43 protein-coding genes, 1 tRNA gene and 4 pseudogenes are annotated in these 56,504 nt (G+C 73.1%); 24 read left to right on the forward strand and 24 right to left on the reverse strand.

What is annotated here, in order from left to right; genetic code table 11:
- The 5 genes and pseudogenes from ACIQZO_RS31400 to ACIQZO_RS31420 form a co-directional block, all read right to left on the reverse strand.
- Positions 1-139 (reverse strand): annotated as a pseudogene (locus tag ACIQZO_RS31400) (IS5/IS1182 family transposase); the annotation flags it as partial.
- Between the two features lie 80 nt (positions 140-219).
- On the reverse strand, positions 220-1,140 hold the full coding sequence (locus ACIQZO_RS31405) for a polysaccharide deacetylase family protein (protein WP_403632627.1): 921 nt from the start codon (positions 1,138-1,140) through the stop codon (positions 220-222).
- 59 nt (positions 1,141-1,199) lie between these two features.
- Positions 1,200-2,213: a PPK2 family polyphosphate kinase gene (locus ACIQZO_RS31410; protein WP_403632629.1), complete on the reverse strand. Its 1,014-nt coding sequence runs from the start codon at positions 2,211-2,213 to the stop codon at positions 1,200-1,202.
- Between the two features lie 64 nt (positions 2,214-2,277).
- Positions 2,278-3,672: an alkaline phosphatase PhoX gene (locus ACIQZO_RS31415; RefSeq protein ID WP_403632904.1), complete on the reverse strand. Its 1,395-nt coding sequence runs from the start codon at positions 3,670-3,672 to the stop codon at positions 2,278-2,280.
- A complete protein-coding gene (locus ACIQZO_RS31420) occupies positions 3,672-4,289 on the reverse strand; it encodes a hypothetical protein (RefSeq protein WP_403632631.1) in 618 nt (205 codons plus the stop codon). The genes ACIQZO_RS31415 and ACIQZO_RS31420 overlap by 1 nt, the downstream gene beginning before the upstream one ends.
- 242 nt (positions 4,290-4,531) lie before the next feature.
- On the opposite strand from ACIQZO_RS31420, the gene ACIQZO_RS31425 reads away from it, so the two are divergent.
- Positions 4,532-5,854 (forward strand): cytochrome P450, encoded by a 1,323-nt coding sequence (locus tag ACIQZO_RS31425; protein ID WP_403632634.1) that lies wholly within the window; start codon positions 4,532-4,534, stop codon positions 5,852-5,854.
- A 27-nt stretch (positions 5,855-5,881) separates the two neighbouring features.
- Positions 5,882-7,033: an amidohydrolase family protein gene (locus ACIQZO_RS31430; protein ID WP_403632637.1), complete on the forward strand. Its 1,152-nt coding sequence runs from the start codon at positions 5,882-5,884 to the stop codon at positions 7,031-7,033.
- Positions 7,034-7,112: 79 nt separating this feature from the next.
- Here the strand turns inward: ACIQZO_RS31430 and ACIQZO_RS31435 are convergent, their stop codons facing one another.
- Positions 7,113-7,541 carry an OsmC family protein gene (locus ACIQZO_RS31435; protein WP_403632640.1) on the reverse strand — a complete coding sequence of 143 codons (429 nt, stop codon included), beginning with the start codon at positions 7,539-7,541 and terminating at the stop codon, positions 7,113-7,115.
- Positions 7,542-7,602: 61 nt separating this feature from the next.
- Positions 7,603-8,658 (reverse strand): cell division protein ZapE, encoded by a 1,056-nt coding sequence (gene zapE / locus ACIQZO_RS31440; RefSeq protein ID WP_403632907.1) that lies wholly within the window; start codon positions 8,656-8,658, stop codon positions 7,603-7,605.
- 84 nt (positions 8,659-8,742) lie between these two features.
- Here zapE and ACIQZO_RS31445 point away from each other — a divergent pair, with 84 nt between their 5' ends.
- From ACIQZO_RS31445 to ACIQZO_RS31490, 10 genes are all read left to right on the forward strand, one after another.
- The gene (locus ACIQZO_RS31445) at positions 8,743-9,534 is read left to right on the forward strand and encodes a pyrimidine reductase family protein (RefSeq protein ID WP_403632642.1); all 792 of its coding nucleotides are present in this window, start codon (positions 8,743-8,745) and stop codon (positions 9,532-9,534) included.
- A gap of 148 nt (positions 9,535-9,682) precedes the next feature.
- Positions 9,683-10,150, forward strand: a complete 468-nt coding sequence (locus ACIQZO_RS31450) for an indole-3-glycerol phosphate synthase (protein ID WP_403632645.1) — start codon at positions 9,683-9,685, stop codon at positions 10,148-10,150.
- Between the two features lie 61 nt (positions 10,151-10,211).
- Positions 10,212-11,609: a UDP-N-acetylmuramate--L-alanine ligase gene (gene murC, locus ACIQZO_RS31455; protein WP_403632648.1), complete on the forward strand. Its 1,398-nt coding sequence runs from the start codon at positions 10,212-10,214 to the stop codon at positions 11,607-11,609.
- A 22-nt stretch (positions 11,610-11,631) separates the two neighbouring features.
- Complete coding sequence (gene msrB / locus ACIQZO_RS31460; RefSeq protein WP_403632651.1) at positions 11,632-12,039, forward strand: peptide-methionine (R)-S-oxide reductase MsrB; 408 nt, start codon at positions 11,632-11,634, stop codon at positions 12,037-12,039.
- 697 nt (positions 12,040-12,736) lie between these two features.
- Positions 12,737-15,148, forward strand: coding sequence for a nitrate- and nitrite sensing domain-containing protein (locus tag ACIQZO_RS31465; protein ID WP_403632654.1), 2,412 nt, complete (start codon positions 12,737-12,739; stop codon positions 15,146-15,148).
- Complete coding sequence (locus tag ACIQZO_RS31470) at positions 15,145-15,561, forward strand: roadblock/LC7 domain-containing protein (RefSeq protein ID WP_189967541.1); 417 nt, start codon at positions 15,145-15,147, stop codon at positions 15,559-15,561. The genes ACIQZO_RS31465 and ACIQZO_RS31470 overlap by 4 nt, the downstream gene beginning before the upstream one ends.
- Positions 15,561-15,935 (forward strand): DUF742 domain-containing protein, encoded by a 375-nt coding sequence (locus ACIQZO_RS31475; protein ID WP_403632657.1) that lies wholly within the window; start codon positions 15,561-15,563, stop codon positions 15,933-15,935. The genes ACIQZO_RS31470 and ACIQZO_RS31475 overlap by 1 nt, the downstream gene beginning before the upstream one ends.
- On the forward strand, positions 15,922-16,536 hold the full coding sequence (locus ACIQZO_RS31480) for a GTP-binding protein (RefSeq protein ID WP_403632659.1): 615 nt from the start codon (positions 15,922-15,924) through the stop codon (positions 16,534-16,536). The genes ACIQZO_RS31475 and ACIQZO_RS31480 overlap by 14 nt, the downstream gene beginning before the upstream one ends.
- A gap of 125 nt (positions 16,537-16,661) precedes the next feature.
- Positions 16,662-18,143 (forward strand): hypothetical protein, encoded by a 1,482-nt coding sequence (locus ACIQZO_RS31485; protein ID WP_403632661.1) that lies wholly within the window; start codon positions 16,662-16,664, stop codon positions 18,141-18,143.
- Between the two features lie 20 nt (positions 18,144-18,163).
- On the forward strand, positions 18,164-18,490 hold the full coding sequence (locus ACIQZO_RS31490) for a hypothetical protein (RefSeq protein ID WP_403632664.1): 327 nt from the start codon (positions 18,164-18,166) through the stop codon (positions 18,488-18,490).
- 6 nt (positions 18,491-18,496) lie between these two features.
- Here ACIQZO_RS31490 and ACIQZO_RS31495 read toward each other — a convergent pair whose 3' ends face one another.
- From ACIQZO_RS31495 to ACIQZO_RS31530, 8 genes are read right to left on the reverse strand one after another with little or no spacing between them, the layout of a single operon-like run.
- Positions 18,497-19,828: a protein kinase gene (locus ACIQZO_RS31495; protein WP_403632667.1), complete on the reverse strand. Its 1,332-nt coding sequence runs from the start codon at positions 19,826-19,828 to the stop codon at positions 18,497-18,499.
- A complete protein-coding gene (locus ACIQZO_RS31500; protein WP_403632670.1) occupies positions 19,825-20,826 on the reverse strand; it encodes a PP2C family serine/threonine-protein phosphatase in 1,002 nt (333 codons plus the stop codon). The genes ACIQZO_RS31495 and ACIQZO_RS31500 overlap by 4 nt, the downstream gene beginning before the upstream one ends.
- Positions 20,823-21,485: a tellurium resistance protein gene (locus ACIQZO_RS31505; protein ID WP_403632910.1), complete on the reverse strand. Its 663-nt coding sequence runs from the start codon at positions 21,483-21,485 to the stop codon at positions 20,823-20,825. Before ACIQZO_RS31505 ends, ACIQZO_RS31500 begins: the two co-directional genes overlap by 4 nt.
- A 37-nt stretch (positions 21,486-21,522) precedes the next feature.
- Complete coding sequence (locus ACIQZO_RS31510) at positions 21,523-21,651, reverse strand: hypothetical protein (protein WP_403632672.1); 129 nt, start codon at positions 21,649-21,651, stop codon at positions 21,523-21,525.
- A complete protein-coding gene (locus ACIQZO_RS31515) occupies positions 21,648-23,351 on the reverse strand; it encodes a hypothetical protein (protein ID WP_403632674.1) in 1,704 nt (567 codons plus the stop codon). Before ACIQZO_RS31515 ends, ACIQZO_RS31510 begins: the two co-directional genes overlap by 4 nt.
- On the reverse strand, positions 23,341-25,806 hold the full coding sequence (locus ACIQZO_RS31520) for a GTPase-associated protein 1-related protein (RefSeq protein ID WP_403632677.1): 2,466 nt from the start codon (positions 25,804-25,806) through the stop codon (positions 23,341-23,343). Before ACIQZO_RS31520 ends, ACIQZO_RS31515 begins: the two co-directional genes overlap by 11 nt.
- The gene (locus ACIQZO_RS31525) at positions 25,803-27,077 is read right to left on the reverse strand and encodes a hypothetical protein (protein ID WP_403632680.1); all 1,275 of its coding nucleotides are present in this window, start codon (positions 27,075-27,077) and stop codon (positions 25,803-25,805) included. The genes ACIQZO_RS31520 and ACIQZO_RS31525 overlap by 4 nt, the downstream gene beginning before the upstream one ends.
- 1 nt (position 27,078) lies before the next feature.
- Positions 27,079-29,415 carry a hypothetical protein gene (locus ACIQZO_RS31530; protein ID WP_403632683.1) on the reverse strand — a complete coding sequence of 779 codons (2,337 nt, stop codon included), beginning with the start codon at positions 29,413-29,415 and terminating at the stop codon, positions 27,079-27,081.
- Positions 29,416-29,600: 185 nt separating this feature from the next.
- On the opposite strand from ACIQZO_RS31530, the gene ACIQZO_RS31535 reads away from it, so the two are divergent.
- Positions 29,601-31,661, forward strand: a complete 2,061-nt coding sequence (locus tag ACIQZO_RS31535; RefSeq protein ID WP_403632685.1) for a phosphocholine-specific phospholipase C — start codon at positions 29,601-29,603, stop codon at positions 31,659-31,661.
- 151 nt (positions 31,662-31,812) lie between these two features.
- Positions 31,813-32,655 carry an alpha/beta fold hydrolase gene (locus ACIQZO_RS31540; protein ID WP_403632688.1) on the forward strand — a complete coding sequence of 281 codons (843 nt, stop codon included), beginning with the start codon at positions 31,813-31,815 and terminating at the stop codon, positions 32,653-32,655.
- Here ACIQZO_RS31540 and ACIQZO_RS31545 read toward each other — a convergent pair.
- Positions 32,637-32,709, reverse strand: a tRNA-His gene (locus ACIQZO_RS31545). The genes ACIQZO_RS31540 and ACIQZO_RS31545 overlap by 19 nt on opposite strands.
- Positions 32,710-33,154: 445 nt before the next feature.
- On the opposite strand from ACIQZO_RS31545, the gene ACIQZO_RS31550 reads away from it, so the two are divergent.
- Positions 33,155-34,279, forward strand: coding sequence for a M24 family metallopeptidase (locus tag ACIQZO_RS31550; RefSeq protein WP_403632691.1), 1,125 nt, complete (start codon positions 33,155-33,157; stop codon positions 34,277-34,279).
- Positions 34,280-34,282: 3 nt separating this feature from the next.
- Here the strand turns inward: ACIQZO_RS31550 and treZ are convergent, their stop codons facing one another.
- A complete protein-coding gene (gene treZ / locus ACIQZO_RS31555) occupies positions 34,283-36,028 on the reverse strand; it encodes a malto-oligosyltrehalose trehalohydrolase (RefSeq protein WP_403632694.1) in 1,746 nt (581 codons plus the stop codon).
- A 110-nt stretch (positions 36,029-36,138) separates the two neighbouring features.
- Between treZ and ACIQZO_RS31560 the strand changes: the two genes are divergently transcribed.
- The 3 genes from ACIQZO_RS31560 (at position 36,139) to ACIQZO_RS31570 (ending at position 37,876) form a co-directional block, all read left to right on the forward strand.
- A complete protein-coding gene (locus ACIQZO_RS31560) occupies positions 36,139-36,702 on the forward strand; it encodes a DUF1707 and FHA domain-containing protein (RefSeq protein ID WP_403632697.1) in 564 nt (187 codons plus the stop codon).
- Between the two features lie 61 nt (positions 36,703-36,763).
- Positions 36,764-36,901, forward strand: coding sequence for a hypothetical protein (locus ACIQZO_RS31565; protein WP_403632700.1), 138 nt, complete (start codon positions 36,764-36,766; stop codon positions 36,899-36,901).
- 129 nt (positions 36,902-37,030) lie between these two features.
- Positions 37,031-37,876, forward strand: coding sequence for a 2OG-Fe(II) oxygenase (locus ACIQZO_RS31570; protein ID WP_403632702.1), 846 nt, complete (start codon positions 37,031-37,033; stop codon positions 37,874-37,876).
- Here ACIQZO_RS31570 and ACIQZO_RS31575 read toward each other — a convergent pair.
- The 4 genes from ACIQZO_RS31575 to treY all read right to left on the reverse strand — a co-directional run bounded on the left by ACIQZO_RS31575 (position 37,857) and on the right by treY (position 44,198).
- Positions 37,857-39,194, reverse strand: coding sequence for a M14 family zinc carboxypeptidase (locus tag ACIQZO_RS31575; protein WP_403632705.1), 1,338 nt, complete (start codon positions 39,192-39,194; stop codon positions 37,857-37,859). The two genes, ACIQZO_RS31570 and ACIQZO_RS31575, sit on opposite strands and share 20 nt — an antisense overlap.
- 201 nt (positions 39,195-39,395) lie before the next feature.
- Positions 39,396-40,121, reverse strand: coding sequence for a hypothetical protein (locus ACIQZO_RS31580; protein ID WP_403632708.1), 726 nt, complete (start codon positions 40,119-40,121; stop codon positions 39,396-39,398).
- A gap of 4 nt (positions 40,122-40,125) precedes the next feature.
- The gene (locus ACIQZO_RS31585; protein WP_403632711.1) at positions 40,126-41,706 is read right to left on the reverse strand and encodes a protein kinase; all 1,581 of its coding nucleotides are present in this window, start codon (positions 41,704-41,706) and stop codon (positions 40,126-40,128) included.
- 197 nt (positions 41,707-41,903) lie between these two features.
- Complete coding sequence (gene treY, locus ACIQZO_RS31590; RefSeq protein WP_403632714.1) at positions 41,904-44,198, reverse strand: malto-oligosyltrehalose synthase; 2,295 nt, start codon at positions 44,196-44,198, stop codon at positions 41,904-41,906.
- A gap of 82 nt (positions 44,199-44,280) precedes the next feature.
- Between treY and ACIQZO_RS31595 the strand changes: the two genes are divergently transcribed.
- Positions 44,281-45,567 carry an MFS transporter gene (locus ACIQZO_RS31595; RefSeq protein ID WP_403632716.1) on the forward strand — a complete coding sequence of 429 codons (1,287 nt, stop codon included), beginning with the start codon at positions 44,281-44,283 and terminating at the stop codon, positions 45,565-45,567.
- Here ACIQZO_RS31595 and glgX read toward each other — a convergent pair.
- Positions 45,552-47,666 carry a glycogen debranching protein GlgX gene (gene glgX / locus ACIQZO_RS31600; RefSeq protein WP_403632719.1) on the reverse strand — a complete coding sequence of 705 codons (2,115 nt, stop codon included), beginning with the start codon at positions 47,664-47,666 and terminating at the stop codon, positions 45,552-45,554. The two genes, ACIQZO_RS31595 and glgX, sit on opposite strands and share 16 nt — an antisense overlap.
- A 286-nt stretch (positions 47,667-47,952) precedes the next feature.
- Between glgX and ACIQZO_RS31605 the strand changes: the two genes are divergently transcribed.
- The 3 genes and pseudogenes from ACIQZO_RS31605 to ACIQZO_RS31615 all read left to right on the forward strand — a co-directional run bounded on the left by ACIQZO_RS31605 (position 47,953) and on the right by ACIQZO_RS31615 (position 50,441).
- Positions 47,953-49,230: an SAV2148 family HEPN domain-containing protein gene (locus ACIQZO_RS31605; RefSeq protein ID WP_403632722.1), complete on the forward strand. Its 1,278-nt coding sequence runs from the start codon at positions 47,953-47,955 to the stop codon at positions 49,228-49,230.
- A gap of 99 nt (positions 49,231-49,329) precedes the next feature.
- A pseudogene (locus tag ACIQZO_RS31610) lies at positions 49,330-49,638 on the forward strand (exonuclease domain-containing protein); the annotation flags it as partial.
- A gap of 89 nt (positions 49,639-49,727) precedes the next feature.
- On the forward strand, positions 49,728-50,441 hold the full coding sequence (locus tag ACIQZO_RS31615) for a 3'-5' exonuclease (protein WP_403632725.1): 714 nt from the start codon (positions 49,728-49,730) through the stop codon (positions 50,439-50,441).
- Between the two features lie 9 nt (positions 50,442-50,450).
- On the opposite strand, the gene ACIQZO_RS31620 is transcribed toward ACIQZO_RS31615, so the two are convergent.
- Together ACIQZO_RS31620 and ACIQZO_RS31625 are read right to left on the reverse strand one after the other, a co-directional pair.
- Complete coding sequence (locus ACIQZO_RS31620) at positions 50,451-51,962, reverse strand: S1 RNA-binding domain-containing protein (protein ID WP_403632728.1); 1,512 nt, start codon at positions 51,960-51,962, stop codon at positions 50,451-50,453.
- A 152-nt stretch (positions 51,963-52,114) separates the two neighbouring features.
- Complete coding sequence (locus ACIQZO_RS31625) at positions 52,115-53,359, reverse strand: tyrosine-type recombinase/integrase (RefSeq protein ID WP_403632731.1); 1,245 nt, start codon at positions 53,357-53,359, stop codon at positions 52,115-52,117.
- A gap of 65 nt (positions 53,360-53,424) precedes the next feature.
- Here ACIQZO_RS31625 and ACIQZO_RS31630 point away from each other — a divergent pair.
- Both ACIQZO_RS31630 and ACIQZO_RS31635 read left to right on the forward strand, forming a co-directional pair.
- Positions 53,425-53,841: pseudogene (locus ACIQZO_RS31630) on the forward strand (3'-5' exonuclease); the annotation flags it as partial.
- Positions 53,842-53,938: 97 nt separating this feature from the next.
- A pseudogene (locus ACIQZO_RS31635) lies at positions 53,939-56,504 on the forward strand (hypothetical protein); the annotation flags it as partial.

Here is a 56,504-nt window from a genome sequence, read left to right on the forward strand (position 1 = left end):
ACTGCGCTCCCGAGCGGAACTTCCAGATCACACCCTCGAACTGCTTCCGCAGCCGTGCGGGATACGGGCCGTACTCACCGATCGGCAAGTACGGCTCGACGTACTCCCATTCCAGGTCCGTCAGTTGCGCCCGTGTCATGCCTTACGGACTACCGGATCCGCCCGCGCCGTGAAGGCAAAACGCACATGTTGATCACGACCCGATACGCGCCCTAGGTCCTACCTGCCGATCAGCTCGGAGACCTTCACGAAGCGGTAGCCGCGCTTGCGCAGCTCCGGGACGATCCGCTGGACGGCCTCCTCGGTGACCGGGGCGGCGCTGCGCGTGCAGTGCATGACCACCACCGAACCGGGCTTCACCCCGGCGAGCACCTGCTCGGCCACCGCGACGGGGTCCGTGGCGAAGGCGTCACCGCTGACCACGTCCCACTGGACGGCCGTCACCCCGGCCGTGGACAGAGCCCGCAGCGCCTGGTCGTCGTAGCAGCCGCCGGGGAAGCGGAAGTACGGGACGGTGTTGACCGCGCCCGCTTGCCGGAAGGCGGCGAAGGCCCGGTCCACGTCGGCTCGGGCGGCCGCGGCGTCGAGCGCGGGAAGCCCGTAGCAGGGGGACTTGAAGGCGTGGTGGCTGTACGAGTGGTTCGCGATCTCGAAGTTCGGGTCGGTGCCGATCGCCTTCGCCTGGTCGGGGTACTCCTCGGCCCAGCGGCCCGTCATGAAGATCGTCGAGGGCACCTTGAGGGTGCGCAGGGTCGAGATCAGCGCGGGGTTGTCGAAGTGCTCGCCGCCCTCGGCGCGCGGTCCCTGATCGGAGGTCATGTCGGCGTCGAAGGTCAGCGCCACGGTCTTGTCCGTCTGCTGCCTCGCCCGTTCGAAGACGGGGGTCAGGCCGTTCGGGCCCGGCGCCATGGTCGGGGGCTTGGCGGAGGCACCGGCCTGCGGGGCGGCGGCGGGCGATCCGGCGGCCGCCGCCGGGGCGGACGCGGAGGGGGAGGCGGAGCCCGGGGCGGCGGGGGTGCCCATACGGGCGGCCTCGCGGCCGGCGTCCGGCGCGCCGGCGCCGCCCCCGCATCCCGCGAGGACGGCGCCGAGGATCGCCGTGGCAGCTGCGGCAGCTACTTTTCGTACGGAATTGGTCACGTACGCAAACTATATGACTATCCGATCGGAAGAATGAACGACAGGCGGTCGGGCGGAACTCACCCCGCCAGCAGCAGCCTGCGGCACGCCTCGACGTCGAAGTCCCCCTTCGGATATTGCGGATCGAGGTCCTCCAGGTGCTCCCGCAGCAGCGTGCTGATCGCCCAGTTGCGGTACCACTTGCGGTCCGCGGGCATCACGTACCAGGGCGCCGCGTCCGTGGAGCAGCGCTCCAGCGCCACCTCGTACGCCTCCTGGTACGCGGGCCACACGCTGCGCTCCTCGATGTCGCCCAGGTGGAACTTCCAGTGCTTGTCCGGATTGTCGAGCCGCTCCAGCAGCCGCCGACGCTGCTCCTCGTAGCCGATGTGGAGGAAGACCTTCACCACGGTCACGCCGTCGTCGACGAAGGCCTTCTCGAACCGGTTGATCTGGGCGTACCGGGCGCGCACCCGGTTGCGCGGGACCAGCTCGCGGACCCGGGCGATGAGCACGTCCTCGTAGTGGGACCGGTCGAAGATGCCGATCTCGCCCGGCCGGGGGAGCTCCTGCTTGACGCGCCAGAGGAAGGGGTGGCTCAGCTCCTCCGCGGTGGGCGCCTTGAAGGCCTTGATCCGGCAGCCGGAGGGGTTGAACATGCCGATCACGTGCTTGAGGGTGCCGCCCTTGCCGCTGGTGTCCATGCCCTGGAGGACGAGCAGCACCCGGCGGCGGTCACCGGCGGTGCTCGCCGCGTACAGCCGCTCCTGGAGGGAGGCGAGCGGCTCTGCCAGCAGGGCCGCCGCCGCCAGCCCGGCCGCCTTGCCGGTGGGGCCGCCGGGGGTGGCGCAGGGGTCGAGGCGGCTGAGGTCCGGCCGTTCGCCCGGGGTCACGCGCAGCAGCTCCCGCAGCGGCCGGGCCCCGGAGTCGCCGGCCCCGGACCGCTCGCCGTGCTTCCCCCGCTTCTCGGCCTTCTCGGCCTTCTCGGCCTTGGCGTCCTTCGCGGGCTTTCCGGGCTTCTCCCGCTTCTCGGGCTCCGCCGATTTCCGCTTCTTCTCGTCGTGCTTCTTCTTCTCGTTCTGCTTCCCGGCCATCGCTGACCACCCCAATCCCATCGGTTCCGTACGATCTTCCAGCAGGCCGAACGGGAGCGCGAGATCAGTGCCAGGGCCCCGTCACCGCGAACGTGGTCCCCGGCGTGTAGGCGTTCACGTACATCGTCCGCCCGTCCGGGGAGAAGGTGACCCCGGCGAACTCCCCCCACTCCGGCGCCCCGGGCAGCCCGATGTCCTCGGCGTTGCGGGCCATCGGGTAGACCTCGCCGCCCACCGTCACCCCGAAGACGTACTGCGCCCCGCCGCCGTCCTCGCAGACCATCAGTCCGCCGTCCGGGGCCAGACAGATGTTGTCGGGGGAGTCCCCGGGCAGCGCGATGTCGGCGGCCGGGCCGAACACCACGTCCAGCCGCAGCAGCGCGCGCCGCGGATCGTAGAACCACACCTGCCCGTGGTGGTCGGCGGCCGCGCCCTCGGCGCTGCGGGCGAAGCTGGAGACGAAGTGCACCCCGCCGTCGCCCCAGTAGCAGCCCTCCAGCTTCTGCGCGTGGGTGATCCCGCCCGGCCCGAAGTCCTGGAGCCGGATCGGCGTGCCCGCCGCCGAGGGGTCCGGTACGGGCACCCACTCCACCGGGAAGCGCGCGCCGGGTTCGTCCACCAGCGCCAGGTCGGCCAGCCCCGGTACCCGCATGGCCTCCAGCCGGCCCCCCGCCCGCAGCGAGCCGAGCCCGCCGAGCGGCCGCTTTGGCAGGAACCGGTAGAAGAGCCCGAAGGGCCGCACGAAGGCGTCCTCGGTCTCGTAGACCACCCCGCGGTACGGGTCCACGGCGACGGCCTCGTGCGCGAAGCGGCCCATCGCGGTGAGCGGGACCGCGCCCGAGCGGTACGGGTCGGCGGGGTCCACCTCGAAGACGTAGCCGTGGTCCCGGGTGTAGCCGGAGGTGCCCGCGCGGTCCTCGGTCTCCTCGCAGCTCAGCCAGGTGTTCCAGGGGGTCCGGCCGCCCGCGCAGTTGACGGCGGTGCCGGCGAGGGCGACCCGCTCGCCCGTGACCCGCCCGGCCGCGTCGAGTTCCAGGGCCGTGCAGCCGCCGAGGGCCTCGGGGTCGTAGGTCAGCGGCGGGACGGCGGGCACGCGCAGGGCCGCGGTGGTGCGGTTCTCGTGGTTGCGGACCAGCCGCACGCGGCCGCCGCCCGCGTCGAATGCGGCCATGCCGTCGCAGTTGGCGGGCACGGCCCCCTCACCGGAGCGCAGTTGCCCGCCGGACCGGGAGAGCACCCGGTAGGTGAACCCCGCGGGCAGGTCGAGCAGTCCGCGCGGATCGGCCACCAGCGGTCCGTAGCCGCGGTCGGTCCGGGGGGCCAGGGGCGAGCGGGTGGCGAGGGCGGCGCGCGCGTCGCCACCGGCGAACAGGGCGCCGAGCGCCCCGCTGAAGGCGATCGTGCCCGCGGCGAGCAGGCTGCGCCGGGTGACGGGCACCGGTGGCCGCACGGGCGCCATCAAGCGGCCGGCTTGGGGCGGGTGGTGCCCGGGAGGCAGGTCACCGCCTTGTTGAAGGTCTCGAAGAGGCCGCCGGGATTCTTCTTCCAGAGCCACATGTGCAGGGCGTAGTGCACCGGCTGACCGGAGAAGTTGCCGGGCTTGGGGCCCTTGAAGGCGGTGGCGAACATCGTGGGGCGGTCGTCGTCCGTCGCCACCTTCTGGTCGCGGTCGTAGACCAGCCACTGGACCGCGACGAGTCGCTTGCCGCCGCGCCCGTCGTCCTCGTAGAACAGCGCGGCGGGCTTCGCCGGGTCGACGGAGTTGTCGTACTTGTGATTGAAGTGCGGGTAACCGAGCGCGCCCGACCCCGCCTTGTCGACGACGCAGTACTGGTCGGGCTTGTAGCCCGCCGCCACCGCGTTGGCGTGGACCTGGAACCTTGCGGTCGCCGCGTAGACCAGCGCCCGGTCTCCCAGGGCCCGGTCTCCCAGCGCCCGGTCTCCCCCCAGGGCCCGGCCGCCCAGGACCCGGCCGGAGCCCGGGTCCGCGGCGGCGGGCGGGGCGCCGGGAGCGGCGAGGGCCGCCAGGGTGAGCGAGGCGGCTGCGGTGAGGGCCAGGGCGGGACTGCGGGCCATGCGCGGGCTCCTTGTGACGGACTGGCTGGGGCACCAGCAGCCCTTCCCCGGGCCGCCTCGCCCGCCACACACTCGGCCCGGACGGACGACCGCCGATCGGCTGACGGCCGACCGGACCCGACCCGGTCCCCGCCGCCGCCGCCGCCGGCTCACTCGAACGGGAAGGGCGCCGTTTCGCGACGTACCCGCACGGGGAACCGGTGATGTCCCCAGGAGGACGAGCACGACGGAGGGTGCGGACCATGGCGCAGCAGGATGCGGCACCGAACGGCGGCGGAGAGCTGCAGGAGATCGTGTCGGCCGTGTCCAGGGGCGCGCCGGAGTACCGGCAGTGCCCCCACCCGATGTACGCCGTCCTGCGCGAGCAGGCCCCGGTGGTCCGGCTGACCCCGCCCCACGGGATCGACACGTACCTCATCACCCGTCACGACGACGCCCGCGACGCGCTGTCGGACCCCCGGTTCAGCAAGAACATGCACGGCGCCATCGACACCTACCACGCCGTGTACGGCAGCTTCTTCGACGCGCTCGACGACAACGTGCTCTTCTCGGACCCGCCCCGGCACACGCGCCTGCGGCGCATCCTGCGCAGCGCCTTCACCCCCCGGCGGGTGGAGCGGATGCGCCCCCGGATCACCGAGATCGCCGAGGACATCCTCGCCGAGTGCCGCAGGGCCGGCACGGTCGACCTGATGACCTCGTTCGCGTTCCCGCTGCCCATCGCGGTCCTGTGCGAACTGATGGGCATCCCGCAGGAGGACCGCCCGGAGATCCTGGAGCAGTTCGCGGTGGTGACCCGCTCCCGGTTCGACCCCAGCCGGCGGGCGGAGCTGAAGGCGGCCGAGGAGCGCCTGCAGCACCGGCTGGAACGGCTCATCTCGGACACACGCGCACACCCGTCGGACTCCTTCCTCAGCGACCTCCTCCAAGGCGAGGAGCAGCTGGAGGATCCCGAACTGGTCGCGTCGCTGTGGGTGCTGTTCTTCGCCGGCCACAAGACCACCGCGTACCAGATCGGCAATTCCGTCCTCAACCTGCTGCGCCGCCCCGATCAGGCGGCACTGCTGCGCAAGGACCCCGCGCTCATCCCGCGGGCGGTCGAGGAGATGCTGCGCTTCGAGGGCTCGGTGGAGACGTCGACCTTCCGGTACGCGGTGCAGGACGCCGAGATCCGGGGCACGCGGATCCCCGAGGGCTCCCTCGTGCAGATCGCGATCTCCTCGGCCAACCGGGACCCCGAGAAATTCGACTTCCCCGACGAACTGGACGTGACGCGCGAGGGCCTCCAGGGGACGCACCTGGGCTTCGGGCACGGAACCCACTACTGCCTGGGGGCTCCCCTGGCGCGGCTCGAACTGGAGATCGCGCTCGCCGCCCTGCTGCGGGAGTTCCCGGACATGGAGCCGGCGGACGCGCAGGAGACCGGGAGGGCGTGGCTCAAGGGGCCGGTGCCGGCGTTCCGCGGCCTCGAACACCTCCGGCTCGTCCTGGACCCGGCGCGCCCCGACGGGGGCCCGGACGAGGCGTCCCTGGCCTCCGTGGCCTCCGTGGCCTCCGGAAAGTAACCCAGACCCGATGGACGGTGGATCGGCATGACGGATTCCGTGAGTACTTCCGCGCTACGCCTCCTCGGCACACCGGCGGACGAACTGCGCATCGCCGCGGTCGGCACCAGCGAGGTCATCCGCGTCGCGCACGGGTCCTCCGTACCCGGCGCGCACAACGCGGCCGGCGCGGTCCATTCGAAGATCGACATGCATCACCACTTCTGCGCGCCGCAGTGGCGCGACTGGGCCGCGCACCACGGACTGATCAAGCCGGAGCGGCTGCCCCCGTGGACCCGGCTCGACACGGAGGCGGCGATCCGCTTCATGGACGGCGCGGGCATCACGACCGCCGTCCTCAAGCCGATGCTGCCGGCCCGCTACCGGTCGTCGGCGCAGCTGCGCGAAGCCATCAACATCACGCTGCAGTCGATGATCGAGGTGGCGCAGTCGCATCCCGGGCGGTTCTCCTACTACGTGCCGCTGTTCCTCGACGACCCGCAGGCCTCCTCCTGGGCGGTACGCCGCGGGCTCGGGCAGCTCGGCGCCGTCGGCGTGAACGTGACGGCCAACTACGGGGGCGTCTACCTCGGGGATCCCGCCTACGACCGGCTGTTCCACGAGCTGAACGAATACTCCGCGGTGGTGGACACCCACCCGCACAACCTGCCCGACGGCCCGCCCGGAGGCGCCACGGGCCCTGGCGGCCCCGGTGCGAAGGGTGCGCCCGGTGCGCCCGGTGCGTCGACGGTGCCGGGCATCCCGAACTTCATGTGCGACTTCCTGCTGGACACCACACGGGCCGCCGTGAACATGATCAGCAGGAAGACGCTGGACCGCTTCCCGGACATCTCCGTCGTCCTGCCGCACGCCGGCGGCTTCCTGCCGTACATCGCGACGCGGCTCCAGGCCCTCGGGCGGTTCTGCGAACCGCCCGTCGAACCCGCCGCCGTCCGCGACCACCTCAGTCGCTTCTACTACGACACGGCAGGCCCCATGGCGCCCGCCGCGACCCTGCTGGAGCACGTACCGGCCGACCACATCCTCTTCGGCACGGACTGGCCCGCCGCCCCCGCCGACACCGTGATGGACCTGGCGCTCCCCGCCCTCGAGGCGGACCCGGCGTTCACCCCGGAGCAGCTGCAGGGGATCTACCACGGCAACGCGATGCGCCTGATCCCGCAGCTGGCGACCGCCTGACGCGGGCGGGGACGGCGACGGGGACGGGGGCGCGGGCCGCACACGCGGCCCGCGCCCCCCGTCCCCGTCGCGGCGCGGATCAGACGAGCTTGGCGCTCAGCGTGATCGTGGTGCCCGTCAGCGCCTGGCTGACCGGGCAGTTCGCCTTGGCGTCCTCGGCCGCGGCGGTGAACGCGTCGGCGTCCAGGCCCGACACCTCGCCCTCGGTGGTGAGGTGGATGCCGGTGATGCCCTTGCCGGGCACGAAGGTGACGGCGGCCGAAGTGGTCAGCTTGGCCGGCGGGTTGCCCGCCTTCGCCAGGACGTTCGAGAAGGCCATGTTGAAGCAGCTGGAGTGCGCGGCGGCGATGAGCTCCTCCGGGCTGGTCCGCCCGTTCGCCGCCTCGTCGGTGCGCGCGGGCCAGGAGACCGGGTAGCTGCCGAGGCCGGACGAGTCGAGGGTGACGACGCCCTTGCCCTCGAACAGGTCGCCTTCCCAGACGGCGTGTGCGTTGCGTGTGGCGGCCATGGTGGATCCCTTCGTAGAAGCGGGAAGGCCGGAGTCCCGAAGGTCCCCGGCGTTCCCAAACCTACTGGGAGACCAGGGGCTTCGCGTCGCGCGCCAGGGCGGTGAGCCGCGATATGGCGCGGAAGTACTTCTTCCGATAGCCGCCGTTCATCATTTCCTCACTGAACAGCTTGTCGAAGGGGACACCGGAGGCCAGGACCGGGACCTCGCGGTCGTACAGCCGGTCGGCCAGTACCACCAGGCGCAGCGCCGTCGACTGGTCCGGCACCGGGCCGACCCCGGTCAGGCAGACGGCCGTGAGGCCGTCGGTCAGCGCGCCGTAGCGGCTCGGGTGCACCCTGGCCAGGTGCACGAGCAGGCCGGGGAAGTCGTCCAGGCTCGCGCCCTCGGTCGCGTACGCCGCCTTGGTGACCTGCTCGTCCGAGAAGGGCGCCGGGGCCTCGGGCAGACCGCGGTGGCGGTAGTCCTGGCCATCGATCCGCAGCGGCCGGAAGTGCGCCGACAGCCCCTGGATCTCGCGCAGGAAGTCGGCGGCGGCGAAGCGGCCCTCGCCGAGCTTGCCGGGCAGCGTGTTGGAGGTGGCGGCGAGCGCCACGCCCTGCTCCACGAGGCGCCTGAGCAGGGAGGACACCAGGACGGTGTCGCCCGGGTCGTCCAGCTCGAACTCGTCGATGCACAGCAGCCGGTGCCCGCCCAGGGTCTGCACGGTCTGCTGGAAGCCGAGCGCGCCGACCAGGTTGGTCAGCTCCACGAAGGTGCCGAAGGCCTTGAGCGCGGGCTCCGCCGGCGTGGCGTGCCACAGCGAGGCGAGCAGGTGGGTCTTGCCGACGCCGTAGCCGCCGTCGAGGTAGACCCCGCGCGGGCCGGTGGGGGCGGTCGGCTTCTTCGAGAACCAGCGCTTCTTGCCGGCGCCACTGGCGTGCGCCCCGCCCAGACCGGCCGCGAAGCCGCTCAGCACGGTGACGGCCTCGGACTGGCTCGGCTGGGTCGGGTCCGGGTTGTACGTGTCGAAGCGCACCGAGTCGAACCGCGGCGGCGGCACCATCTCGGCCACCAGCCGCTCGGCGGGGACCCGGGGCTCTCGCGCGCACAGGGCCTGGGGGCCCGCGTCGGCTATGGGGGGTCGGCCGGAGGTGTAACCGGAGGTGGAGAGAGATGTTGACACAGCTCTTAACTCTACGGGGCGTGGCACACTGCACCGATGCGACGCCTGTTCCCTGTGACCGATCAGACATCAGCCTCGCCCCGGGACGCGGCCGACGCGGCCGACCGGGAGTGGTCGCTCGACGAGCTCGCGGAGGCCTACGCGTACCCCGCGCTGGAGGCGGACGGCCACTGGCTCCGGGCGAACATGGTCTCCACCCTGGACGGGGCCGCCCAGCACGACGGCCGCTCGCAGCCCATCTCCGGTGACACCGACATGCGGATCTTCGGCACCCTGCGGGCGCTGGCCGATGTGGTGGTCGTCGGCGCGGAAACGGTTCGCCAGGAGGGCTACCGCCCCGCCCGGGCCCGGGAGGCCTTCGCCGCCCGCCGCGCCGCCGCCGGACAGGGCCCGGCCCCCGCCATCGCCGTGGTCACCGCGAGCCTGGACCTGGACTTCTCGCTGCCCCTGTTCACCTCCCCGCTGGCGGCGACCCTGGTGGTCACCGGCGCCGCGGCGCCCGCCGACCGGGTGGCCGAGGCGGTCTCGGCCGGGGTCGAGGTCGTGGTGGCCGGCGAGGGCACGGGCGTGGACACCGCCCGGGCGGTACGGGAGCTGGCCGCGCGCGGGCTGCGCCGCCAGCTCACCGAGGGCGGGCCCCGGCTGCTGGGCCAGTTCGTGGCCGCCGACGCGCTGGACGAGCTGTGCCTGACGATCTCCCCGATGCTCGTGGCGGGGGGCGCCCAGCGGATCGCCGCAGGCCCCTCCGTCACGGTTCCGCACCGGCTCGCGCCCGCGTGCGTACTGGAAGAGGCCGGGTTCCTCTTCACGAGCTACCGTCGGATCTGACAAGGCGCGGAATTTGTCGTTCCGCTTTGCTTCCGCCGGGCACATAACTGGGCAGGTATGTCTGCGCAGGGCCCCGTGCGACAGCGGGGCAGGATGGTTTCCGCAGGGGTCGGCCGGCCGGCCTCGGCCCATGAAGGAGAGGGCGTCCGTGTTCACGAGCGTTTTGATGATCGAGCAGCCGCTGACCGCGGTGGACGTGGATTTCGTCACCACCCTGCACGGGGACGACGCGGTCTCCTTCATCGTCCTCATGCAGCCCCGGGGCGACCAGGACCGACTGCTGCGCGCCATCGACGACGTAGCGCTCGGCGAGCTCCCCGAGGCCGTCCGCGAGGGTGACGAACCCGAGGGCGAGGCCGCCCTCGCCCCGGCCGCGCACGCCCTCGCGCACTCCCTGAACGCGCTGCGCGCCAAGGGCGCCAAGGCTGTCGGGCAGCTCGTCGAGGACCACCCGCTCGACAGACTGAAGTCCGTCGTGGAGGAGCACGGCGCCGACGAGGTGATCGTCCTGACCGCCCCGCACTTCGTGGAGGAGTTCTTCCACCGGGACTGGGCCTCCCGCGCCCGACACAAGGTCGGCGTTCCCGTGCTCAAGCTCTTCGCCCACAACGAATAGGCTTGGGGCCAGTCAGAGCCCCACGCGCACCCGCAAGCAATACGATCCTGGAGCGACCTGAATGAAGCCCGGCCTGCCGACCGCCATGGAACGGCCCCACTTCATCGGCATCGGCGGCGCCGGCATGTCCGGCATCGCGAAGATCCTGGCCCAGCGGGGAGCGCAGGTCGCGGGCAGCGACAGCCGCGGCGACTCCGATACCGCCGAGGCCCTGCGCGCCCACGGCGCCACCGTGCACGGCGGACACGCCGCCGGGAACCTCGCCGCCGACTCCACCTGCGTGGTCGTCTCCAGCGCCATCCGCGCCGACAACCCCGAGCTGGCCCGCGCCGCCGAGCTCGGCATCCCCGTCGTGCACCGCTCCGACGCCCTCGCCGCCCTGATGGACGGGCTGCGCCCGATCGCCGTCGCCGGCACGCACGGCAAGACCACCACCACCTCGATGCTGGCGGTCTCCCTCTCGGCCCTGGGCCTGGACCCCTCCTACGCCATCGGCGGCGACCTGGACGCCCCCGGCTCCAACGCCCACCACGGCGAGGGCGACATCTTCGTCGCCGAGGCGGACGAGAGCGACCGCAGCTTCCACAAGTACACCCCGCAGGTCGCGATCATCCTGAACGCGGAGCTCGACCACCACGCGAACTATGCGTCCATCGAAGAGATCTACGAGTCCTTCGAGACCTTCGTCGGCAAGGTCGTGCCCGGCGGCACCCTCGTCGTCGCCCACGGCCAGGAGGGCGCCGCCGAGATCGCCCGCCGGGTCGCCGGCCAGGAGGGCCTCACCGTCGTCACGTACGGCGAGGAGGAGGGCGCCGACGTCCGGATCACCAAGATCACCCCCCGCGGTCTGACCAGCGAGGTCACCGTGGTCCTGGACGGCCGGATGCTCACCTTCACCGTCTCGGTCCCCGGCCGCCACTACGCGCACAACGCCGTCGCGGCCCTCGCCGCGGGCGTGGCCCTCGGCATCCCGGCGCACAACCTGGCGAGCGCGCTCGGCAAGTACACCGGCGTCAAGCGCCGCCTCCAGCTCAAGGGCGAGGCCGCCGGCGTCCAGGTCATCGACTCCTACGCGCACCACCCCACCGAGATGACCGCCGACCTGGAGGCCATCCGCGGAGCCGCCGGGGACTCCCGGATCCTGGTCGTCTTCCAGCCCCACCTCTTCTCCCGCACCCAGGAGCTGGGCAAGGAGATGGGCCGGTCGCTGGCCCTCGCCGACGCCTCCCTGGTCCTGGACATCTACCCGGCCCGCGAGGACCCGATCCCCGGCGTGACCAGCGAGGTCATCATCGCGGCGGCCCGCTCGGCGGGCGCCGACGTCACCGCCGAGCACGACAAGGCGGCCGTCGCGGACGCCATCGCGGGAATGGCCAAGCCCGGTGATCTCGTTCTCACCATGGGCGCGGGCGACGTCACGGACCTCGGTCCGGCGATCCTCGCCCGGCTGTCGAGCTGAGGTAAGAGGGAGCGGGAGAGTCATGTCGTACGAGGTCGAGAAGACGGACGAGCAGTGGCAGGCGGAGCTGACCCCGTCCGAGTATCAGGTACTGCGTCTGGCGGGCACCGAACCGGCCTTCCGCGGTGAGTACACGGACACCAAGGCGGAGGGCGTCTACTCCTGCCGCGGCTGCGGGTCCGAGCTGTTCCGCTCGTCGGAGAAGTTCGAGTCGCACTGCGGCTGGCCGTCCTTCTTCGACCCGAAGGACACCGACGCGGTCGAGCTGATCGCGGACACCGCGCACGGCATGGTCCGTACGGAGGTCCGCTGCGCGACGTGCGGATCCCACCTCGGGCACGTGTTCGAGGGTGAGGGTTATCCGACCCCGACGGACCAGCGGTACTGCATCAACAGCATCTCCCTGCGCCTGACCCCCACGGAGGGCTGACGCGCCGCACGCAGGACAGGGCGGCCGCCACCGGGTTCGGTGGCGGCCGCCCTGTCGCGTCCGCGGGCCCGCACCTGCTCCCGGTACACCCTGGTCCGCGCCGGTTCGAGCGCGCCGGGCACGCTCCGGGCGGGCCGCTCGGTCCGGGCGCGGGCGGGCCCATGCGTCGCAGTCGCCGTCGTCGCAGACCTCGAACGCGGTCGGCTTCACGGTAGCGAACCGGATGCCCGGCCCCGTACGTGCGGATCGGGTGCCGCCCCGGACGGTCGCGGCGTCCGTGCGGGGAGCGGAGCGGCTCGTCGGGCCTGCGTTCCGGCAGTGGGCTGCTGTCGGCCCCCGCCCGCCGCCGGCCGGACCGGGCCGACGCCGCCCTCTCCGAACCGGTGGTAACGCCCCCTGTCGCGGCCGGGAGTTCGGTAGCGGACGCGAACGGCCTCGCGGCGCGGGCCCCCCGGCGCGGCGAACTCCCCCGGGAGGAAGGGCCGCCGGACCCCCGTGACCTCCACCGGCGGCCGGGCGGCCGGAACGTGACGGGTCGGCAATGGTGTCGAGTACGTCGCGGTTCGATTCCGATCCGATCTCTGGCCTGCGGTGATTTACCGCAACTAGCACGCTTCGGCCTCGGTGAACACCTATCCGAAACTCCGCCATGTCTGGTTATGATCGGCCTCCCGCCGTCCCCCGCTCGCGAGGACCGATGTCTCCCATAGAACCCGAAGGCATACGACGGCAGTCGACGCCCCGTCGGCGGCGCACCGTGCGCCTGCGCACCCTGCTCATCTGGCTGGCCGTGGTCCCCACCGTCGCGATGGGCACCCAAGTGGCGCTGACCGCAGAGCGGTTGCTGGCCCAGTCGGAGCAGCTGCGGTCCGACGTGGCGGCCGCCGAGCAGATCGGCGCCCCGCTCTACACGCTCATGGTCGACATGCAGGCCGAGCGGACGGCGACCGCCGGACGCTGGGCGGGCACCGGCGGGTCCGAGGGCGAACTGCGCGCCCGGCGCGAGGCCACGGACCTGGCCTCGGCCGAGTTCCGCCGCCTGGCGGTCGATCCGTCGCGGTCGTTCGGGGAAGTGACCCGGCAGCTCGAGAAGCTCCCCGAATACCGCCTGCGGGCGGACGCCCGCAGCGGCACCGCCGACAGCACGCTGGCCTACTACTCCGAGGTGATCGGCAAGGTCATCCAGGTCTACCAGCAGGAGTTCAGCCACGCCGAGGACGCCGAACTCGCCCAGGCGAGCCGGCCCGTGGTGTCGATGCTCCAGGCCACCGAGATGGTGGCGCGCGAGGACACCGTCCTGGCCCTGGCCGGACCGTCCGGGGAGCTGACCTTCGCCGGCTACGACCAGTTCGTCAGCGCCCTCGGCGCCCAGCGGTACCTGCACGAGGCGTTGATCGTGCCGCACCTCACGGCGCGTGACCAGCGGTTCTACGAGCGGGTCGTGGGCTCCGCGGACTGGCAGACCAAGACCCGCATCGAGAGCGCGGTCCTCTCCGGGCACAAGGACATCGTCTCGGGCATCAAGCTGCCCGCCGAGATCGGTGGCTGGCCCTCCGCGCACGCCAACTTCTCGGTCCAGATGACCACGCTCAACATCGACCTGGCGCGTTCGGTGCTCGCCCGCGGCGAGGCCAAGGCCGCGGAGCTCCAGACCGAGGTCGCCTGGCTGATCGGGGGCAGCGCCGGCGGGCTGCTGGCCGTCGTGGTCGTGGTCGTGTTCACCACCCGGTCGGTGCTCCGCCGTCTGCGCGACCTGCACGAACGGACGGTGACCGTCGCCGAGGAGACCCTTCCCGGCGTCGTCGCCCGGCTCCAGCGCGGACAGACCGTGGACCCCGAGGCCCTGCCGGCCGTGAGCGGGGACCGGGACGAGGTCGGACGCATCAGCGACGCCTTCGCCCGGGCCGTCGCCGTGTCCGTCGACGGACACCGCCGGCTCGCCGCCGAGCGCCACGGATTCGGCCTCTTCGCCTCCGGTATCGCCTCGCGCACCGGAAACCTGGTCAGCCGCCAGCTGAGCCTGACCGAGGACCTCCAGGACACCTTCGGCCACGACGAGGCGCTCCTCGCGGAGCTGATGCGGGCCGACCAGCTGACGGTCGGCATGCGGCGCCAGATCGAGAACCTCCTGATCCTGGCGGGCGGCGAGGTCCCCGACCCGCACACCGAGCCCATGCGCGTCGCCGACCTGCTGCGCGAAGCGGCCGCGGAGGTCGAGGACTTCCGGCGCATCGAGCGCCAGGCCCTGGACGAGACCAGTGTGGAACCGAGCGCGATCAGCCGGATCAGCCACCTGCTCGCGGAGCTGCTGGACAACGCCACCCGCTTCTCCCCGCCTCGGTCCAAGGTGATCATCCGCGCCGAGGTGGTGACGGACGGGCTGTCCGTCGAGATCGAGGACCGCGGGCCGCGCGTGAGCCCGGAGCGCTACGAGGAGATGAACGGGCGCCTGCACGAGGCCCCGCCGTACTCCGTCCTGGCGCAGAACGCCCACCGGCTCGGGCTCTTCGTGGTCGGGCACCTCGCCGAGCAGCTCCGGGCGACGGTCACCCTGCGCCGCTCGGTGTACGGAGGCACCTCGGCGGTGGTGATCCTGCCCCAGGAGCTGCTGGTGGCGACCGACACGCAGGCCGTGCGCGCTCCCGCGCCCGCGCCGCAACGGGAGTTGCGGGCCGCGGCCCCGGCCCTGGAGCTGCTCCCGGCGGCCGCCCTCGTGCCGGCCCTGCCCGCGGCGCCCGAGCCGGCGCCCGAGCCGGCGCCCGAGCCGGCGCCCGAGCCCGAGCCGGCACCCGAGCCCGAGCCGGTCGTGCGTACGAGCGCCGGGCTGCCGAGCCGCCGTACGAAGGCACCCGCGGCCGTGCCGGTGCCCGCACCCGTACCCGTGCCCGCGCTGGTCCCCGTACCCGCGCTCGCGGCCCGCCCTGCCCGCCCGGTCCTTCCGGAGCGCGTCCCGCAGACCCACATCGCAGAGCAGCTGCGCGAGCCCCGCGCGCAGGAGACCGTGGTCCGGCCCGACAACGCGACACCCGAAGAGGTGGCCGATGCCTGGGCGGACTACGAACAGGGGACCCAGACAGTGGAAGAAGAGCTCCGACGGGATCAGCCATGACCACCTCACCGAACACTGCGGCAGCCAACGACGCGATCTACAGCGTCCTCGACAACAACCTGAGCAGGATCGCCGGCGTCCAGGGAGCGGTGCTCCTGTCCAACGACGGCATCAAGCTCAGCGCCTACCTGCTGGACGAGCCCCAGGCCGAGCGCATGGCGGCCGCGGCCTCCGGCATCGCGTCCACGATGAAGGCGATATCCCGGGACGTCGACGGCGGTCGCGTCATCCGCCAGCTGGTCGAGATGGACGACCGGTACCTGTGCATCGTCGGATGCGGCGAGGGCAGCACGCTCATCGTGGTGACCTCCCGCAAGGCGCGGCTCGGGGAGCTGGGCGGCGAGGCCGTACGGACCGCGCAGGCGCTCGGCGAGTGGTTGGGCACTCCCGAGCGCGGCCAGCCGTCCGCGTAATGTCGCAGGACGAGCCACAGCCACCGCCCGCCGGCCGCCGCCGGACGCGGCTGTACGCCCTGACCGACGGGCGTACGGCCGCCGAGGACAGCGTCCTCACCATGGACACCACGATCACGGCGGCGACCGGCGCGGACGTGGACGGCGGCCTGCCCACCGAGTGGCAGGAGATCCTCGCCATGTGCGCGCCGCCCGGCGGGCGGGCGGTCGCCGAGATCGCGGCGCGGATGAACATCCGCCTCACCCCGATGACACTGCTCCTCGGTGAACTCGCCGACCGCGGGCTGATCCACCACCGGCCCCCCCTGGCGGCCGCCGAGACCACCGACATGCACCTGCTCATGAGAATCAGGGACAGCCTTGCCCGGATATGACACGACCGCGACCGCCCACCGGGAACCGGCCCCGGTCAAGATCCTCGTCGCCGGCGGGTTCGGGGTCGGGAAGACCACCCTGGTCGAGACGATCTCCGAGATCGAGCCGCTGCGTACGGAGGAGCGGCTGACGGCCGCCGGGGTCGGCGTCGACGACCTCGACGGCATCGAGTCCAAGACGGTGACCACCGTGGCGATGGACTTCGGCCGACTCACCCTCACCGACGCCGGGGTCGTCCTCTACCTGTTCGGCACCCCCGGCCAGGAGCGCTTCTGGTTCATGTGGGACGACCTGCTGAACGGGGCGCTCGGGGCGATCGTGCTGGTCGACACCGGGCGCCTGGACCGCAGCTTCCCGGCCGTGGACTTCTTCGAGAGCCGCGGACTGCCCTTCGTGGTCGGCGCGAACTGCTTCCACGGCGAACAGCCCTACACCGCCGAGGAGATCGCGGCCGCGCTGCACCTGCGCGACCCGAACACGCCCGTCCTCATGCTCGACGCCCGCTCCCGTACGGACGTCCGCGCGTCGCTGATCGCGCTGCTCGACCTGCTCATCACCAGGGCGAAGGCCCCGGCGCCCGTCAGCGGATCACACGGCTGAATGAACGTGCCCACACGATGAGTACGCGCCCGGTGCCGCGCCCGACCCGGCCAACCCCGGGACATGCGGGGCCCGTTTACATAGGGTGAGGCGGCAGGGTCGTGGGCCACGGGGGAGGGCGCGATATGACGGCACGTGGGTTACCGGTGCTGGCGCAGTACCGGGACGACGCGGTGACGCGTCTGCTGTGCGCGGGCGCGCACCTGGACGAGGGCTTCGCCCGTGAGGTGGACCTAGAGCTCACCGAGGACCGGCTGCGCGCCACCGGCCTCTCCCTCGGCATCGACCTGGTGGCCCTGGCCCGTCACGCGCGGGCTTCCGTCCGGCGCACCGACCTGCGCGACCGGCGCCTCGCCCGGCTCTGTGCGGTCGGCGTGTGGGCGGCGGTTCCGGCCGCGCTGTACGGGCTGGTCGCATCGCTGCCCGGGCTCGCCCTCGGGGCCGCCGGCGCCTTCGTCCTCGCCTGCGCGACGGCCTGGGGGCTGGTCCGCGGGGCCGAGGACGCGGCCCGCAAGGCGGCGCTCGGCGTCGAGCACGGCTCCGGGCGCCCGAAGGACCTCGCCCCGGAGCTCGGCGCGGAGGTGGAGGGCCGGCTGCTGGAGCAGAAGCGGGCCAACGTGGTTCCGTACACGGCGAGTGCCGAGCGGACCAACCCGTTCGTCGGCAGCGGCTCCAAGATCAAGGAAATGGTCTGGCAGCCCATCGACGTCAGCCGGCCCGCCGACGATCCGGCGGGCGGCGGCAAGCTGACCATCAAGCCCTTCGACGCCGTCGACCTGCACAGCTTCATCGCCCGCGAGATGGAGCACATCGCCGGGCTGAAGGGCCTGCGGGCCCGCAACCGGCTCTACGTGATAGGCGACCACGTCTCCTACGTCGGCCCCGACCTGCTCCCCGACCGGCTGCGCCGCCCGCGCGCCCAGATCCCCAAGCAGCTGGTGCAGGCCGGGGTGGTGCAGTCCGGCGCCGGGATGCGCACCTACCTCAGCCTGGAGCGGGCCGGCGAGGGCGGCCGCGTCATCGTCTCCATGCACCTGCGGGCCAGGCTCCAGCTCCCCAGCCTCACCTGGGAGGTGGCGGCGTACGGGATCCCTCCGCTCCAGGCGCGCTTCTACCGGGTCCACCAGCTGCCGCCGGACGGCTGGGAACGCTGGTGGAGCCTTTTCCGCTTCGCCACCGCCACCACCGCGTCGGCTCTCACCGGCGCCCCGGGCCGACTCTCCCGGCTGGCCTCCGCACGGCGCGCACGGGCCCGCGGGCTGGAGAAGTGGCGCCGCGAGATCGACCGGCGGCACCTGCGGTTCGACTACGGAGCCGTGGACAGCCTCCGCGAGAGGGTCGCCGACTGGGACCAGCTGGGCTTCTCCGAGCGGACGGACTCCCAGGACTTCCTCCAGCGGCTCCAGCAGGGCGTGCTGATAGCGACCGAACGGTTCCTGAAGGACCACAACGTCGACACCAGCTCCTACGACCAGGCGCAGCAGGTGATCAACACCCACACCTACACCTTCCAGGGCGACATCCACGCCAGCAACATCGGCGCCCACGGCACCGTCAACCAGCTCGGTCAGGCACAGGCACCGGGGAACCCGGCCGGGCACCCCTGAACCAGCACGAGGAGTACCGCGTGAGCACCTACAACTTCCACGGGAACATCTCCGGCCCCAACAACATCGGGGACAACGGCACCATCAACATCGGGGCCCGGGACAGCGCCGCGCAGACCCTGCGCCTGGCCGCCGAACTCGCCCAGTGGCTCCGGGCGGAGGGCGCCGCACAGGAGCGGCTCGACGCGGCGCAGGTCCTGCGCGGTGAACTGGACCGGGCCGGACAGGAGGGGCGCGCCGCCCAACCGGGCCTGATCCGGCGGTCGTTGGAAACCATCACCCTCGGACTGGGCGCGGGCAGCACCGGCCTCGCCCTGGCCCAGGAGATCAGCCGGCTGCTGGGCTGATCCCGCTCATCTCGCCCGTACGACGGCCCGCGCGCCCCCGAAGTCCAGCTCGAGCCCCGACCGCAGCGGCACGGTCTGCCCCGGAGCGATCTCCTGGGTACTGCCGTCCGCGCGGGTACCCGTCCAGGCGGACCCGGAACGGTTGGCCAGGCCGAACTTCCCCGGCCGCTGCGGGTGTTCGGTGAGCTGCGCCACCAGCGTGCCGTCGCCGTAATCGTGCCGGGCCGGCTCCGGCGCCAGGTGGTGCGCCTGCACGCGCGAGGAGCGGTGCAGCAGGATGTGGTGCTCGGTGCGCGGCGGGGGCGTGGTCAGCACCAGCCGGGGCGGCAGCACCAGCACGTTCCCGCAGCTCCAGCAGGTGCCTGCCGCGGCGGCCCGGGGCTCGGTCATGTTCTGCTTCCCGCAGTGGGCGCAGTCCACCACCGCGTCCAGGGCCGCCCGCAGGGCGTCCCGCCACTGGGACTCCCGCACCCGGGCCGCGGGGTCGCGCAGGCCCCGGGTGAAGTTTCGGGTGAACAGGTCGCGCAGGGAGTCGGGCGCCACCGCCCAGGTGGCCAGCACCGTCGCGTGCTCGACGGGGTCGGGGGCGTTGGAGCGGTCCAGCGGGTCGAAGAGGAACAGCGGGTCCTTCCCGTACAGCCGGCGTTCGGCCGCCTCGTCGAAGCATCGGATGTCCAACTCGCGCTTGCCCATCAGCGGATGATGGTTCATCAGCAACATGAAGAGCAGGACCGACAGGGAGTGCAGATCGCTCTGGGTACCGGGGGAGACCCCGGGCTCGCCGCGCACCAGCTCGGGCGCCATGAACGCCATGGTGCCGGAGATGCCCGTGCTGTCCCCCTCGACCACCGCGTTGTCGTTGTCGCAGACCAGCACCTCTCCGGTGACCGGGTCGAAGAGCAGGTTCCCCCAGGAGATGTCCCGGTAGGCGATCCCGCGCGAGTGCAGCGCCTGGTACGCCTCGACCGTGTAGAGGCAGGCGGTCAGCAGCGCGCGGACCGTGGTCCGCAGCTTGCGGCGGAAGAGCAGCGGCAGCCCCTTGAACCGGTCCGGGCGGATGTCCATCAGGTAGCCGAAGCCGCCGCGCCCGTCGGCCACGAAGTCGCGGGGCCACAGGAAGCGGTCGTCGTCGAAGCCGCGGTCCACCAGCTGGCGGACGATGTCCTCCTGCTCCGGCGTCGCGCACGCCGGGTAGTACCACTTGAGGGCCTGGTCGCCGGACGGGGTGCGCACCCGGTAGACCTCTCCCTGGCCGCCGGCGCCGAGCAGCTCGAAGACCTCCAGGCCCGGGCCGCTGTCGGCCGTCAGCCGGGTACCGCTGTTGAGCATGCCGCTCATTCGTCACTCCTGTACGGGTCTGTCATATCGGAGAGGTCGGCCGGTTCAGGCATCCCGGCGGCCGGTTCGGCGGGCGTCGGCGGGTCGGCCGGCTCCGGCGGTTCGGCGGCCTCCGGCGGGCCGGAAAGGCCTTCCGGCCCGGCCGGGGCCGTGGTGGCGTGCCAGGCCGCCACCAGGGTGGTGTCGTCCCCCGAGTGCTGCGAGGCCTTGGCCAGCCACTCCGGCAGGACGGTCCGGACGCAGTCCGCGCCCTCCGCGGACAGTCGGTCGTCCAGTCCGGCCATGAACTGACGGAAGCCGCTGTCCGAGGCGAAGCTCTTGGACAGCCCGTCCGTGGTGAGCGAGACCAGCCGCGGCGCCCGCGCGGGGGCGGTCACCGGCGCCCAGTGCGTACGCACCCGCAGCCAGGCCTGCGGGGAGCACAGGGACTCCGTCTCGTCGCCCAGATCGGCCTCGTCCGGCGCGAGCGGTACGGTCACCTGCCCGTCCTCGGTCACCACCGTCAGCTCGCCGTCGCCGAGCTGCCACGCCGCGAAGACCCGGGGGGTCAGCACGGCGCCGACGAGCGTGCTCCCGTACAACACCAGCTTGTCCGGCGGGGAGAGTACGGGCTCCCCGTGCGAGCTGGTGCGCTCCCAGTGGCCGAGCGCCTTCTCCTGCCAGGCGCTGACCAGTTGGCGCGGCAGCGTGTACTGGGCGTAGTTCATCAGCCAGGCGAGGCTCGGCGGCCGCCCCTCGCCGCGGGGCTCGGCGAGCGCCGCGAACAGCCGGGCCTGCTGGACGAACAGGTCCACGGCGAACCGGGAGCCCAGGTGGCTGCGGGCGTGCGCCGCCGAGCCGTGGCCGTCGGCCACCGCCATGATCAGCGGCCGCCCGGCGGTGCCGATCCCCTCCACGTCGTAGTGGTCCTGGTTGCGGCTCTTGTTCACGCCCTGGACGCTGCCGTGGAGCGTGTCCCAGAGCGGCAGCGGCCCATGGGTCCGCACGGGCTCGCTCACCACACGTCGTCATCGTCGTCGTCGAGCACGGGCGGGGCGTACGGCGGCTGCTTGATGGTCGTGTCCCCCGAGCCCGCCACTGGTTGGGAGGCGGCCTTCACCGCCGCCGTGGAGGCCCAGCGGATCGCCGCCGCCAGCTGCTTGGGGCTGTTCGCGTCCAGCGGCTGCAGTTCGGGATTGCCCAGGAACTCCTGGAGCACGTTGCGGTCGGCGTCCGCGCCGATCGCGATCGCCACGCGGACCGCCTTGCGGCCCCACGGGGTGGCGTCCACCGCCCGCAGCCCCGCCTTCCAGTCGTCCGTCGGGACCCCGTCGGAGACCAGCGCCAGCACCGGCTTCAGCGCGCGCTGCGGCATCGGCGGGGTGTCCAGCTCGCGCGCCGCGAGGTGGAGGGCCTCCCCGAGATTGGTCATCCCGTCCACCTGCACGTCCTGCCAGGTGAACTGCTCGACCGGCACCGGGTCCTTGTGGTGCCAGCGGGCCGTCGTGGAGAACGTCATCGTGCGCAGCAGCAGTTGGGCCGCCGGGTTGTCCTGTGCGACGGAGAGCATCTCCGGGACTGCTTCTCTGATCGCGTAGTTGAGCTGGCCGATCTTCTCGCCCTGCATCGAGTACGAGCAGTCGATCAGCCAGATGAAATGGACGGGCCGGTTCGCCATCGGCCCGCCGGGGATGTCACTCACCGCGTAATCTCCTTCAACTTCCGGTCCATTGCGGGATGTACCGCACCAGCGCCGCCACCGCGGCAGCCGCCGTCATCACGACCGCCGACACGAACAGGGCCATCATCATCCGGCGGCCCCGCGTGATCTGCGGTGTCATCATGGGGTGTTGCTCCTCTCGTCGCTCTGCGCGCCGCGCGCGGCGGGAGTCTCCCGCCGGTCCTGCGCGGCTTGCGCGTCCCGCGCTTCCTGTGCGGCGCGGGCCTGCTGTGCGTCCTGCCGCTCCCGTGAGAGCCGCCCGACCCGCAGCCCGGTCCGGGACAGCAGCCACAGCACCGGCTCCGCCGCCCGCCGTTGCTCGGTGTCCAGGGCGCCCGCCCCGGTCGCGGCGCGGGCGCTGACCACCCAGTACCGAGCCGCCGCGAAGTCGTGGCCCAGCGCGCGGACCAGCTCGCCCAGCCCGATCTCGGTCAGCCACGCCTCGACCGGCTCGGCCGGCCGCGGCAGCGAGTCCAGCCGGTCCAGTGCGTCCCGCTTGGTGACGACCGCGGCGACGGGCAGCCGCCCGCGGCGCCCGCCGAGCCCCTGCAGCTCGCCGCTGAACCCCGCGTACGTCTCCACCGGGCCGAGGTCGGCCGGCCGGGCCGCCTCGGCCCGTTCGGTGTCGCCCGCGCGCAGGGCGCGGCGTACGACGGGCGCGGCGAGCACGTCGGTGACCAGCAGCACCCCGTCGGCGTGCGCGAGGTAGCCCTGGCCGCGGGTGGTGTCCGCGTCCCGGAGGGACTCGCCCATCGGGTCGTACAGGTAGAGCAGCCGGCGCCGGCGCCCGTACCCGACCAGCAGCATCAGGGCGCGCGGTTGCCCGCCCTGGGTCTTGAGGGTCCACCCGGTGCTGTTCACCTGCCGGCCCAGGGTGTTGACCTCGCGCAGGTCGTCGGGGGAGGCGTACTCGAGGGTGAGCCGGGACTCGTGCGACCAGGACCGCAGCCCCTCGAGCATGGCTGCCAGCAGCATGGTCTTCCCGGCGGAGGTGCCCCCGATCAGCGGCAGGTGCACGACCCGGGTGGTACCGACGGCCGGGGGCAGGCTCCGGTCGCAGTGCGGGCAGCGGGCGGCGAGCTTGCGCCGACCGGTCATGAGGGTGGTCGGCAGTCCCTTCCCGCAGCTGCAGACGTGCCGCAGCGCGCCGAAGGCGCCGGGCCGCAGCTCGCGGTGGGCGGCGCCGCAGCCCGGGCAGAGGTGCACGGCCAGCGGGAACGGCCGGTAGCAGCCCGGGTACGGGCACTTCATCCGGACGCCCAGGACCAGCTTCCACAGCCGCTCCGCGGTCCGCCCGGCCAGGGCGGCGGCCAGCGCGCCCAGCGCGACCAGGCCGAGCTGTACGGCGAAGAACAGGGCCACGCCGGCCAGCAGGACCGAGGCGAGCAGCGCGGAGAGCACCGCGGCCAGCGCCGTACCGGGAGCCAGCACACGCAGCAGCAGCCGCCCGAAGCCGCTCTCGGCGAGCTCGCCGGTCTGCCCGTTGCGGCCGCGCAGCAGGCGGTGGCGCACGACTGCGCCCAGCCAGTGCCGGGTCAGCAGGAACCAGACGGTCAGCGCCGCGGCCTGTCCGGCGAACCGGGCGTCCAGCCACATCTGTCCGGCCCAGTACGCGGGCCGGGCCGGCTCGGGACCCGTGTACGGGACGATCCGCGGGTCGCTGCCGCCCGGCGGGTGCGTACGGAAGGCGGCCCAGGCGGCCGACAGGGCCAGCGCCAGGAACCGCCACAGCCCGTACCCGAGGCACACGGCGACCGCGATCACCCCGGTGAGGGTGCCGAGGATCCGCGCGATCAGCACCGGATCCACCACATCAGCCCCCATGGCCGCCCGCCCCCTGACCGCCGGACTTCTGACCGCCCGCCGTCTGCCCGTCACCGCCGGAGCGGCGCCCGCCCCAGCGTTCGCGCAGGCGGCCGAGGGCGCCCGGCCGCTGCCAGCCGCGGAACTCGTCCGCCCAGCGGCCACCCAGCCGGGCCAGCGACTGCTCCACCTCGGCCAGCTCCGCCGCCGCCAGGCCCCGTACGGCCGGCCGCAGCACCCCGTCGAGCAGGTCCGTGCGCGCCTCCTGCCACAGCGGGCCGGCCTGCGGCTGCGAGGACCACACGGTGAAGCAGTCCGCGACGTAGTCCGGATCCAGGCGCAGCCGGTCGCGGACCGCCGGTTTCCGCGCCGCCAGCCGGTACGCGGCCAGCAGCTCCGCGTCGTTGCTCTCGATCAGCGCCCGCAGCTCGCTGTCCGGCCGGTCCGCCGCCAGCAGCCGCGCGCACAGGACCTCGTACGCGTTCTCCCGAGGGCCCGGCTCCGGATCCAGCGACCGCAGGTCCAGCGCCTGGCGGACCCAGCCCCCGCCCGCCGCGCCCGACCGCAGGTTCCGGGCCAGCTCCAGCAGCAGCAGCGACGGACGCAGCCGGGCCGGGATCTCCTCCTGGAACTGTCCGAGGACCTCCGGTGCCAGCTCCGCCGCCTCGGCGTCGCCGGCCGGCGCCCGCACCGCCGCCTGCACCAGCAACTCCCAGGTCCCGGACTCCCGGTGGACCTGCGCCCCGGTCGCCGCGAGCACGAGTGCGGCCTCGCCGGCCCCCGGCGGCTCCCCGTCCCACACCAGCCGCATCGCGGTCCGCAGGACCAGCGGCTCCGCGTACAGCGAGACGCCCGAGTGGGCCAGCAGGGCGTTCATCGCGCCGACCCGGTCCGGGCCGGCCGCGGACCACGCCGCGGCCTCGGCGCACATCCGCAGGTGCGGCCGCGCGTCGGCCGCGGTCAGCCGCAGCGCCGCCCGGGCGAACAGCCGCCGTCCCGCGGCCGGATCGCCCGCCGCGAGCGAGTCCAGCCGGTCCAGTACGAGGGCGCGCAGCCCGGGCAGTTCGGCCAGCGCGGCCCGCTCCCCCGGCCCGTACGCCCGCTCCGGATCGGTGAGCAGCGCGCGTGCCGACCGCCGGGCCACCGAAGGCAGCAGATCGCTCACGTCCACCCCGAGCACCGAGGCCACCCGCAACAGCCCGGCCGGATGCTCCGGTTCGGCCGCGGGCCCGCTCAGCGCCGCCCGCAGGCCCGGTTCCAGTTCCGCCGCGAGCCGGCCGCGGACGGCCGCGCCCAGGGAGCCCGCGGTGGGCAGGGCCGCCGGCGGCGCGCCGGTCCGTACCGCTTCCGTCAGGGTCAGGGCCACCAGCGGCTCGCACACCGCGGGCGGGGCCCAGCCGTCCAGGGCCGCGAGCAGCCGCCCGGCCGCGTCCATCTCCGCCGGGTCCCGGTCCCCGGCCGGGCCGCCCAGTGCCAGGGCCAGCGTGTGCAGCCGTACGTCGTCCAGCGCGTCCCGGTGCCCGGCCGCCCAGTCGGCGGCCGCGGTCCGGCCGGGGGAGGGCAGGGCGATCCCCGCGGTCAGCGCGAGCGCGGCCAGCGGGCCCGCGTCGTACGGTCCGGCGGCCAGCCGCCGGACCTCGGCGACCAGATCCTGGCGCGCGGCCTGCCAGACGCGCGCGGCGGTGTCGGCCCACACGTCCGGGGCCCCGGCCGCGGGGGCGGCGCCGCGCGTGGCGTCGTACACCCGGTAGCGGTGCTCCTGCCCGGCGAGACCGAGCCCGTCCTCCGGCACCACGCCGATGATCTGCTGCCGGGCGAGCTGCGGGCGCCGGGTGTAGGTGGTGAAGGTGAGCCACTGCCCGCGCTGGTGCGGCAGCACACTGCACGCGAGCATGATCCAGCGGGCCACGGCCTCGCTGTCCGCCTCCACGAGCACGACCTGCGGTGCGTCCGGGTCCTCCCCGAGCCGGCGCACATCGGCGAAGAAGGCGGCCAGCCACGGCGCGCGGGCGGCGACGAAGGCGGCCAGCGCGGCCCGGTCCAGGCGGCCCGGCGCGGGCACCGCGGCCAGCGCCGGGGCGCCGCCCGGCGGAGTGGCGGCGGCCCATTGCGGCGAGCCCCAGGCGGTGATCGGCAGCTCGCCCACGGCCGGGCCGGATCCGGCGGGCTGCGGCAGGTGCACCGCGTGCGCGTGGAAATTGCCCCAGCGGCCGCTGTAGTCGGCGCCCGTGTACACCGAACGCGCCAGCAGCCGGCTGCCGTCGGCCAGCACGTTCAGGCTGAGCGCCTGCGGGAAGGCGGCCAGCTCCTGCGGCCCGGGCCGCGACGGCGCGTCCCGGGGCGGCTCGTAGCCGATCAGCTGCTCCGCCTCGCGCAGCAGGGTGGCCGGCACCCCGGAGCTGACGGCCGTGAACCGGAAACCGGAGCCGTCGGGACCCGGCGGAGCCGAGGTGTAGTGCAGTTGGGCGAGATTCATGAGTTCCCCTCCGAGCCGGTACGGGCACCCGTGCCGGCGGCGCCACCGGTGCGCGGCAGCAGCCCGCCCAGCCCCAGCAGCCACAGCAGCGGATCCTCCACGCGCAGCGGCCGCGGACCCGACTTCGGGGCGTCGGCCGGTGCGTTCGCGGGCGGCGGCGAGCCGAGCGCCGAGAGCCCGAACAGCGACAGCTGCGCGAAGTCCCGCTCCAGCTGCCGCAGCAGCGCCCCCGAGTCCCAGCCGTCGAGCAGCACGCGCATCTCCTCGTGCACCGCCTGCCGGTCCTCCTCGTCCAGCGCTCCCGCGCGGTGGTCGGCGTTGCGCAGCAGCGGCGAGTGCGGCTCCAGCAGCGGCACCAGCGAGTCCGTCTTGGTCACGGCCACCGCCACCGGGGTGGTGACCCGGCCGCGCGAGGAGCCCCGGCCATGGGCCCGCAGCTGGGCCGCGAGATCGGCGGCGATCTGCTGCGGCGGGGTCTCGATGACCGGCAGCGGCGGCCCGTCGTCCTGCGGCAGCCGGTCGCGCACCGCCCGCATCTGCAGCGGGTCCACGAGCAGGATGATCCCGTCGGCGGCGGCCAGGTAGTGCGTGTACCGGTCCATGGCCTCGGCGCTGCCGAGGTCCTCGCCCGCCGCGTCGAAGAACACCAGCGCGGTGTGCCGGCTGCCGTCCCCGCGCAGCCGGCGCCGCAGCGGCAGGCTCAGCCGGTACAGCAGCGGGTCGTTGAAGCCCAGCGCCGCCGGCCGGGTGGCCTGCGGCAGCCGCAGCCGGTCGTACAGGTCCTCTGCCAGCTCCCGGTCCCGGCGCTGGGTCTCGCCGCCCATGGCGGTCACCGAGGCCCCGTACGCCCGGCCCACCCGGCCCCGCAGTTCGCCCAGCAGCACGGAGACGTAGGTGCTCTTGCCGGAGGCCTTGGGGCCGAGCAGGGCGATGATCCGGGTGTCCTGGTCGCAGTAGTCGCTCGGGAAGTCACTGTGGCAGCGCCGGCAGACCCGCACCGGGGTGGAACCGCCGCAGTCGGGGCAGTCCGCGCGCGAGCCGCCCCCGTTCGGCACCAGACGCCGGCCGAGGGCGCGCGGGGCGGTGAAGACCGGCCCGCGCATCTTCAGTGCGGGCGGCACGCTGGGACCCATGAAATCGGCCCATACGGTGTCGAGTTCGGCGCTGCACGGTCTGGCGCCGCGCACCCCCGTGGCGGACATCTGGCAACGGTAGGGCAGCCGGGCCGCCGGGGACCGGTCGAAGCAGTAGGGGCAGACGACGGAGGTCATGTCAGCGGACCACCAGGGAGGGGAGAGGAGGCTCTTCGAGCCGGACGGAGGCGGCGGCGCCGCCGAGGAGAAAACCGCGCAGGGCGTACGGGCGGCCGGGGGCGGCGGCGGTGTCGATCGGGCGCTCCACGGTGCCGGTACCCGTCCCGGTGCCCGCGGCCGCGGCGGCGAGTTCGGCTCCGGTCACCCGGCACACGGCCGTGCCGGCGGCGGGGCCGCCCGGCCGCCGCGGGTTGCGGCTGCCGTCGCCCCGGGCCACAAGGACGAATCCGGGGAGGTCCGGGCCGGGTTCGCCGCCCGGGGCCCGTACGGTCACCCGCAGGACGGCGGGCCCGCGGCGCAGTCCGCGCCGGGCGCCGGGCACCAGTTCGTAGGCGATGGCCACGTCGGCGGGCAGCGCGGCCCGGGCGTCGGGCCCGGGGGAGGCGTGCACGGACCGGGCGCCGCGCGGGGCGGCGTGGGCCTCGACGGACAACGCGGCCGGGGTGACCGGCAGAAGGAGCCCCTCGCGCAGGAACACGCTGCGGGCCACGGCGCATTCGGTGCGCCGGCCCTCCTGGGTGACGGTGGCGGTGACGGTGCCCGCGGAGCCGGGCCAGTCGAAGGTGATCTGGACCAGGTCGGGCGCGGTACGCCGCAGCGCCAGCCCGGTCACCGGCAGCGGAGCCTCGACCAGGACGGAGGGCCCGGCCAGGGCCCGCTCGCCGAGGACGGACACGGCGGACACGGTGGTGAGCGATCCCGGCGGCGGGTGTCCGAAGGAGAACGCTCCACCGGAGCCCGGTCCACCCGTGCCCGGTCCACCCGTGCCCGGTCCGGCCGGACCCCGTAGGACCCAGTCCAGCGGCGGCGGCAGTTCGGCCGCCGTCAGTTCGGCCCCGTCGGCGGGGGCCGCGCCGGGCCACTCCACCAGCCGGACCCCTGCTCCGGCCCCGTCGCCGCCCGTCCGGTGGAACTCCACCCCGCCCGCCTCCCGGGCCACCGCCGTCAGGGTGAGGACGGGTGCGGGCCAGGGGTGCACGCTGACTGCAGCGCGCACGGCCGAGGAGAGCACCCCGCGGTCGGCGCGGCCCGTCGGGGCGTACCGGGCGCGCACGCTCAGCTCGTACCTCCCGGGCGCCAGCCCCCGGGCCCGCACACTCTCGCGCGGGCCCGCCGGCGCCGCGGCGGGCACCGGGGCGGGCCCGCCGGGACCGGTCAGCGTCACCTCGCAGTGGGTCGCGCCCGCCGGCGGCGTCCACGAGGCCTCGATCCACCCGTTGCCGTCGCCGACCCGCACCTCCGTCACCGCCGGGGCGACCGCGAGCGGCGCGCCGATCAGCGGCGGCCCGTCGACGGCGCCGTCGGCCCGCAGCGGCAGGGCCACGTGGCGGACCTCCTCGCCGGTCCCGGCGCCGCGGTCCACGAGCACGCCCCCGGCCGGCCGGCCCGCCACCTCGGCGAGCGGGGAGCCGGCCGGCTCCCCGCGGGTGAGCCGCACCACCCGCCAGCGCGCCTTCCCGAAGTCCCCGGGCGGCCAGCGCAGTTCTACACCGCCGGGGACGAGTACGGACTCCAGCGGGCCGGGGTCCCCGGGATCCGGCCGGTAGGTGCGCACCAGCCCGCGCACCGCGCGCGGGCAGTCGCCCGCCAGCGCCGCCGCCTCCTCGTAGTGGACGCAGGCCCGCTCCCGATCGCCCCGCTCCTCGTGCCGCCGGGCCACCGCGAGCTCGCCGTCGGCGGCGGCCGCCCGGTCGGCCAGCGCGGCGAGGAGGTCCGCCAGCGGCCGGTCCCCGTCCGCGGGCGGCAGCAGCGCGGCCCGGCGGGCGGCGGAGCGGATCCGGTGCTCCAGCACGTCGTCCCGCAGGGCCTCGGCGGCGGCGCGCTGCCCGCCGTCCAGCCGGGCCCGCCGGTCGGCGGCGTGGACCAGCGCGGCGGCCTCGGCCGGGTCGACCCCGAAACCGGCCGCGGTGGCCGGCAGATGACCCTGGGGGTGGTCGTGGAGCAGGTGGGTGAGTTGGTACAGCAGGATCCGGCGCAGGGCGGCGGGGTCCGCCGCCTGGATCCCGGCCAGCCGCTCCAGTAAGCGGGCCGCTGCCGGTTCCGCCTGATCCCGGCGCATCGCCCGCAGCATGTCGGCGCCGACGTGCCGTCGCCGGCCGGGACCGGTGACGGCGAAAACCCCGTCGAGCACCCGTAACCGGCCGCCGGGCGGGACCAGTAGCTCGCCCAAGTGGCTCAATCCGATGGTCTGTTGTGCGGCGAGGAGTTCCCCGTAACCTCCCAGCAGCGGCGCCAGCGGCAGGCCGGAGAGCGCGTGGGGCAGCCCGATGGCATGCCCGAACTCGGTCCCCGCCATCCGCTCTGCGCCCCCCGTGCAGTGTGTGGGAGGTCATTTCAGCAGATATGCAGGTCGTTCGGGAGCTCTTTCCGTTCTCCAGGTGTACGGCGCAGTGTCACGAAGTGATCTCCGGCCGGTACCCCGGGACCGCTGTCCTTGGGGCGCCCCTCGACTCCCCCCTCACTCCCAGAGGTCGTCACCCCATGGCAGAGCTGAATCGTCGCAGGTTCCTGCAGATAGCCGGTGGCACCGCGGCCCTCACGATGCTGAACGACAGCATCGCGCGAGCCGCCGCCATCTCGGCACAGGGCACCACCAAAACGATCCAGGACATCGAGCACATCGTCGTCCTCATGCAGGAGAACCGGTCCTTCGACCACTACTTCGGCGCGATGAAGGGGGTCCGGGGCTTCGGTGACCCGCGGCCGGTCCTCCAGGACAACGGCAAGTCCGTCTTCCAGCAGTCGAACGGCACGAAGGACATCCTGCCCTTCAACCCCCAGGTCCAGGACCTCGGGATGCAGTTCCTCGAAGGCCTCAACCACGACTGGGCGGGCGGCCACCAGGCCTACAACAACGGCAAGTACGACAAGTGGGTCCCGGCGAAGACGGCCACGACCATGTCGTACATGACCCGGAACGACATCCCGTTCCACTACGCCCTCGCCGACGCCTTCACCGTGTGCGACGCCTACCACTGCTCCTTCATCGGCGCCACGGACCCGAACCGCTACTACCTGTGGACGGGTTGCACGGGCAACGACGGGGTGGGCGGCGGCCCGGTCCTCGGCAACCAGGAGGCCGGCTACGGCTGGAAGACGTACCCCGAGCGGCTGGAGTCCGCCGGGGTCTCGTGGAAGGTCTACCAGGACATCGGCGACGGCCTGAACGCCGCCGGTTCCTGGGGCTGGATCAATGATGCCTTCCGCGGCAACTACGGCGACAACTCGCTCCTGTACTTCAACAGTTACCGCAACGCCCAGCCCGGCAGCGCCCTGTACGAGAAGGCGCGCACGGGCACGAATGCCAAGGCGGGCGAGGGCTACTTCGACCGGCTGCGCGCGGACGTGGTGGGCGGCGCCCTGCCCCAGGTCTCCTGGATCGCCGCCCCCGAGGCGTTCAGTGAGCACTCGAACTGGCCGACGAACTTCGGCGCCTGGTACATCTCGCAGGTCCTGGACGCGCTCACCGCGAACCCGGCGGTCTGGGCCAAAACCGCCCTCTTCATCACCTACGACGAGAACGACGGCTTCTTCGACCACGTGGTCCCCCCGTACCCGCCGGCCTCCTCGGCCTGGGGCCTGTCCACGGCCGACGTCAAGGGCGACCTGTACGCCGGTGGCGGCGGCTACGCGGCCGGACCCTACGGGCTGGGCCCGCGCGTCCCGATGATCGTGGTCTCCCCCTGGAGCAAGGGCGGCTACGTCTGCTCCGAGACCTTCGACCACACCTCGGTGATCCGCTTCATGGAGCAGCGCTTCGGGGTGCGGGAGCCCAACATCTCCCCATGGCGCCGAGCCGTCTGCGGCGACCTGACCTCGGCCTTCGACTTCACCCGGGCCGACGCCGCGCCCGCCGCGCTCCCGTCCACGGCCGGATACGTTCCGCCGGACAAGAACCGCCACCCGTCCTACCACCCGACCCCGCCGGCGACGGGCGCCCTGCCCGGGCAGGAGGCCGGCTCCAAGCCGACCCGCGCCCTCGGCTACAGCCCCTACGTGGACGGCACCCGCACCGCCTCCACCGGCCAGTTCACCCTCACCTTCGCCTCCGGCCCGACCCTGGGCGCCCACTTCCACAGCACCTCGGGCAACCGTACGGACGGCCCCTGGCCCTACACCGTCGAGGCGGGCAAGACCCTCTCGGACACCTGGTCCACCAACAGCTCCACCGGCAACCAGATCAACCTCACGGTCTGGGGTCCCAACGGCTTCCTGCGCACCTGGAAGGGCCCGGCGAAGAAGACCGGCCCCGAGGTCACGGCCCGCCACCTGGCGGCCACCGGGAGCCTGGCCCTGACGCTGACCAACTCCGGGACGGCGGCCGTCAACCTCACGGTGACCAACGCCTACGGCGGCGCGGCCCAGACCCTCCGGGTGGCGGCCGGTGCGACGGTCTCCCACACGGTGGCCCTCGCCGCCTCGGGCCGCTGGTACGACGTGAAGGTCGTCTCCGACGCCGACACCACCTTCCTGCGGCGGTTCGCCGGACACGTGGAGACCGGCGCCGCCGGCGTCTCGGACCCGGCGATCAGGACCGTCTGATCCGCTCCTCCTGCCGCGGGCTCCCGGGGCTCCCGCGGCAGGAGGCTGCGCACGGCTGCGCACGGGATGCCGGACGCGCGGTGTGACGGTAGGCCCGGTGGGCAGAACCCTCGGCGTCGGTTTTCTTCGCCACGTCACCGAGGGAGAACGCATGGCCATCGCCCACCGCAGGATCGGCACCGGACCCGTCCGCGTCATCGTGCTGCACGACTGGTTCGGCACCTCCGCGAACTGGGGTTCCGTACTGGACCACCTGGACCCCGAGGGCTTCAGTTACGTCTTCCTCGACTACCGCGGCTACGGCGACCGGCGGGACGTCTCCGGCCGCCACAACCTGGCCGAGATCGCCGACGACGTCCTGGAGCTCGCCGACCAGCTCGGCTGGGACACCTTCTCCCTCCTCGGCCACTCCATGGGTGGCAAGGCGGTCCAGCAGGTCCTGGTCCGCGCCCCCGAGCGGGTGGAGAAGCTGATCGGCCTCGCCCCGGTCCCGGCCGCGCCCTACGCGATGGACGACACGACCCACGCCCTCTTCCACGGCGCCGCCACCGACCCCGACAAGCGCCGCACCATCCTCGACCTGGTCACCGGCAACCGCGCGAGCCGGCACTGGCTCGACCGGATGGTCGCCCACTCCCTCGCCGTCTCCCGCCCCGAGGCCTTCGCCGGCTACCTCGAGAGCTGGCAGCCCCTCGACCTGTCCGCCGCCGTGAAGGGCAACACCGTCCCCGTGCTCGTCCTCGTCGGGGAGTACGACCTCGCGATCACCCCGGACGTGATGCGCGCCACGTGGCAGGCCTGCTACCCGGACTGCCGGATCGTGACGATCCCGGGCTCCGGCCACTACCCGCCGCACGAGACCCCGGTGGCCTTCGTCACCGAGGTGGAGGCCTTCCTGCGGACCTGGCCGCGGCCGCGGGCACACGAAAAATCCCGTGGGGCACGAGGAAGCCTCGTGCCCCACGGGATCAACAGGGTGAGTGACGGGACTTGAACCCGCGGCCACCTGGACCACAACCAGGTGCTCTACCAACTGAGCTACACCCACCACGACGGGCGGCGGACCACCCGTTCGATGTGCAAGCACAGCATAGCCGATCAGAGGGGTGCCCCCGCGACGCGATATCGGCCTTGGGCCCGGACGACGGGGCGCGGGCCACGCCGCGCCGCGCGGGCCGACCGGCGCGCCCGGCCCGCCGGAGGGCCCGATCCTGGAGCGCGCTGCCGCCCCGGTGGCTCCGCCGGTCACCGGGCCCGGGCCGTCACACTCGCCACCGGCCCGCCCCGGCCGGGCTCACCTGGCGGGCGCCGTGCCCGGGGCCCGAGGGCGCCGAGCGCCTCGGCGGGCAGGGCGACGGGGCGCCTCGGCGGGCAGGGCGACGGGGCGCCTCGGCGGGCAGGGCGACGGGGCGCCTCGGCCCGGTGTTCCCTCGCCGGAGGCGGATCGGCGCGGCCGCTGCGCCCGCCGGGCGGGGCACGGCAGGATCACCCGTATGACACGTGAACCCGCACCCTTCACGGCCGACGACTACGCCGCCCGGATGGCCGCCGCCGCCCGGGCCGCCGCCGAGGCGGGGCTCGCCGGCCTGCTGATCGCCCCCGGGCCCGACCTCACGCACCTCACCGGCTACCGGCCCACCGCCGAGACCGAGCGGCTGACCCTGCTCGTGCTCGCCGCCGGGCAGGACCCGGTGCTCATCGTGCCCGCGCTGGAGGCCCCCGACGCGGAGGAGGCCCCCGGCGCCACCGCGCTGACCCTGCGGGACTGGGCCGACGGGAAGAACCCGTACGCCGTCACCGCACCGCTGCTGGACTTCCGCGGGCGCTTCGGCGTGAGCGACAACACCTGGGCCCTGCATCTCCTCGGCCTCCAGCGGGAGTTGCCGAACACCACCTACGCGCCGCTCACCGACTGCCTGCCCATGCTCCGCGCCGTCAAGGACGAGCGGGAGCTGGACCGCCTCGCCGCGGCGGGGGCCGCCGCCGACGCCGCCTACGCGCAGATCCTCCACCTCCCCTTCGCCGACCGCCGCGAGCTCGACGTCGCCGACGACCTGGCCGCCCTGCTGCGCGCGCACGGCCACTCCCAGGTCGACTTCACGGTCGTCGGCTCCGGCCCCAACGGCGCCAACCCGCACCACGAGGCCGGCGACCGGGTCATCCGCCACGGCGACATGGTCGTCCTCGACTTCGGCGGCCTGCGCTTCGGCTACGGTTCCGACATCTCCCGCACCGTGCACGTCGGCGAGCCCACCGCCGAGGAGCAGCGGGTCCACGACATCGTCCGCGAGGCCCAGCAGGCAGGCGTGGCCGCGGTCCGGCCCGGGGTCTCCTGCCAGGAGGTGGACCGGGCCGCCCGCGCCGTGATCACCGAGTTCGGCTACGGGGAGCGCTTCATCCACCGCACCGGTCACGGTATCGGCGTCACCACCCACGAGCCCCCGTACCTGGTCGAGGGCGAGGAGCAGCCGCTGGTCCCCGGCATGTGCTTCTCCGTGGAGCCGGGCGTCTACCTCCCGGGCCGGTTCGGCGTCCGCATCGAGGACATCGTGACCGTCACCGAGGACGGCGGGCGCCGTCTGAACAACGCCCCGCGCGAACTGGCCGTCGTGGAGTGAGCCTCACGTGGCCAGGACGGCCGCCGATTCGCCCGGTACGTGGATCCGCCCGTCCGGACCGGGATGTTCGAGCGGCTCCCAGGCGGCCAGCACCCGCACCCCGTTGCGGCCCAGCGCGATCGTCACCGGGTCCGCGGAGAGGTTCACGACCACCCGGACGTCGCCCCGCCGGAAGGTGATCCAGCGGCGCTCCTCGTCGTGGGCGACCCGGACCGCCGCCAGGTCCGGGTCGCGCAGGTCCGGATGGGTGCGGCGGAGCGCGATCAGCGTGCGGTACCAGTCCAGCAGGCGGGCGTGGACGGCCTGTTCGGGCTCCGTCCAGTCCAGGCGGGAGCGGTCCCGGGTGGCCGGGTCCTGCGGGTCGGGGATCTCCTCGGCCTTCCAGCCGTGCGCCGCGAACTCCCGGCGGCGGCCGGACCGCACGGCCTCGGCGAGCTCCGGGTCCGGGTGGTCGGTGAAGTACTGCCAGGGGGTGCGCGCCCCCCATTCCTCGCCCATGAACAGCATCGGGACGAACGGCCCCGTCAGGGTCACGGTCGCGGCGCACGCCAGCAGCCCGGGGGAGAGCGAGGCGGAGAGCCGGTCGCCGAGCGCCCGGTTGCCGATCTGGTCGTGGGTCTGGCTGTAGCCGAGGAAGCGGTGGGCCGGGGTCCGGCGGCGGTCCACCGGCCGGCCGTGGGTGCGGCCCCGGAAGGAGGACCAGGTGCCGTCGTGGAAGAAGGCCCGGGTCATGGTCTTGGCGAGGGCCGAGAGCGGGGCCGCGGCGAAGTCGGCGTAGTACGCCTGGGACTCGCCCGTCAGTGCGCAGTGCAGGGCGTGGTGGAAGTCGTCGTTCCACTGGGCGTGCAGGCCCGGTCCGCCGCCGGCGCGCGGGGTGGTGGTGCGCGGGTCGCACCGGTCGGACTCGGCGATCAGGAACAGCGGGCGGCCGGTGTCGGCGGCCAGTTCGTCGACGGCCGCGGACAGTTCCTCCAGGAAGGTCAGCGCGCGGTCGTCGGCCAGCGCGTGCACGGCGTCGAGCCGCAGGCCGTCGATCCCGTAGTCGCGCAGCCAGGCCAGCGCGCTTCCCACGAGGTAGCCGCGCACCTCGTCGGAGCCGGGCGCGTCCAGGTTCACCGCCGTGCCCCACGGGGTGTGGTGGGTGTCGGTGAAGTACGGGCCGAAGGCGGGCAGGTGGTTGCCGGACGGGCCGAGGTGGTTGTGCACCACGTCCAGCACCACGCCCAGCCCGGCCCCGTGCGCGGTGGCCGTGAAACGGGCCAGGCCGGCCGGGCCGCCGTACGGCTCGTGCACCGCCCACGGCGCGACCCCGTCGTAGCCCCAGCCGTGCCGGCCGGCGAAGGAGCAGACCGGCATCAGCTCCACGTGCGTGACGCCGAGGGCGGTGAGGTGGCCGAGCCGGGCGGCGGCCGCGTCGAAGGTGCCCTCGGGGGTGAAGGTGCCGATGTGCAGCTCGTAGAGGACCGCGTCCTGGAGCCCGGTGTGCGGCGGCGCCGCCGGCCGCGGGGCGAGGGCCTCGATGTCGACCACCGCCGAGAGCCCGTCGGGTCCGTCGGGCAGCCGCCGCCCGCGCGGGTCGGGCCGGGGGCCCTCGCCGTCGAGGAGGAACCCGTAGCGGCTCCCGTCCGCGGCCGCGGCCTCGGCGGTCCACCAGCCGTCCCGGTCCGGATCGCGCGCCATGTCGTACGTCGCCCCGTCGAGCCGCAGGGCGACGTGGTCCTTCAGCGGTGCCCACACCTCGAACTGCACGGGCGCTCCCCTCGTCGTCGGCGGTGTCCAGCATGCGTATCCTGCCCATCATTGCGGGCGCGGCGGGGGAGTTCTGGACACTCCGCCCCCGACGGGCCGACAATCACCCTGTGACGTCCAGTTTTGAGATTCCCGCCTTCCCCGCGCCGCGGCTGTCCGACGCCGAGCGCGACCGGGCGCTGGGCCAGCTCAGGGAGGGTGCGGCCCTCGGCAAGCTGTCCCACGACACCTTCTTGCGCCGCATGGAACTCGCCCTCGTCGCGCGCCGCTCCGAGGACCTGGCGGTGCTCACCGCCGATCTCCAGTCCCGGGAGCCCGCCGAAAGCCCCTGGACCCGTCGGCTGTTCGGCTGGGTCGGCCGGGTCTCGGCCGTCTCCGTCGGGGTCCGGCGCGCCTGGGCCGCCGAGCGACTGCCGAAACTGCTGCTGCCGCACCCGAGCGCGGCGGCCCTGCGGATCGGCCGCGACCCCGGCAACGGCCTGCGGCTCAGCCACGAAACGGTCTCCCGGGCGCACGCGGAGCTGAGCATGCGCGACGGGAGGTGGGTGCTCAAGGACCTCGGCTCCACCAACGGGACCACGGTCAACGGACGCCGGGTGACCGGCTCCGCGCTGGTCCGGGACGGGGACCAGGTCAGTTTCGGGAACATGACCTTCCGGCTCTCGGCCGGCTGAGGCCGCCCGCCGGGAGGCCCCGCCGGTCCGCCGACGGGAGCCACCGCGCAGGATGGCTCCCATGGAACACACGCCCCTCGGACTCGACCACGTCGAATTCCAGACCCCCGAATGGAACGAGGGCGCGATCGGGTTCTACGACCGTCTCGGGGCCACCGGAGGCCCGAAGCTCCGGTACAGCCTGCCCGTGGACCGCTGACCGCTGACCGACCGCTCACCGCGGTGGGGCCGACCCCGGACCGTCGTGTGACGCGGGTGCGCCGCGCACACCCATGCGCCCCCGTGTGCCCCTTCGGCGCGGGCGGCCGCCGTCGTACGGTTCCGGGCTATGAGCGGATACACGAGGGAACCGGCCACGCCGATGGAAATCGGCCCCCGTGTACTGCCGCCCTCCGACCAGTGGTCCCCCGCGCTCGCCGTGCCGGCGCCGGTCTGCCGCTTCGAGAACTTCCTGGGTGCGCAGCGTGCCGGCGCCCTGCTGGAGTACGCGATAGCGCGGCAGGACGACTTCACGGCGGGAACGGTCCTGGACCCCCTCACCGGACAGGTGTCCCGCAAGGGGCGGGACTCGCTGGTCCTGCCCGTGACCAGCGAGGTGTTCAGCGCACACCTGGCCGACTGCCTGCCGCTCGTCCAGGAGCTCCTCGACCACCGGGCCGCCCTCACCCGGTCGTTGACCGTCCTGACGGCGCACGGCGAGGGCGGCCACTTCGGCATCCACACCGATGCCTCCCGCGTCCGTGACGCGAGCACGGCGCTGTCCGCGGTGTACTACCTGCACCGCACGCCCCGAGGCTTCGGGGGCGGCAAACTCCGCCTGTACGACACGGTGGTGCACGAGGGCAGGGCGCGACCCGCCGAGTCCTACCGCACGATCGAACCCGAGCACGACACGATCGCCTTCTTCCCTTCCAGCGCCTTTCACGAGGTGGTGCCCTCCACCTGCCCGAGCGGGCGGTTCTCGGACCACCGGTTCACCCTCACCACCTGGATCTCCGACGGGGAGTCCGCCGCGGGACCGCAGGACCGGCGGTCGCGGGTGGCGCGGTGGATGGCGGACGCGGCCGAGGGCACCCGTCCGCTCCACGACGCCGAGCGGGATCACGACGGCGCCAGGCCCGTCCCCCTTCCGCCGTCCGGTCCGGCCACCCGCCTCAGGACGAACCGGAGCTGACGGCCGTACTGTCGGGCAGCCCGGCCGCGACCAACCGGTCGTAGGCGGCCAGGACCGTACGGGACTGGTGCTCCACCTGGGTGGCCACCGGGACCCAGCGGGCCCCGAAGAGGGCCGCGAAATCCTCGCACCACCCGGCGACCAGCCGGTCCAGCCCGGGCGCCGCCGGGTGCCCCTGCGCGCGCAGCACCCGCAGCAGCATCGCGGCGGCGCGCAGCGACAGCCGCCGCCCGAAGGCGTCGATGCTGGCGATGTACGCCGCGGTGGCCGCTGCCGGAGCCCCGGCCCTCCACTCGGCCGCGACCTGGGGGATCAGCGCGAGCGTCCAGTCCACCGCGCGCAGCAGGGGCGCCGTGGCCGGGTCCCCGTACGGCGGAGGGTCCTCCCGTACGCGGGCGCCGCCGCGGACCGCGGCGACGAGCGCGGCGTCCGCGGTCAGCCGCGCGGCCAGCGTGCGCAGGGTGCCGCGCGGGTCCGGGTGCGGGGCCGGATCGTCCACCAGGTCGGAGGCCCACATGGGGACTTCGACGATGGCGGTGGTGCCGGCGTATCGGTGGGCGTGGTACCAGGTGCTGAGCCGGGTGTCCTCCGGGTGGAAGGCCCCCGCGGCCTCGCTGCCCGGCTGCGGGATCACGAAGATCCCGGGCCCGGGGGAGGGCCAGCCGGCCGCGTCCGAGGCCCCGTTCTCCACGGGGATGTGCAGCTCGGCGGCCGAGGCGGCGAACGGCTCGGCGAGGCCGGGAATGTCCCGGGTCAGCTGCACCCAGGAGCCGCCGAGGTCGGTGGCGTGCAGCGAGACCTGCAGGACGGGCCGCAGCTCGTCGATGAGCGCGGTCAGGGCCAGGGTCTCGGGCGGCAGCCGGTCCGGGGGCAGTAAGGACGGCGCCCACTCCGGCTGTTCGGGGCCGGGCGGCCGGAAGAAGCTCCGGTGGTAGTCGAGCAGGGACCGCGGGCTGGGTGTGCGGTGCAGGTTCGCGCCGTCCGGGTCGGCGCAGAGCAGGAAGTGCCAGCCGCAGCCGGCCCGCGGGGCCGGGTCGTCCAGGAGGCGCCGGGCGAGCGAGAGGGCGGTGGCACCGCCGACGGGTTCGTTCGCGTGTGCCCCGGCGACGACCAGGACGGCGCGGTCGTCGGTGCCGAGCGGGGTGCCGAGCGGGGTGCCGCCCGTGGCGGCGAGGGACAGGACCCAGAGCGGCTGCCCGGCCCGGGAGGCTCCGGCCTGGCGAAGCCCTACCTCGCCGGGGTGTTCGTCCGCCAGAGCGCGGGCGGCGAGCCCGAGTTCCCGCGGTGTGGGGTAGCGCATGTCACGGAGGAGAGTCACAAGGGATGCCATGCCCGCGGGGCCCGCCGCCTACTGCTCCGCGGGCCCCGCAGTTCCCCTCAATGCGCAGGGAAACCCCCTGGCCAAGGCCCGGGAGCCCCGTCGGCCGGGTGCGGCACCGTCGCCGGGGGCGCTGCCCCCGGACCCCCGCGCCTCGAACGCCGGCGGGGCTGGAGGAGTGCGGTGGGGCCGACACGGGCGCTACTGCTGGTGCAGGCCGCGGCCCGCCAGGGTGAGGTGGTCCATCTGGGAGCTGGAATGGGGACGAGTGCGGGTGGACACGTACCAGTAGGCGGTCGGATAGGCCTGCTCGAGCGATTCGATCTGGTGCCGGTGCCCGAGGAAGTACCCGAAGGGGTCACTGTCGAGCGGCTCGCCCATGGGCCCGGCGCCGACCGCGAGCAGGGGCCAGGGTAGGTCCAGATCGGAGTCGAAGCGGATCCGCAGGTCCCGGCGGCCCAGTACTGCCGTCAGCCGGTCGCGCGCCTGCGCCAGCTGCCGACCGTCCCCGGCGAGCAGCTCGTCCAGCAGGTACTGGCCCTCCCAGACCAGGCGGGTCACCTGCGCCTCCACCTCGACGGCCGGGCGGTCGCCGAGATCGGCGAGGTTGGTGTACGGCAGGGCGTCCAGCGGTCCCCGCCACTGGACCGGCTGGTACGCGACGAAGTCCTGCCAGCCGGATATGAGCCGGGCCGACAGAGTCATGAGCTCTTCCGCGCCCGTCTCCAGCGTGGCGTAGCAGAGGTTGGTCCGCGGCTGCGGCAGGACGTCGGGATCGTCGCCCCACAGGACGATGGTGGTCACCGCTTCGGACGGACGGCGGATGCAGACGGTCAGCTCCCTGGGCCCGCAGGACGGGGGCTCCGGCAGCAGCCGGTAGGCGCGGCTGGGGTCCTGGGCCGCGTCCCAGTCGATCGGGGGGTTCAAGGGTTCAGAACTCCGGTCCTTCGTGCCGGGCGGAGCCGAGCAGAGCGGGCTCAGTGGTCTCCACGGTCGCATCGAGCTCCTGGAGCACCACGCCGTGTGTGCGGTCGTACACCGTGAACCGGAGCCGGTGCCGGCCCGGGGTGTGAGCGGTGAACACGAAGGCGGCGGGCTTTGCTTCGGCGTGCTGTACGAGATACCCCGCGCAGGGCGGTTCCAGGGTCGACCCGGCCCCGCGCGGCGAGGCCACGAGCACCAGCTCGGCGGGGGCCCTGGTGTCCCCGGCGGCCCGGTGCCAGGGATGGCCGGCCGGGACGTCGAGGCGGAACTCCAGCCGGACGGCGCGTCCCACCTGGGCCCCGGTGTCGCTCAGGGTCAGCCGGGGTGTGCAGGCGGGGAGTTCCGCCAGGGCCGCGGGGGGAGGCGGGGGCGGTACGGGTGCCCGGTCGGGGGAGGGGCCGGTGGCGGCCGCGACGGCTGGGCCGGGAACGCGGCCCGGACCGCCGCGCACCTTCGCCCGTAACAGCGCCAGGCAGTGCCAGCCCACCTGCGACAGCACGCGCACGGTCCCGTAAGCGACGCCGAACACCAGCGCGGCCAGTAAGGAGGTCCCCGGGTCGGGGGCCGAGGGCCGGCTCACCAGGTGCCAGCCGAACAGCGCGAGCAGGGTGACCAGCACCCCGGTCATGAAGGCGGCCATCGCCCGACTGGTGGCTGTGGTGAACGCCTGTACCAGCTGCTCGCGCAGGTGCTCCCAGAAGGAGCGCGGCGGCCGGTTGGCGACGGCCCAGTGACCACCGGCCATCGGCTGGTGCCTCGCGGCGAGCGTGCGCAGCGAGACCAGGGCAGGGGCGGCGGAGGTACGGGCACCCGGGTGCGGGCAGAGCAGGAGCTCCAGCAGCAGACTGATCTCGGTCTCCCCGGCGATGCGGGGCGGGCGCGCGTCGTGCACCGTGCGGACCCAGCGGAACCTCCTGAGCGGCCCGTACAGCAGACTGCGGCTGCCCCTGAGGATCTCGTGAATGACCATGCCCAGGGCCCACAGGTCCGCCGAACGGGTCGGGGGCGGCGGCCGGTCGGCCTTGGGAGCCGCCAGCTCGGGCGCGGTGTACCGGGAGTCCGGACGCCAGGGCCGCACCCACGGCCCCTGCTCGTCGTGCGGTGAGGGGGTCAGTCCGTAGCCGGCCAGGGCCAGGGTGCGGTCGGCTCGGAAGAACACGTGGCGGGGGTCGAAGCGGCCGTGCACGATGCCCTCGTCGTGCAGCTCCTGGAGGGCGGCCGCCATCTCCACCCCGAGGTACGAGGCCCCGGCGCCGTCCAGCTTTCCCTGCTCCTTCATGAGGTGGCGGAGCGAGAAGGGCTGGACCGGATCCATGACCACCCACAGCGACCCCGCCTGTTCGAACGCGTCGTGCACGGACAGCAGATGGGGACGGCGCGGGTCCCGCACCCTGCGGACCTGGCGCAGCAGATCGCCGGGGACCCCGAGCGGCACTTTGTTCGGACCCCACGTCGAGGCCGACTTCGAGCGGGGTCTGTGCTTCGGCGCCGGCGGCGAGGTCAGCGGCCGTAGCTGCTGGACGAACACCTCCGCGCGCTCCTTCTCGTCGAAGGCGGACCAGTGGGTGGTTCCGTCGTGTTCCTCCCAGGCCCGGCCCAGCCAGTACGTTCCCGGAGCACGCGCGGTGCGTCGGCCGGCATCCCCTCGCCCCCTTCACCCGGCGCGCAGGCCGTGCGGCCCGGGTACGGGGCAGCCTAGCGACCGCAGGCCCCTCGCGCAGGGAATCACCGGCGCAGCCAGATGCCGACCGGGTGGTCGGCCAGCAGGGTTGCTACGTCTGGCGAACCGCTGTGCGAGGCGGGGGAGTCGGGGTGGAGGGGTGGGGTGTGCGAGGGGTCCGGGGAGGTGGGGGTGAGGGGGGTCCAGGTGCCGGGGGGCAGCGGGAGGCGGGTGTCGCGCCAGCCGCCCGAGGCGGCCAGGCGGTGGGACAGGCGGGTGGCCGCCACCAGCAGTCCGGGGCCCCGGGTGAAGGCCACCAGGTGGTCGGCGGCCGCGCCCTGGGCCAGGACCGGCGTGTAGCCCCGGAAGAGCTCCGGCCGCTCCCGCCGAAGCCGCAGCAGGGCGGCCGTCAGGCTCAGCTTCTCCTCGGCCGGGTCCTGCGGGGCGGCGCCGGCGTCCAGCCGGGTCAGCGCGCCGGTGGGGAAGTGGGCGGGGCGCCGGTTGTCGGGGTCGACCAGGGCCCGGTACTCGGTCTCCGCGCCCTGGTAGACCTCCGGGACCCCCGGCATGGCCAGGTGCAGCAGGGTCATGCCGAGGAGGTTGGCGCGGGCCGCGCCGGCCAGTTCCGCGGGCAGGTCGAGCGGGGTCCGGGCGTACCCGGCCACGCCCGCCTCGTACTCCTCGTCCGGGTCGGTCCAGCTGGTGCGCAGGGCCGCCTCTCGGGCCGCCTTGAGCAGGGCGTCGGCCAGCCGGGGCGCCGCCTCGGGGACCCGGCCGAGCCCCAGCGCGGTCTGCCGGGCGACCCAGGCCAGCTGGGGGTCGGGCCCGGCCGGGCCGTCCATCAGCTCCGGCGCCTGGGACAGCGCCGCGATCCGGGCCCGGACGTCGGCGCTGCGCTTGGTGTCGTGCGTGGACAGGACGGTCCCGGTCGCGGGCCACTGCCGGGCCAGGTCCGCGCAGTACGCGTGGAACTCCGCGGGCGCCACCGCCGGCCGCCCCGGCTCCCCGCCGACCTCGGTGGCCGACAGCAGCGGCGCGTACCGGTAGAAGGCCCGGTCCTCCAGGGACTTGGCGCGCAGGGCCGCCGAGGTCTGGGCGAAGCGGGCGGCGAAGGCCGGGTCCCGCAGCAGCAGCTCCCGTACGGCGGCCACCGCGCCCGGACCGGTCAGCGCGGCGGCCTGTTCCACCGCCCGCGGCGGCAGGTCGATCTCGCCGGGATACGGCCGGTAGACGGGATAGGCGATCAGCAACTCCCGTACTGCCGAGGCTAGTTCGGGCCCGGCCTGGCGCTCCAGCGCGCCCAGTTCGGCGGCCAGGTCGCCGGTCAGTACCTCCCGTGCGGCCGCGCCGGCCGCCTCCGGCCACGGCGGCAGCCCGGTGCTCTGCCCGTACCGGGCCGCCAGCTCCGCGGCGCCCTCCGGGTCGGTGAACACCCCGTCCACCCGGTGCAGGGCGTCGTAGCCGGTGGTCCCCGCCACCGGCCAGCCGGACGGCAGTCGCTCCTCGCGGGCCAGGATCTTCTCGACCACCACCCAGCAGCCGTCACCCGCGGCCGCCCGCAGCCGCCGCAGGTACTCCTCCGGGTCCGCCAGGCCGTCCACGTGGTCGATCCGCAGCCCGTCCACGACCCCGTCCCGCACCAGCTCCAGCACCTTCGCGTGGGTGGCGGTGAAGACCTCGGGGTCCTCCACCCGGACCCCGATCAGATCCGAAATAGTGAAGAAGCGCCGGTAGTTGAGCGAGGTGCGGGCCTCACGCCACCAGGCCGGCCGGTACCACTGTGCGGCGAGCAGCTCGGGCAGGGCCAGCCCCGAGGTGCCCTCCCGCAGCGGGAACCGCTGGTCCCCGTAGCGCAGCACCTCGCCGTCCACCTCCAGCTCGCAGGTCTCCACGGGCCCGGCGAGCACCGGCAGCAGCAGCTGCCCGCCGCCCGCCTCCCAGTCGATGTCGAACCAGCGGGCGTAGGGCGAGGCGGGGCCGCACCGCAGCACCTCCCACAGCGGCCGGTTCAGCCGCAGCGGGGTGGGCACGGCCATGTGGTTGGGCACGATGTCCAGGACCAGGCCGAGTCCGTGCGCCCGGGCAGCCCCGGCCAGGGCCCGCAGGCCCGGTTCGCCGCCGAGCTCGGCCCGTACCCGGGAGTGGTCGGTGACGTCGTAGCCGTGCGTCGAGCCGGGCGCCGCCTCCAGCACGGGGGAGAGGTGCAGGTGGGACACGCCGAGCGAGGCGAGGTACGGTACGGCCGCTTCGGCCGCCGCGAAGGGGAACTCCGGGCGCAGCTGGAGACGGTAGGTCGACGTCGGAGTGACAGGTGTCGGAACTTCAGATTCCGATTCAGGGGTCGCGTGCGGCTGGCTCATGAGAACGTACGTACCCAGCCTGCCGGATTCCGTGCCATTACCCAATGCATCCGAGTGACTGCACCGGGTTAGTGTCGATCAAGTGGTTGGAACCGTCAACACCTATCGAAGAGTCATCGCCCTGACCGGGCCCCTACTTCCCCTCGTCTCGTTCCTCGCCCGACTGCCCGTCGCGATGTCCCAGTTCGGCAGCTTCCTGCTGGTCGCCCAGACCAGCGGATCCCTCGCCACGGCGGGCGTGGTCGGCGGCGCCCTCTCCGTCGGACAGGTCCTCTTCGGACCCGTCCTCGGCTGGCTCGCCGACCGGCACGGGCAGCGCCCCGTCGTCCTGGCCGCCGCCGCCGTCAACGCCGTGGCCACCGCCGCCCTCGTCGCCGGGGCGCTCACCCACCTGGCCACCGTCCCGCTCGCCGCGATCGGCGCCGTCACCGGCGCCTCCGTACCGCTGATCGGACCCCTCGCCCGCACCCGGTCGGTGGCCCTGGCCCGCCGGGCCCGGGCCGACGAGAGCGTCGTCGGCGCCGTCCACGCGCTCGAAGGCACCCTGGACGAGGTCTCCTTCGTCTTCGGACCCGCCCTCGTCGGACTCGCCGCGCTGCTCGCCCATCCGGCCTTCGCGCTGGCCGCCGCGGCCGGCCTCGTCGCCGTCTTCGGCACCGTCTACGCGCTGCACCCGACCGCCGCCGTCACGGCCGGGGCCCCCGCGCGCGAGCGGGGCCCGGGGAGCCGGGTCCGGCCGCCCGGCGTGGTCCACGCCGTACGCGGCTCCCTCGCCCTCCAGGGCATGATGTTCGGCGCCTGTCAGGCGGGCATCACCGCGCTCACCATCCGGCTCGGGGTCCCGGACCAGGCCGCGGTCGTCTACTCCGCGATGGGAGTCGTCAGCGCGTTCGTCGGCATCTCGCTCGGCGCGCTGCCCGCCCGCTTCGGGCTGCGGCTGCGCTGGCGGGTGGCGACCGGCGCCGCCCTGCTGTTCTCCGCGCCGCTGCTGGTCACCGACGGCCTGTGGCCGCTGTACGCCGTCGTCACGGTGCTCGGCGCCGCCTACGCACCCCACCTGATCACCGCGTTCGCGCTCACCGAGCGGGCCGTGGAACCGGCCCGCCTCTCCACCTCGATGGCCTTCGCCGCCAGCTGCCTGGTGGCCGGGCAGGCCGCGGCGCTCGTCGTCTGCGGGCGCCTCGCCGAGGCGTACGGCCCCGCCGGGGCCTTCGCCGTGGCCGTCGGGGCGGCCGCGCTCTGCCTGGTCCTCTCCCTCGTCACCCGGGTGCCCGCGGCCCGTACGCACACCGCCGGGGTGAGCGTCCCGGGACCGCGGACCGGCTCCCCGGCGACGGAGGGGAACGGCGCCGCCTACGCCGGGCGCTGAAGCACCACCAGGCACCGCCCCGTCAGCGCCACCCGGTCACCCGCCGCGTACTGCGGCCCGGTGCCGGGTGGCAGTACGTCCGCCCGCGCCGTGTCCACCACCAGCCGCCACTGCGTGCCGTGGCCCGGCGGAACGGTGAAGTCCTGTGCTTCCGCACCCGCGTTGAACATCAGCAGGAACGAGTCGTCGGTGATCCGCTCCCCGCGGGTGCCCGGCTCGGAGATCGCCTCCCCGTTCAGGAAGACGGTCAGCGCCCGCGCGTGCTGCGCCTGCCAGTCGCGCGCCCGCATCTCCTCCCCGTGCGGGGTGAACCAGGCGATGTCGGAGAGCTCGTCGTGCGTGCCCTCCACCGGACGGCCGTGGAAGAATCGGCGCCGCCGGAAGACCGGGTGGTCCCGGCGCAGCCACACCATCCGGCGGGTGAACTCCAGCAGCGACGGAGCCGGTTTGCCGGGCTCCGGCCAGTTCACCCAGGCCAGCTCGTTGTCCTGGCAGTAGGCGTTGTTGTTGCCCTGCTGGGTACGGCCGAACTCGTCGCCGTGACTGAGCATCGGCACTCCCTGCGACAGCATCAGGGTGGCCGTGAAGTTGCGCATCTGGCGTTCGCGCAGCTCCAGGATCTCCGGATCCTCGGTCGGCCCCTCCACACCGCAGTTCCAGGACCGGTTGTGGGTCTCGCCGTCCCGATTGCCCTCCCGGTTGGCCTCGTTGTGCTTCTCGTCGTACGAGACCAGGTCGTTCAGGGTGAAGCCGTCGTGGCAGGTCGCGAAGTTGATGGACGCCAGGGGGCGCCGCCCGTCGTCCTGGTAGAGGTCCGAGGAGCCCGTCAGCCGCCCCGCGAACTCCGCGAGCGTGCGCGGCTGCCCGCGCCACAGGTCCCGTACGGTGTCGCGGTACTTGCCGTTCCACTCGGTCCACAGCGGCGGGAAGTTGCCCACCTGGTAGCCGCCCTCGCCCAGGTCCCAGGGCTCCGCGATCAGCTTCACCTGGCTGACCACCGGATCCTGCTGGACCAGGTCGAAGAACGACGACAGCCGGTCCACCTCGTGGAACTGGCGGGCCAGCGTCGCCGCCAGGTCGAAGCGGAAGCCGTCCACGTGCATCTCGGTGACCCAGTACCGCAGCGAGTCCATGATCAGCTGGAGCACGTGCGGGGAGCGCATCAGCAGGGAGTTCCCCGTGCCGGTGGTGTCCATGTAGTGGCGCGGGTCGTCCGCCAGCCGGTAGTACGAGGCGTTGTCCAGGCCGCGGAAGGACAGGGTCGGGCCCAGGTGGTTCCCCTCGGCGGTGTGGTTGTAGACCACGTCGAGGATCACCTCGATGCCGGCCTCGTGCAGGGCCCGGACGGCCGACTTGAACTCCAGCACCTGCTGGCCGCGGTCACCCGAGGCGTAGCCGTTGTGCGGGGCGAAGAAGCCGATGGTGTTGTAGCCCCAGTAGTTGCTCAGCCCGTCGTTGACCAGCCGGTGGTCGTTGACGAACTGGTGCACCGGCATCAGCTCCAGCGCCGTCACCCCGAGCTTGGTGAGGTGAGCGATGACCGCTGGGTGCGCGAGCGCCCCGTAGGTGCCCCGCAGCTCTTCGGGAAGGTCCGGATGGTGCATGGTCAGACCCTTGACGTGGGCCTCGTACAGCACCGTGTGGTGGTACTCGTGGCGCGGCGGCCGGTCATTGGCCCAGTCGAAGTACGGATTCACCACCACCGAGCTCATCGTGTGCGGGGCGGAGTCCAGGTCGTTGCGCGAGTCGGGCCGGCCGAAGTGGTAGCCGTACACCGCCTCGTTCCAGCTGACCCGGCCGCTGATGGCCCGGGCGTACGGGTCCAGCAGCAGCTTCGCCGCGTTGCAGCGGCGGCCGCGCTCGGGCTCGTAGGGGCCGTGGACGCGGAAGCCGTAGCGCTGCCCCGGCATGATGCCGGGCAGGTACGCGTGACGGACGAAGGCGTCCGTCTCCCGCAGCTCCACGGCGGACTCGGAGCCGTCGTCGTGCAGGAGACACAGCTCGATGCGTCGGGCGGCCTCCGAATAGACCGCGAAGTTGGTGCCGGCGCCGTCGTACGTGGCACCCAGCGGATACGCCTGTCCCGGCCAGACCTGCATAGATAACGACTCATCCCTCATTGCCCGAAGATGTCCCGGCTGACCCGGCATGGACCACGTCCCTGCCAGATCTTCCCCGAAAGAGGGTCCCCAAGCGCGGACTTGAGAGGGGTCCTATTGGGTGACCCGCAGAGCCGATATCCGGGTCAGCGGACTGTGTGCGCATCGGATAATGGGTCAACGGACAGCCGCCGTAAGGGCCGTCGGGCTGCACCGGGCCGCGCGCGCGGAGTACCCTTCCGTGATCACTGGAGACGGGCGTCCAGACGCAGAAGGCGGTGCACGGGTGAGCTCGGGAGGTCTGGAGCTGCCCCCTGGTGACAGCAGTCACGAGGGTGGTCCGGCGGACGCCCCAGGAGGTGTCCCCGGCGGGGCACCCGCGGGGATCCCGGCCGGGGCGGTCTCCCTGGCGGGCGGCCCGGCGACGGCCGGGAACGCGGGGGCGGGCGTCGAGCTGGACTGGGGCGCGGACGCCTGGAGCGAGGTCCGCACGCGGGCGCAGCGGGCCGGGCGTGCGTACATCTGGCTGAATCTCATCGAGCAGCGGCTGCGCGCGGTCGTCGGGGCGGTGCTCCGGCCGATCTACGAACCGGTGCACGGCACCGACGACTGGGTCGTCGCGGCCGCCGGGCCCGCCGGGCAGGAATGGGTGCAGCGGGCCGTCGCGGTGCGCGAGGTCAGCCGCCGCAAGGGCTACCTGCTCGACTCCGCCGACGACAACGTGCTGAGCTTCCTGACGCTGCCGCAGCTGCGGGAGCTGATGGTCCAGCACTGGCCGTGCTTCGAGCCGTACTTCGACGACCGGCGCGAGATCGAGCTGGCCCTCGACGAGCTGGAGGTCACCCGCAACGTCGTCTCCCGCAACCGGGCCCTGTCCCGGCCCGTGCTGGAGCAGGCGGAGCGGGCCTCGGCGCGCCTGCTGGCGGTACTGGGCGGGGTCTCCGGCAGCCCCTCGGCGGACCGGCTGCCGATCGACGCCGTCGAGGACCTGGTGGGCGACCGGTACGCGGACGTGATCTCGGTCCACCCCGACCGGGTGCGGTTGCAGCGGCAGCTCCCGGCCGAGGACCTCTTCGGAGGGGCGCGGCGTCTCGACGCCATCGGCATAGGGCTCAACCTGCTGGTCCAGAACTTCTCGGGCCGAAGACTCGTCCGGCTCACCGAGGCCGGCTGCCGGGTGCGGCTGCTGTTCCTGAACCCGGCGAGCAGCGCCGTCAAGCGGCGCGAGCGGGAACTGGGACTGCGCAAGGGCGAGCTGAGCCGCTCGGTCGAGATGAACATCCTGCACGTGCGCCGGGTCCGGGCGGGGCTGCGGGATCCCTCCCGCTTCGAGATCCACGTCTTCGACGAGACCCCGCGGTTCACCGCCTACCTGGTGGAGGGGCAGTCCTCGGGCATCGCGGTGGTGCAGTCCTACCTGCGGCGGGCACGCGGCATGGAGTCGCCCGTCCTGGTACTGCGGGGCGGCGGGCGCGGCGTGCCCAAGGACGCGGACCACGGGTTGTTCACGACCTACCGCGAGGAGTTCGAATCGATGTGGGAGGACTCCCGGCCGGTGTCCTGAACGGCCCCGGCAGCCGCTCTGTCAGTGGCCCGTGGCAGTCTGAAACCCGTTGACCGAAGGTGTACGGGGGAGGGGCACGGGGTGGAGGACTGGCGCGGCATGGGGGACTGGCACGGCGGTGTGCTGATCGGATTCGACCTGGAGACGACCGGCACGGAGCCGGGGGAGTCGCGGATCGTGACGGCGGCCCTGGTCGAGGTGCGGGGCGGAGCGGTGCGCGAGCGGCGCGGCTGGCTCGCGGACCCGGGGATACCGATTCCCGAAGGGGCCTCGGCGATCCACGGGATCAGCACGGAACGCGCGGTCGCCGAGGGCCGCCCGGTGCGGGAGGTCGCGGACGAGGTCGCCGAGGCCCTGGTCGGCCACTGGCGGGCCGGTGCGGTGGTCGTCGCGTACAACGCGGCCTTTTATCCACGCACGCCAGACACGTCTCAGGTGTCTCATGACGGCGAAGCGCGGCGCCGGCCGGCAGTCCACGCCGGAATGGTGGCCGCGTGATGAGCTGGATCAGTGGGCCATTGGTGGCCTTCGACCTGGAGACCACGGGCACCGACGTCGAGACCGACCGCATCGTCACAGCCGCGGTCGTGCGGCTGGATCCGGACGGATCCGTCTCGGAAGAACGGACCTGGCTGCTCAATCCAGGGGTGGCCATACCAGAACAGGCGTCGGCGATCCATGGCATCTCGACAGCGCATGCTCGCGAGCACGGGGTACCGGCTGCTTCCGCCATCGAGGAGGTCGCGCAGGCCGTCGCCGAGGGGCTGCGTCTGGGGATGCCTCTGGTGGTGATGAACGCACGCTACGACCTGTCGCTGCTGGACCGTGAGTGTCGGCGGCACGAGGTCGAGTCGATCAGTGAGCGGCTGGGCAGTGTGCCTTCGCCTGTCATCGATCCGCTGGTGATCGACAAGCACGTCGACAAGTACCGGAAGGGCAAGCGGGCCCTCCACGCGTTGTGTGCTCACTACGGGGTGTCGCTCGATGACGCGCACGACGCGAGGGCGGACGCCGTGGCCGCCGGCCGCGTGGTGCGACGCATGGGTGAGAAGCACCGGCCCGTCGGCCTGATGCCATTGGCGGATCTGCATGACCTTCAGGTGCGCGCGGCGGCTGAACAGTCAGTCTCGTTGCAGGCCTATCTGCGGCGTACCGCGGATCCGACGACGGTCGTCGAGCCGGCGTGGCCGCTCATTCCCCGGAGGCGATGACCGCGCTGGTCAGCGCTCTCCGGGCGGGAGAGCCTGCAGGTGGGAGAGGGCGATCCGACGTCCTGGAAGGTCGACGTCCAGAATCTTCACGGTGAGGCTGTCTCCGACCTGAACAACATCCTCGGGCCGGTCCAGGTGCCCTTCGGTCAGCTCGATGAGGTGCACCAAGCCTTCGAGGCCGTCCTCTCTGTCTTCGATACGGACGAAGGCGCCGAACGGTACGACTTTGGTCACGACGCCGTTCGTGATCTGGCCGACCTGCTGTATGAACTGCGGCATCGGGTCCTCTTGCAATGCCTTCAGAGACAGCGGAACACGCTCGCGCACCAGGTCGACATCGAGGATCTCGGCCGAGATTTCCTGGCCGACGGCGACAACGTCGGAGGGGTGATCGAAACGGCGCCAGGACAGTTCGGGAATGTTGATCATCGCGGTGAAGCCGCCGATGTCCACGAAGGTCACACCAAAGCTGGCGATCTCCGTGACCGTGCCCGTGCAGATCTGCCCACGGTGGAGCGTCTTCAGAAAGGCCCAGTTCCGGTCGCTCGGCGTCGGCTCGGTCCTCCACCGCGCACGCAAGACGCCATCGCTGTCTGGCAGGACCGCGGTGAACAGCGGGTTTCGTTCGTCGAGGGCCAAGGACAGGGCCGTAGCGGCACGGGCGCCTGCCACCTGGGCGGCCAGTTGCGGGTACTCGGACTCGTCGGCGATCGTGCTGGTGATCAGCCCGTTCTTGTCCTCCCAGACGACTTCTACCGAGCCGTCATCGGGCAGTGCGGCGAGAACCGCATCGACGTCGGTGGACAGATCCGGCCAGACGGTCAACTGGGCGCGGGGCGTGAGCCGGGCTCGTACCGCATCGAGGGTGTCTTCGGTGAGGCGGTGCCAGCGGGAGGCATTGTGGAGGTACCCCTCCTCCAATATCGCTGCCTGCCGCGCGGCGATGGACCAGCGCAGACGGGCCCAGAAGTCCTCGTCGGCGGGCCGCTGCACGCCGGGCTCGTCGAAGTCCGCGTCGTAGGGCGAGGCCTCCAGCCGCTCCGGGAAGAGACCAAGAGCCCGGGTGCGGGCAAAGGCGCGTTCGCAGGGCTTGTCGCTGCTGACGTAGAGGTACTGGTCCCAACCGACCTGCACGACGAACCTGTCCTCCACCTCCAGACGGCACCAGGCACCGTTGTCGCGGAGCATGCCCCTGACCAGCTCCAGGCCGAGAGAGACGGGCACCTCCGCACCGTCGTGGAACCCGCTGAGGTCGGGCGGGAAGAGCCCGGCAAGGCCGTGGCCGTCGATCGTCGGCTCCAGACCGAAGTGGGCGAGGCCGGAGATCCCCGGCTCACGAATGGCCAGATGGTCGATTCCGGTGTCCTCGGCGAAGGCGGCAATCGCTTGCAGATATGCAGCCTCGACCGGTCCGTGGTCGCTGGTCGAGTCCTCAGCGCCGATATAGCTGCCGTGCTCGTCGCGGTCGGCAGGGTCGTACTTGGTGATCCGGCAGACGAAAGACGGCACGTTGCTCCCCATGGTTGTTGACGATGCTCGCTCAGCAGTCGATCTCGTGATCGGGAGCGTAAGGCGGGATGGGCCGGCGCATCGCCGCCTTGAGGATGGCCAGTGGGATCACCTTCTGCAAGCGGGATACCGTGCCGCATCAGGGTGTATCGATCAGCGGCGATCTATACGAGTGACGCGATCGCTTCGCTCAGCTGCTGGATCAACGCAGACAGCAGATGCACGGCGAAGGTGTGCCTGAGCACGTGGGGTGTGGCGTCGACATCGATCCCGCACGTACGGCATCTCTCCGAGGCCCGCACGAAGACCGACTCCCAGGCAGACAGAGACACAGGCCGCCCCTCCTGGCCCAGCCAGACGCACGCCGGGCCGAGGGAACGGCCCTGATCGTCAACGAGGTACAGGCGGGATCGGAGTGTCGGCGGCAGACGTGACCAGGGGACCCTTCGGAGCCTGCCGTCTTTCATCGGTACTCGCACACCTCGCCGGTCGGCTTGACTCCCCAGCACCGCGCCAGCCGGCAGCGGACAGCCGCGGGCACGCCAGCGGTCCAGCATCAGGGAGCGCTCGATCTCCACGTAGTCGGCCACGGCGCGCAGGACTCGATGGGGCAAGAGGATCTTGCGTCCCTTGCCCCGCTTGGCAGTCGGCGGCGCCAGGTCGAAGGGCACGCTTTTCGTGTCCCTCTGGCTGTCCAGGGCCGGGAGTTCCGGCCAGCAGAGCGAAGCGGCCTCCCCGATGCGCAAGCCGGTGGTGACCAGCAGCTCGGCCATGACGACGTTTCGCTCTGCATTACGGCCTCGGAAGCTCGCATCAGCTGTGCCCGTCTGCGGCTGACCCCGCAGGCCGATGTCGCGGAAGGCCGCGTAGTGGGGAACGGAAAGGAACTTGACGTTCCCGCGTTTGGCGGCTTTCTCTACCGCACGGTTGTTGCGGACGCGTACATGCTGCCCGGAGCCAGTGCGCCGCGAGCTCTCGTAGTACTTGAACGGCGTCCGCTCGATCAGAGCCTCGTCCACCGCCCATGTATAGAACTTGTCCACGGCGGCGACGCCTCGGTTCCAGGTCGAGGCCGAGACGACCTGTGTCGGGTCGGGAGAGACCCGCCGGGCTCGATGGAAGGCGGTGACGTCGTCACGGTCGGCGTGCCACAGGGTCTTGCCGCGGTGTTCCTGGAGGAACCGTCCCCAGGTCAGCAGGTCCAGAGCGTAGGCGCGCCAGGAATGTGCCGACCTCACCCCGAGGGTCGGCAAGGACCACAGGAATCGGTTGAGTTGGACGTCGTAGCTGCCGTCATCGCTGAGGATGAACGGTGCACCGGCATGTAATCCGTGCCGTGCGAGCGCCTTCGTCGCGTCGCTTACCCCGGCGGCTTCCAGCGCATCCGGGTCGGTGAAGAAGATCTCCATCTGATCGCACCCCCTGATCCATCAACGACATGGGGGGTCATGAGACACGATTGTGCGTGGATAAGGCCTTCGACCTGACCCTGCTGACGGCCGAGCTGGCCCGGCACGGCCTGCCGTCGCTGGCCGACCGGCTGGGCGGGGCGCAGACCGGACCGGTGGTGGACCCGCTGACCATCGACCGGGCCGTGGACCGCTACCGGCGGGGCAAGCGCACTCTGGAGGCGGTCTGCGGGGTGTACGGGGTCACCCTCGACGACGCGCACGACGCGGGCGCGGACGCGCTGGCCGCGGTCCAGGTGGCCCGCGCGATAGCCGAGCGGCACCCGGAGGTGGCCTCGCTCACCCCGGCCGACCTGCACGCGCAACAGGGCACCTGGCATGCGCGCTGGGCCCGGGACTTCCAGTCGTACCTGCGCCGCCAGGGCACTCCGGATGCGGTGATCGACGGGGCCTGGCCGCTGCGCGGCCTGGTCCCCGCCTGAGCCTGGCTCCGCCGCCCCCCGGCCCCCACCAAAAGCAGGCGGGCCACCCCGTACCGATGTGCGACGATCACTCGTCGCACATCACCCTGGGGGGTTCATGCCAACGCCAACGGCATCCGCAAGACATCCGCTTTCCACCGTCATCACCTGCCTGCTGGCCGTTCTCGCCGCGCTTCTCCTGCCGGTGAGCGCCGCTCGGGCCGCGCCGGCCGCTCAGGACTGCGTCGGCGTCGCCGAGGGACGGTACGCGGGCAGTTTCACCGCCGCCGGGCAGACGCACTGCCTGGAACTGCCGAGCCCGAAGGGCGCCCGAATCGCCGCCCTCACCTCGCTCGGCGGCGCGGGCCTGACCGCCGTGGTCGAGGTGGTCGACAGCAAGGGCACCGCGCAGTGCACCGAAGGCGAGCTCTCCCGGGGCGAGTGCGCCCTCACCGGAACGGCGCCGTTCCGTGCGCTGGTACACGCCGCGGACGACACCGCGACCGGGCCGTACGGCGTGCACTTCGTCCGCACGGACGTACTCCAGAGCGGCTGTCAGGTCCTGCCGGCCGGGAGCTTCGCCGACGACGCGGCGAGCGTGCGGCTGGAGACCGGCAACGGCGTCTTCTCGCACTGCCTGACCATTGCGGCCGACGCGCACTCCGCCTCGGAGCTGCTCCGTATCCGCTACAGCTTCCCGGACGACACGGATCTGTTCCCGAAGTACACGGTCGTCGTGATCGACACCGATGCTGACGGGCCCAGCTGTTACCACCACCCCGCCCCGGGGCAGCGGATCAGGACGGACGGCCTCAGCAGCTGCTCCTTCGAAGCCGGCAAGGCGTACACCGTGCTCGTGCAGGGGCAGGACGCCCCGCGCACCCACACCCTGGACCGCCGGGACGTCACCGCCACCGCTCCGGGCTGCGCCGCCTCCGCCGCGACGGCGGTCGGTGCCCCGGCCACGAGCGGTGTCTCCGGCCAGAACGGCACCCTGCGCTGCCACCGGATCACCACGGCCGCCGCCACGGACCGGCTGCGCGTCGACGTCCGGGACGCCCACGACAGCACACACACGCTGATCATGGGCGACAACGGCGGCATCGCCTGCCACCAGAAGAGCTGGGCCTGCACGGTCACCGGTTCCACCAGCTACCAGGTCGTGACCCAGGTCCCGCAGGACTGGTCCCTGCCCGACTCCTACCGCCTCGACGCCTGGCGGATCGCCACGGCCGCCGGTGCCGCTCCCGAGTGCACCCGCGCCGGATCGGTCGCGCACGGGTACGGCCCGCTGACCGGCACTCTTTCCGCGGAGCGCACCGGCGTCTGCGCGGTCCTGCCGAGCGTCTCGGGTGACCGGTTCAGAGCCGTTGTCTCGGCAACGGACGGCGGGGCGCGCACCCCGCGGCCCGCGTTCTACAGCACGGCCGGAACCGACCTCTGCATGGGCAACTCCTCACCGTACGACTGCTCCGCGGCCGGAGAGAGCCTGTTCGTCCTCCCCCTTCCGGACGGGGCGGAGCGTACGGCGTACCGTGCCGAGCTCGTCTGCACGACCGCGCCCTGCGGCTCCGAGGAGGTGTCCGTCGGGACGGTCACGCCGAGCACCGCTCAGAGCGGTACGGTCGCGACGCTCACCGTGCAGGGCACGGCGCTGGGCATGAGTTCCACCGTGGCGCTGACCGGCGGCCCGGCGCCGCTGACGGCCACGACCGTCTCGGTCTCCGACGACGGGCGGACACTCAAGGCGACCGTGGACCTGAGCACGGCCCCCGCCGGCATCTGGAACATCCGCGTCATCGTGCTCAACAGCAGTTACTCGGGTGGCACGCTGACGGTGACGCCGCCCCCGGTCACCGGGCTGGGCACCTACAAGCCGATCACGCCGACGCGGTTGATGGACACGCGTGAGGGTCTGGGTGTGCCGAAGGCGAAGGTGGGTGAGGCGGGGACGGTGACCCTGCAGGTCGCGGGCACGGCGGGGATTCCGGCGACGGGTGTCACCGCGGTGGTCCTGAACGTCACCGCGACCGGGCCCACGACGGGGAGTTTCGTGTCGGTGTATCCGAACGGGACTGCCCGTACGAGTGCGTCGAACCTGAACTTCACGGCGGGGCAGACGATTCCGAACCTGGTGGTCGTCCCTGTCGTGAACGGGAAGGTGAGTTTCTACAACCACGCGGGTTCGGTGGATCTGATCGCGGATGTGGCCGGCTTCTACACGACCGACGGTTCGGGTTCCTCGTACAAGCCGATCACGCCGACGCGGTTGATGGACACCCGTGAAGGTCTGGGTGTGCCCAAGGCGAAGGTGGGTGAGGCGGGGACGGTGACCCTGCAGGTCGCGGGTACGGCGGGGATCCCCGCGGGCGCGACCGCGGTGGTCCTCAACGTCACCGCCACCGAGCCGACCGCCGGCAGTTTCGTGTCGGTGTATCCGAACGGGACGACCCGCACCAGTGCGTCGAACCTGAACTTCACGGCGGGGCAGACGATTCCGAACCTGGTGGTCGTCCCCGTCGTGAACGGGAAGGTGAGTTTCTACAACCACGCGGGTTCGGTGGATCTGATCGCGGATGTGGCCGGTTTCTACACGACCGACGGTTCGGGTTCCTCGTACAAGCCGATCACGCCGACGCGGTTGATGGACACCCGTGAAGGTCTGGGTGTGCCCAAGGCGAAGG

Source organism: Streptomyces sp. NPDC097617 (assembly GCF_044761485.1).
GTDB lineage: Bacteria > Actinomycetota > Actinomycetes > Streptomycetales > Streptomycetaceae > Streptomyces.

What these genes read in the sequence shown, in the direction of transcription:
- ACIQZO_RS31615 (WP_403632725.1), top strand. Translation starts at nt 49,728, where the DNA reads ATGAGCTGGATCAGTGGGCCATTGGTGGCCTTCGACCTGGAGACCACG.
- ACIQZO_RS31515 (WP_403632674.1), bottom strand. Translation starts at nt 23,351, where the DNA reads ATGGGGGCTGATGTGGTGGATCCGGTGCTGATCGCGCGGATCCTCGGC.
- ACIQZO_RS31470 (WP_189967541.1), top strand. Translation starts at nt 15,145, where the DNA reads ATGACCACCTCACCGAACACTGCGGCAGCCAACGACGCGATCTACAGC.
- glgX (WP_403632719.1), bottom strand. Translation starts at nt 47,666, where the DNA reads ATGCAGGTCTGGCCGGGACAGGCGTATCCGCTGGGTGCCACGTACGAC.
- ACIQZO_RS31540 (WP_403632688.1), top strand. Translation starts at nt 31,813, where the DNA reads ATGGCCATCGCCCACCGCAGGATCGGCACCGGACCCGTCCGCGTCATC.
- ACIQZO_RS31510 (WP_403632672.1), bottom strand. Translation starts at nt 21,651, where the DNA reads ATGATGACACCGCAGATCACGCGGGGCCGCCGGATGATGATGGCCCTG.
- ACIQZO_RS31625 (WP_403632731.1), bottom strand. Translation starts at nt 53,359, where the DNA reads ATGGAGATCTTCTTCACCGACCCGGATGCGCTGGAAGCCGCCGGGGTA.
- ACIQZO_RS31445 (WP_403632642.1), top strand. Translation starts at nt 8,743, where the DNA reads ATGCGACGCCTGTTCCCTGTGACCGATCAGACATCAGCCTCGCCCCGG.
- ACIQZO_RS31535 (WP_403632685.1), top strand. Translation starts at nt 29,601, where the DNA reads ATGGCAGAGCTGAATCGTCGCAGGTTCCTGCAGATAGCCGGTGGCACC.
- ACIQZO_RS31435 (WP_403632640.1), bottom strand. Translation starts at nt 7,541, where the DNA reads ATGGCCGCCACACGCAACGCACACGCCGTCTGGGAAGGCGACCTGTTC.
- ACIQZO_RS31565 (WP_403632700.1), top strand. Translation starts at nt 36,764, where the DNA reads ATGGAACACACGCCCCTCGGACTCGACCACGTCGAATTCCAGACCCCC.
- ACIQZO_RS31530 (WP_403632683.1), bottom strand. Translation starts at nt 29,415, where the DNA reads ATGGCGGGGACCGAGTTCGGGCATGCCATCGGGCTGCCCCACGCGCTC.
- ACIQZO_RS31430 (WP_403632637.1), top strand. Translation starts at nt 5,882, where the DNA reads ATGACGGATTCCGTGAGTACTTCCGCGCTACGCCTCCTCGGCACACCG.
- ACIQZO_RS31570 (WP_403632702.1), top strand. Translation starts at nt 37,031, where the DNA reads ATGAGCGGATACACGAGGGAACCGGCCACGCCGATGGAAATCGGCCCC.
- ACIQZO_RS31505 (WP_403632910.1), bottom strand. Translation starts at nt 21,485, where the DNA reads ATGGCGAACCGGCCCGTCCATTTCATCTGGCTGATCGACTGCTCGTAC.
- ACIQZO_RS31485 (WP_403632661.1), top strand. Translation starts at nt 16,662, where the DNA reads ATGACGGCACGTGGGTTACCGGTGCTGGCGCAGTACCGGGACGACGCG.
- murC (WP_403632648.1), top strand. Translation starts at nt 10,212, where the DNA reads ATGAAGCCCGGCCTGCCGACCGCCATGGAACGGCCCCACTTCATCGGC.
- ACIQZO_RS31475 (WP_403632657.1), top strand. Translation starts at nt 15,561, where the DNA reads ATGTCGCAGGACGAGCCACAGCCACCGCCCGCCGGCCGCCGCCGGACG.
- msrB (WP_403632651.1), top strand. Translation starts at nt 11,632, where the DNA reads ATGTCGTACGAGGTCGAGAAGACGGACGAGCAGTGGCAGGCGGAGCTG.
- ACIQZO_RS31425 (WP_403632634.1), top strand. Translation starts at nt 4,532, where the DNA reads ATGGCGCAGCAGGATGCGGCACCGAACGGCGGCGGAGAGCTGCAGGAG.
- ACIQZO_RS31420 (WP_403632631.1), bottom strand. Translation starts at nt 4,289, where the DNA reads ATGGCCCGCAGTCCCGCCCTGGCCCTCACCGCAGCCGCCTCGCTCACC.
- ACIQZO_RS31465 (WP_403632654.1), top strand. Translation starts at nt 12,737, where the DNA reads ATGTCTCCCATAGAACCCGAAGGCATACGACGGCAGTCGACGCCCCGT.
- ACIQZO_RS31410 (WP_403632629.1), bottom strand. Translation starts at nt 2,213, where the DNA reads ATGGCCGGGAAGCAGAACGAGAAGAAGAAGCACGACGAGAAGAAGCGG.
- ACIQZO_RS31415 (WP_403632904.1), bottom strand. Translation starts at nt 3,672, where the DNA reads ATGGCGCCCGTGCGGCCACCGGTGCCCGTCACCCGGCGCAGCCTGCTC.
- treY (WP_403632714.1), bottom strand. Translation starts at nt 44,198, where the DNA reads ATGAGCCAGCCGCACGCGACCCCTGAATCGGAATCTGAAGTTCCGACA.
- ACIQZO_RS31620 (WP_403632728.1), bottom strand. Translation starts at nt 51,962, where the DNA reads ATGGGGAGCAACGTGCCGTCTTTCGTCTGCCGGATCACCAAGTACGAC.
- ACIQZO_RS31525 (WP_403632680.1), bottom strand. Translation starts at nt 27,077, where the DNA reads ATGACCTCCGTCGTCTGCCCCTACTGCTTCGACCGGTCCCCGGCGGCC.
- ACIQZO_RS31520 (WP_403632677.1), bottom strand. Translation starts at nt 25,806, where the DNA reads ATGAATCTCGCCCAACTGCACTACACCTCGGCTCCGCCGGGTCCCGAC.
- ACIQZO_RS31550 (WP_403632691.1), top strand. Translation starts at nt 33,155, where the DNA reads ATGACACGTGAACCCGCACCCTTCACGGCCGACGACTACGCCGCCCGG.
- ACIQZO_RS31495 (WP_403632667.1), bottom strand. Translation starts at nt 19,828, where the DNA reads ATGAGCGGCATGCTCAACAGCGGTACCCGGCTGACGGCCGACAGCGGC.